We start from the raw sequence: 57,671 nt of genomic DNA on the forward strand, positions 1-57,671 counted from the left end.
GAGAAGATGTTCAGTTGCGGCGCCGCGCGGGTCATGACGCCAAAGGCGATGTTGACCACCAGCAGCGCCGTGATCGCCGGCAAGACCAGCAACAGCGCCGCCCCCAGGACCCAGCCGAGTTTGCCGGCCAGCTCCCAGTAATGTGCGCTCATCAGACCGCTGCCGACCGGCAGCGTGGTGAAACTCTCGGTGAGGACTTCGAACACCACCAGGTGGCCGTTCATCGACAGGAACAGCAAGGTCACCAGCATGGTGAAGAACTGCCCGATCACCGCCACCGACACGCCGTTGGTGGGGTCGACCATCGAGGCGAACCCCATGCCCATCTGGATCGCGACAATCTGCCCGGCCACCACAAAGGCCTGGAAAAACAGTTGCAGGGAAAAGCCGAGAATCGCGCCGATCAGAATCTGCTCGGCAATCAGCAGCAAGCCGCTCAGGTCCAGCGCATTGACCGCCGGCATGGGCGGCAGGTTGGGCGCGATCACCACAGTAATGGCCATGGCGAAGTACAGCCGAATGCGCTTCGGCACCAGGGTCGTGCCGAACACCGGCATGACCATCAGCACCGCGCCGACGCGAAACAGCGGCAACATGAATGTCGCCACCCAGGTACTGATCTGGGTGTCGGTCAGCTGAAGCAACGATTGCATGGCTTAGCCAATGACCATCGGGATGTTGTGGTACAGCTGGATGATGTATTCCATGAAAGTCTGCACCAGCCACGGGCCGGCGACGATCAGCGTTACCAGCATCACCAGCAGTCGCGGCAGGAAACTCAGGGTCTGTTCGTTGATCTGCGTGGCGGCCTGGAACATTGCCACCAGCAGGCCGACCAACAGGCTCGGAATCACCAGCACCGCGACCATCAGCGTGGTCAGCCACAATGCTTCGCGGAAAATGTCGACCGCAACTTCAGGGGTCATGGCGAGACACCGCCGAAGCTGCTCGCCAGGGTGCCGATAATCAGCGCCCAACCATCCACCAGGACAAACAGCATGATCTTGAACGGCAGGGAAATGATCAGCGGCGAGAGCATCATCATCCCCATCGCCATCAGCACACTGGCCACGACCAGGTCGATGATCAGGAACGGAATGAAGATCATGAAGCCGATCTGGAACGCGGTTTTAAGCTCCGAGGTGACGAAGGCCGGCACCAGAATAGTCAGCGGCGCCTGATCCGGCGTGGCGATATCAGTGCGCTTGGACAAGCGCATGAACAGCTCCAGATCGCTGCTGCGCGTCTGGGCGAGCATGAAGTCCTTGATCGGCACCTGGGCCTTTTCCACTGCCTGTTGCGCAGTGAGTTTTTCCGCCAGGTACGGCTGCAGCGCATCGTTGTTCACCCGATCGAACACCGGGGCCATGATGAACAGCGTCAGAAACAGCGCCATGCCGGTGAGGATCTGGTTCGACGGCGTCTGTTGCAGGCCGAGGGCCTGACGCAGGATCGAGAAGACAATGATGATCCGGGTGAAACTGGTCATCAGCATGACGAACGCCGGAATGAAGCTCAGCGCGGTCATGATCAGCAGGATCTGCAGACTGACCGAATACTCCTGCGCGCCGTCGGCGTTGGTGCCCAGCGTGATCGCCGGGATCGACAACGGATCGGCGGCGAACGCCAGCGGCGCGGCCAGCAACAGGGCCAGCGTCAAGACGATGCGTAGCGCACCCATTACTTCTTATCCTTTTGATCCTTGCCGAGCATCTTCAACAGATGCTGGGCAAACTCCGGAGTGGCTTTCTCGCTGGTCGCCGGCACCGGCACCGGCTCCTTGAGCACGTGCAGCGCGGTGATGGTGCCGGGGCTCAGGCCGAGCAGAATCTGTTCGTTGCCGACCTGCACCAGCATCAGCCGGTCACGCGGCCCGAGGGCGCGCGAACCGATCAGTTCGATCACCTGGCCCTTGCCGGCAGGACCGGCCTGCTGCACACGGCGCAACAGCCAGGCGAGGAAAAAGATCAGCCCCAGCACCAACAACAAGCCGAACACCAGTTGCGTCAGTTGCCCGGCCACACCGCTGTTGACCGCCGGTGCAGCGGCTGCGGCGACAGGTGCGGCGGCCGGTTCCGCCGCCAGCACGCTCAATGGCAACGCCAGCAACGCCCAGAGAAACCGTTTCACTCAGCGCAGCTTCTTGATGCGTTCGCTTGGGCTGATCACGTCGGTCAGGCGGATGCCGAACTTCTCGTTGACCACCACCACTTCGCCGTGCGCAATCAGCGTACCGTTGACCAGTACGTCCAATGGCTCACCGGCCAGACGATCGAGTTCGATCACCGACCCCTGGTTCAGTTGCAGCAGGTTGCGGATGTTGATGTCGGTGCTGCCGACTTCCATCGAGATCGACACCGGAATGTCGAGGATCACGTCCAGGTTCGGACCGTCCAGCGTCACTGGATCGTTGTTCTTCGGCACGCTGCCGAACTCTTCCATCGGCAGACGGTTGGAGCTGGCCGTACCGGCGTCAGCGGCCAGCAGTGCGTCGATGTCAGCCTGGCTGCCATCACCGGTCTCTTCCAGGGCCGCAGCCCATTCATCAGCCAGTGCCTGATCGTCCTGGGCGTTCATATCGTCGTTCATCATTTGTCCTCGGCGGGCAACAATTCAGTTAAATGCGTGGGAATAAGAGCGGCGCGTCAGCGACGCTCGATCGGCTCGATCACCTGCAACGCGAGGTTGCCTTTGTGCGAGCCCATCTTGACCTTGAAGGCCGGTACGCCGTTGGCGCGCATGATCATGTCTTCCGGCATTTCCACCGGGATCACATCCCCCGGCTGCATGTGCAGGATGTCGCGCAGCTTCAACTGACGGCGGGCCACGGTGGCGCCGATCGGTACGTCGACATCGAGCACGTCCTGACGCAGGGCGTTGACCCAGCGCTCGTCCTGATCGTCGAGGTCCGACTGGAAACCGGCGTCGAGCATTTCGCGCACCGGCTCGATCATCGAGTACGGCATGGTCACGTGCAGGTCACCGCCACCGCCATCGAGTTCGATGTGGAAGGTGGAGACCACAATCGCTTCGCTCGGGCCGACGATGTTGGCCATGGCCGGGTTCACTTCCGAGTTGATGTACTCGAAGTTGACTTCCATGATCGCCTGCCAGGCTTCTTTCAAGTCGACGAACGCCTGCTCCAGCACCATGCGCACTACGCGCAGTTCGGTCGGGGTGAATTCACGCCCTTCGATCTTGGCGTGACGGCCGTCGCCGCCGAAGAAGTTGTCCACCAGTTTGAACACCAGTTTGGCGTCGAGGATGAACAGTGCGGTGCCGCGCAGCGGTTTGATCTTGACCAGGTTGAGGCTGGTCGGCACGTACAGCGAGTGCACGTATTCGCCAAACTTCATCACCTGGACGCCACCGACGGCAACGTCTGCCGAGCGGCGCAGCATGTTGAACATGCTGATGCGGGTGTAACGGGCAAAACGCTCGTTGATCATTTCCAGAGTCGGCATGCGTCCACGGACGATGCGATCCTGGCTGGTCAGGTCGTAGCTTTTGACACTGCCGGGTTCGGCAGCGTTATCGGTCTGTACCAGACCATCGTCGACACCATGCAACAGCGCGTCGATTTCATCCTGGGACAGCAGATCCTGCACGGCCATGTCGTGTTCCTACTGCAGTACGAAATTAGTGAAAAGCAACTGTTCGATCACCACTTTGCCCAGCTCTTTCTGCGCCACTTCCTGGACGCTGGCTGTGGCCTTCTGGCGCAGCATCTCCTGGCCGACCGGGGTCGCCAGTGTGGCGAAATCCTGACCGGAGAAGAGCATTACCAGGTTGTTGCGGATCACCGGCATGTGCACTTTGAGCGCTTCGAGATCAGCCTGATTACGCGCCAGCATGGTGATGCTCACCTGCATGTAGCGCTGACGGCCGTTCTGGTTGAAGTTGGCGACAAACGCCGGCGCCATCGGCTCGAAGATCGCCGGCTGCTTGCCGACCGGCGCGGCTTCGGCCGCTGCGGCAGGTTTGCTCTGAGCACTGTGCATGAAGTACCAGGTTGCGCCCACGGACACACCGATCGCCAGCAGCAGAGCCACCACGATCAGGATGATCATCTTGAGTTTGCCTTTGGTCGCGGGGTCTTTTACAGCTGCTGCTTCGCTCTTCGCCATGCCAATAATCCGTCACTAATCGGGTTTTCACAGTCGCACCGCAAGGCAAGAGCAAGTGTTATGCCAGAAGTGTCGGAGCACAGGACGAGAGGGAATGGTGAATCGATGCAAGCGCCTGTGGGAGCTGGCTTGCCAGCCCCCACAGATTTCAGGGAGGGTGTATCAGGCGTAATAGTCGACGGCGCTGGAGCCAATCACGCTGGTGGTTTGAGCAGCCGCTTCCGCCACAGCCGCCGGCGTCAATTCTTCTTCAGCCGAGTCCAGACGACCACCCGCAGCGCTGGTGCGCCCAGTCTGGCCCTGCTGCGCCTGCTCCTGGCCTTGACCCTGCCAGCCACGCCCCTGATCGGACACGTTGACGTCGACCTGACCCATGCCCTGCTGGGTGAACATGTCGCGCAGGCGATGCATCTGCCCGTCCAGCGCTTCACGCACACTTGGGTGCGCGCTCATGAACGTCACTTGCGTCTGCTGATCCGGCACCATGTTTACGCGGATATCCAGACGCCCCAGTTCCGCGGGCTGCAATTGAATGTCCGCCGCCTTCAGGTTGGCGCTCGACAGGTACATGACGCGGTTGACCACTTCTTCGGTCCAACCGCTCTGATGCATGGCGATCGGCTGGTTCACCGGAACGGCGTTCGCGGTCTTCGGCGTCGCCGCCTGGGTCAGCGCCGCCAGACGGTTGGCGAAGTCATCGACACGAGTATCGCTGGTGGCGGCTTTCAGGTCTTTGAGGCCATCTTCGATCAGCCCGCTGAATGCTTTTTCGCCACCCTGGCTGGTGCTGTCCTTGTCGGCCTGCACGTCGAGCATGCTGGCCATGCCAGCGGCGAAGTTCTGCGCCGAAGTCAGCTCGCCATCAGCCTGCGCCTGCGCAGGCGTGGCTTTCGGCTGGGCCTGGCTGGCGGCGGAAATGTGCCCGCCCTGCTCCATCGCCATGCGGACGACGGGCAATGCATCGAGCGGATCGGCTTCTGGATCAAAAGCACTGTCGGGCGCCGGGTCTTTGACCGCATTCGGCAAGACCGCCACCGCCGGCGCTTCGCTGGCTGCCGGTGCCGGCGTTGCAACCACTGGCGCCTGCACGACGGGCGGCGTCACCGCCGGCTGCACGGCGACGGCCAGCGCCGGATCCAGTGTCGGATCCACTGGCGCGGTATCGGCCACCGGCGTTTGCGCAGTATCGCGGGTGTCGTCGCTGGCGCTCTGGTCGTCACTCGCCGCCGGCTTGTCGGCAGGCAACGCTTTGCCGCTATCGGCAACCGGCGGTTGCGGGGCGGCAGACTGGTCTTGGCCGACGTCCTTTTTGCCGCTGTTATCGGCCGTCTTGTCCCGCGCTGGTTTCGCCGGGTTGTCGGCGCTCACGGCGGGCTTGGCAGGGGCCTGATCGGCGAATACCTGAGCGAAGCTCGAAGCCTTGTCCCCGGCGTCTGCGGCCGTCGCCGGCGCTTTGGACGAGGCGGCTTGCGCCTTGGCCTGAGCGGCGGTCTGAAGAAGAATATTGGGGGTCGCAGGCATAACACGGTCTCCGCTGCACTGGGATCGTAGGTACAGTTGGACGAGATAACTGCAAGTGCCGGGCCAGTTTCACCCGACACTCGATAAAAGCGCCGGACGGCGGCTTTCAGTGGGTCAGTGCGTGTTGCCGCTCGTCTTCATAAACCGGGCGTACTTCGCAGAACTCGCTGCTGATATCAGCGACCAGCCTGGCAATTTCCGAGGGGCTCTTGTCTTTGGCCTCGGCCTCCAGCTCATGACAGAGTTCTGCCAGGCGCACAGCGCCCATGTTGCTGGCGCTGCCCTTGAAACTGTGGGCAACCTCGGACAACACCTTGGCATCAGCGGTCTTTTGCAGCTCATGCAAGCGACTTTCGGAATCGGCCAGAAAGGTATCCAGCAGTTCCGGATAGCCGTCCTCCATGACTTCGCGCAACAGGCTCAAGGCCTCGCGATCCACATGTTTGTCAGTCACTTGTTCACTCCTTGATCAAGAATTGCGCCGATTATGCCTGAACCTCCCAGAAAAACTCCACGCGGGCACTACGACCTTCGTCCGACCAACTGGCGTTATGCCCCAATTGCCGGACCAGGCTGACACCTCGCCCCGACAGACGGACGCCGTCGAGGGGGCGCTCCATGATCCGGGCCACATCGAAACCCTTGCCACTGTCTTCGACCCGAATGATCAGACGACCACCCTCGCCGTGCGGCAACACCTGCAAATGTACGCGCACGAAGCCTTCCTGCAACGCCTCCAGCCTCGCGTTGCGCTGCTGGTAATAACGAGCAAAACCCTCGGCGTCGCGCTTGAGGCTGGAATCGAGCCCGAGCACACCGTGTTCCAGCGCATTGGAATACAGTTCGGCAAGCACGCTGTACAGCGCACCGCTTTGCGCCCGCAAGCCATGCACCTCCAGAAGCAGTTGCAAAAGATAGGGCAAAGGATTGAAGCGCTGGAGCGTGGCGCCGCGAAACTCGAAGCTCACCGACCAGTCCAGCGGGCAGGATTGACCGCTGTCGGAATACACCGGAGCCGGCAGACGAACCTGTGCCGGCGCCAGCAGACTGACCTCGACCATGCTCACATCGTCACGTGCCTCACCACGAAAATCGCGCAGCGCCTGCTCGATATCGTCAAACAGCCGATCAGGCTCACGACTGGCGGCGAACACCCGCTGCAAGCGTTCGACGCCGAACAACTGATCGTTGGCATCACTGGTGTCGATGACTCCATCGGAGAGCAGAAACACCCGATCACCGACCGCCATCGAGTGCACTTCCGTACGATCGTCAAACGCCTGCGGACTCAGCACCCCCAACGGCAAATGACGCGCAGCCAGCGGCTCACGCTCGCCCGTGGCAATCCGGTGCAGATACCCGTCGGGCATGCCGCCGTTCCACACCTCCACCGAGCGACGCTGAAAACTCAGGCACAACAATGTCGCGCAGCAGAACATGTCCACCGGCAGGATGCGTTTGAGCTTGGCATTCATTTCGCGCAGGGTTTCGGCCAGGCCATAGCCTTTGGCGGTCATGCCGTAGAACACTTCGGCCAGAGGCATCGCGCCCACCGCCGCCGGCAGACCGTGGCCGGTAAAATCGCCGAGCAGGACGTGCATGTCCCCGGCCGGCGTGTACGCGGCCAGCAACAGATCGCCATTGAACAGCGCATAAGGCGATTGCAGGTAGCGGATGTTCGGTGCGCTCAGGCAGCCGGAATGCGCGACCTTGTCGAACACCGCTTTGGCCACGCGCTGTTCGTTAAGCAGGTAATCGTGGTGTCGGGCGATCAGGTCGCGCTGTTGCAGGACCGTAGCCTGCAAGCGGCGCAAGCGATCCATCGCCTTGATTTTGGCGGCAAGAATCACCTGATTGTAAGGCTTCGCCAGAAAATCGTCGCCACCGGCCTCCAGACAACGCGCCAGCGCCTCGCTTTCGGTGAGCGAGGTCAGAAAGATGATCGGCACCAGGGTTTCCCCGGCCAGCACCTTGATCTGCTGTGCCGCCTGAAACCCATCCATCACCGGCATCATCGCGTCCATCAGCACCAGGTGCGGTTGCTGCTGACGGAATACTTCAACCGCTTCGGCGCCGTTGGCTGCCGTCAGCACTTCATGACCCTGACGGCGAACGATGGTCGACAACAGCAAGCGATCGGCAGCACTGTCTTCGGCGATCAGGATGGTCAGCGGCTCTTGCGCCTGCATGACGGTCAACTGATGTCGAACAGTTTGTCGAAATTGGAGATGGCGAGGATCTTGCGCACGTCGGAGTTGCTGTTGACGACCCGTACATCAGAGTGATCGCCGCCGGCGTGATCGCGCAGCAAAAGCAGCATGCCCAGCGCCGAGCTGTCGAGATAGGTGGCCTCTTTGAGGTCAACCACAATGGACCCGGGTTTTTTTTCAACCCTCTCGTAGGCTTCGCGAAACTCCTGGTGCCGGCCGAAATCGAAACGCCCCCTGACCGAGATCGTCAGTTTTTTTCCATCCGCAGAGACTTCTGTAACGACTGACATTGACTGGCTTCCTTGTCATTGACGAACGTGTACAAGGTTTAGCACTTGGACAGGTTTGGGGCAAGGCTGGAGGCCGGATCAAATGGGGGCGCGATTTAAAACGAATCATGGCGTGGCAAGCGCTGGGCCAGTTCGTCCAGCAGCTTCTGCTCGCGCTTGTCCTCGGCCCGCTGCGCCTCTTCGCGATAACGCTGCACCAGCTTGCGCAAACCTTCGACGCGGGCGAAGGCCTGTTGCCAGGCCTCACGGGCCTTCTCGAGGTTGTTCTGGTGCCAGACCAGACTCTGGCGCTGCTGATCGACGGCGGTGTCGAGTTGCGCGAGAAAGCCTTGAAAGCCCAGCAGCCATTGCCCGGTTACCCCGGTGCTGCCGCGCACGATCCATTGCTCGGAATAATCCAGACGAAAGGCGTGGAGGTCGGCGAGCTTGCTTTGCGCCACTTTCACCTGCCCCTGGAAATACCCCAGGCGCTGCACGGCGGCTTTCTCGGCCTTCTCGGCCATGTCCACCACCGGCGCCAGTCGCGCGGCTCGACTCAGGGCCATGATCGGTTAACCGCCGGGAGCCGGGGCGAAGAGCGAAGCCAGATGGTTTTCACTGGAGCCCAGGTTAACGTTGTCGTTGAGCCCCTGGCGCAAGTACATCGTCATGGCCGGATGCAGATTGATCGCCGTGTCGGTTTCGCGGTCACCCCCGGCCACGTAAGCGCCGACGCTGATCAGGTCGCGACTCTGCTGATAGCGCGACCAGTATTGCTTGAACATCTGCGCATGGTTCATGTGCTTGATGCCGACCACCGCCGGCATTACCCGGCTGATCGACGCTTCAATGTCGATGGCCGGGTAATGACCTTCTTCGGCCAGACGCCGGGACAGCACGATGTGGCCGTCGAGCACACCCCGCGCCGAGTCGGCAATCGGGTCCTGCTGGTCATCGCCCTCGGACAATACGGTGTAGAACGCGGTGATCGAGCCGCCACCCTTCTCCGCATTACCCGCACGCTCCACCAGTTTCGGCAGTTTGGCGAACACCGAGGGCGGATAGCCCTTGGTCGCCGGCGGCTCGCCAATGGCCAGGGCGATTTCCCGCTGGGCCTGGGCGAAACGGGTCAGCGAGTCCATCAGCAACAGGACGTTCTTGCCCTTGTCGCGGAAATACTCGGCGATTCGCGTGCAGTACATCGCCGCACGCAGACGCATCAACGGCGCATCGTCCGCAGGAGATGCGACGACCACAGAGCGCTTGAGACCTTCTTCACCGAGAATGTGCTCGATGAACTCTTTAACTTCTCGACCCCGCTCACCGATCAGCCCGACGACGATGATGTCGGCCTCGGTGAAGCGGGTCATCATGCCCAGCAGCACGGATTTACCGACACCGGTACCGGCGAACAGGCCCAGACGCTGGCCCCGACCGACCGTCAACAAACCGTTGATGCAACGGATGCCGACGTCCAGCGGCACGCTGATCGGATCACGGTTGAGCGGGTTGATCGTCGGGCCATCCATCGGCACCCAGTCTTCGGCCTTCATGCTGCCCTTGCCGTCCAGCGCACGACCGGCGCCGTCGAGTACGCGGCCGAGCATGCTCATGCCCATCGGCAAACGCCCGGCGTCGGCCAGTGGCACCACGCGGGCGCCCGGGGCAATACCGGCAACACTGCCGACCGGCATCAGAAAGACTTTGTTGCCGGAGAAACCCATGACTTCCGCTTCCACCTGGGACGGGTGGTAAGTGTCGTCATTGATCACCATGCAGCGGGTGCCCATGGCAGCGCGCAGGCCTTCGGCCTCCAGCGTCAGGCCGACCATGCGCAGCAGGCGGCCTTCAAGGATCGGCGCACCGGCAATTTCGGTGGCTTCGGCGTAGGTACTCAGGCGCTTGGCGAAACTGGTGCGTTCAAGGCGCATCGGCGGTGTCCGCGAGCGGCGCGTCAGGGCTGACGGCCGGTTTAGCGTCCTCGGGAATATCCAGACTCAAATCGGCTGCGGCCGGGTGCAGGGCCTGTTCGTGCAACTGATCGAACAGTTTGGCCATGACCTGACTGACCCGCGACTCGATGCTTGCGTCGATGCGACTGTGCTCGGTTTCGACCCGGCAGCCGCCCGGCAGCAGCGTTTCGTCTTCGACGATGCGCCAGGTTTCTTCATGGCGTTCGCGCAGGGCTTTGACCTGGGCGAAGTCCTGCGGATTTACGTACAGGCGCACGTTTTCCACGCCCAGCGGCAACAGCTTGAGGGCATCGCGCATGACCTGTTCGATCTGGCTCGAGTCGATGGCCAGTTCGCGCCTGATCACTTGTCGGGTGATGTGCTGAACGAGGTCGACCAGAGATTTTTCGATCTGCGTGTCCTGCTCGGCAATCGGTTCGAACAGGTGGCTCATCAGTTGCTCGAGGCTGGCGATTTTCGCCGCCAGCGCGACTTCAGCTTCCTGACGCACCTTCAGCGTGGTGCTGTGAAAGCCTTCTTTTTCGCCGATGGCGAAGCCCTCGTTGTAAGCCTCCTGACGGATGCTCTCGAGTTCTTCCAAGGTCAGTGGCTGGACTTCTTCCAGCGGCACTTCTTCCATTTCCGGCGGTTCGGGCTCCGGCTCCGGCTCGGGTTCCGGTGCCGGCGGATCGAAGCTGGGCATGGTCCAGGATTCGAAACCGCGAACATCCCGGGCACGGATCAGATCCGTTACATCGTCATGCTTATCCATGGGCTTAGATCATTTCCTCGCCGCCCTTGCCACCGAGCACGATCTCGCCGGCTTCGGCCATACGACGGGCAATGGTGAGGATTTCTTTCTGCGCGGTTTCCACGTCGCTGACGCGCACCGGGCCTTTGGCCTCGAGATCGTCGCGCAACAGTTCGGCCGCACGCTTGGACATGTTCTTGAAGATCTTCTCTTTGACGCCTTCGTCGGAACCCTTGAGGGCCAGCACCAGGACATCGGAAGAGACTTCGCGCAACAGCGCCTGAATGCCGCGATCGTCGACGTCGGCGAGGTTGTTGAACACGAACATGAGGTCTTCGATCTGACCGGACAGGTCTTCGTCGACTTCGCGGATCGAATCCATGAGCTGGCCTTCGATCGAGCTGTCGAGGAAGTTCATGATGTCTGCCGCACGCTTGATGCCACCCAGGGTGGTGCGCGAAGCATTCGAGTTGCCGGAGAACTGCTTCTCGAGAATCTGGTTCAGCTCTTTCAACGCGGCTGGCTGCACGGTGTTCAACGACGAGACGCGCAGGATGATGTCCAGACGCACTTTGTGGTCGAAGTTGCCGAGCACTTCACCGGCCTGATCCGGGTCGAGGTACGCAACCACGATGGCCTGGATCTGCGGGTGCTCGTAGCGGATCACGTCGGCAACGGCGCGTGGCTCCATCCATTTCAGGCTGTCGAGGCCGCTGGTGTTGCCACCGAGCAGGATGCGGTCGATCAGGCCGTTGGCCTTGTCTTCACCCAGAGCCTGGGTGAGCATTTTGCGCACGTAATCGTCGGAGCCGACGCCGAGGCTGGTCTGGTCGCCGACGATGTCGACGAACTCGCTCATGACCTGCTCGACCTGCTCGCGATGGACGTTGCCCATCTGCGCCATGGCCACGCCGACGCGCTGAACCTCTTTCGGGCCCATGTGACGCAGCACTTGTGCGGCATCGGTCGAACCCAGGGACAGCAGCAGAATCGCGGCTTTGTCGACCTTGTTCAGTTTGACGGTAGCGGCTCGGTTATCACTCATCTGCGTTAATCCACTCTTTCACGACCTGAGCCACGCGACCCGGATCTTCGGCCACCAGACTCTTGATTGCATTCAGCTGCGCGTCATAACCCTCGCTCGGGCTCGGCAACAGAATGCTCTGCGGACCACCGAGGCTCACGCGGTCGTTGGCCAGTTCGCCGTCCAGGCCGCCCATGCCACCGAGTTCCACGTCGCTGCCCAGACCGGCCAGCTCCTTGCCTTTGCCACCGCCAGTGATGTTGTTCAACACCGGACGCAGCACACCAAACACCAGCACCAGGATGAACAACACGCCCAGCACTTGTTTGACGATGTCCCAGAACCATGGCTGGGAGTAGAACGGAATATCGGCGACCACTTCGCCGCGCTCGGCGGAGAACGGCATGTTGATCACGCTGACGCTGTCACCACGGCTGGCATCGAAACCGACGGCGTCCTGCACCAGACGGGTGAAGCGCGCCAATTCGTCGGCGCTCCACGGCGCACGGCTGGTTTCACCGTTGGCCGGGTTGATCTTGACCTGATCGTCGACCACCACCGACACCGACAGACGATTCAGGCGACCCTGCTGCTGTTTGGTGTGGCTGATGGAACGGTCAAGCTCGAAGTTCTTGGTGGATTGTTGACGCTTGTCCGCCGGGTACGGTGCAAGCATAGGCTGGCCGGTGGCCGGGTCCATGATTTGCTGACCGTTGGCATCGACCAGTGGCTGACCGGGTTGAATCATGCCGGCCGGCGCTGCGGTGCCACCGGTGGTTTGCGGCGCCGAGGCTGGCGACGGCGGCTGGTTGCTCAGGGCACCCGGCACACCTTGCGGGCCATTGCTGGCGGTGCGTTGTTCGTTGACCGACTGCTCGCTGCGCAACGCCGGCTGATCCGGGTTGAACTGCTCGGCGGTCGACTCGACGGCACTGAAATCGACATCGGCCGACACTTCAGCCTTGTAGCGATCATTGCCCAGTACCGGTTGCAGAATGTTGTGCACGCGCTGGGTGAGCATGCTTTCCATGCGGCGGCTGTAATCGAACTGCTTGCCGGCCATGGTCATTTCGGAGTTTTCCGCCTGATCGGAGAGCAGGTTGCCCTTCTGATCGACGACGGTGATCTGCGATTTGCTCAGTTCAGGGACGGACGTGGCCACCAGGTTGATGATCGCGACCACCTGCCCCGGCTCCAGCGAACGGCCACTGTACAGTTCAACCAGAACCGAAGCACTTGGCTTGCGCTCATCACGCACGAACACCGAGCTCTTCGGAATCGCCAGGTGCACGCGGGCACCCTTGACGTTGTTCAGACTGGAAATGGTGCGCGCCAATTCGCCTTCGAGGCCGCGACGGTAGCGGGTGGCTTCCATGAACTGGCTGGTACCCAGACCCTGTTCCTTGTCGAGGATTTCGAAACCGATGTTGCCGTCGCTGGGAGTGACACCAGCGGCCGCGAGTTTCATCCGCGCACGGGACAGGTCGTCGGCCTTGACCAGCAAGGCGCCGGAGTTCGGCTCGACGGTGTAGGGAATATCGGCGGAGGCCAGGGTGTCCATGACCTGCTTGGCGTCCATGCCGGCAAGGCTGCCGTACAACGGACGGTAATCCGGCTGCTGCGACCACAGCACCACGGCAAAGCCAATCGCCACGCTCGCAGCCAGGCCGACCAACAGGCCCACCTGACGCAGCATGGTCATCTCGGAGAGGTTTTCCAGGAAGGACAGGCCGAACAGCGGCGGTTTGCCGTCTATCGGGGTGGCCTTGGCCGGAACGTTATCGGCGACTGCTTCTGCCATGACTCAATCTCGTCCTTAAACCGGCATCTGCATGATGTCTTGATAGGCTTGAACCAGTTTGTTGCGCACCTGGGTCAGAGCCTGGAACGACACGCTGGCTTTCTGCGAAGAAATCATCACGTCCGTCAGATCGACGCCGCTTTTGCCGATTTCAAATGCGTTGGCCAACTGGGTCGACGCCTGCTGGGTATCGTTCACTTTGTTGATGGCCTGACCGAGCATGTCGGAAAAGCTGCTACCTGCCAGTTCAGGGACGGCGGCAGTCGATTTCGGCGCAGACATGGCATCCATTTGCATGGCCTTCATGTCCATCATCAACCGATTAAATTCAATACCTTGGCTCATGGTCTACTCTCTTGGGCGGCCCGCAATTTTTTGACACTCACTCGGCGGGTACACAGGTGTTAGCAACAAGGGTGCCAGCTCGGCTGACCTGTTTCATAAAAGCCGTTCCGGGCTCCCGGCCAGCGCTGAATCACCGTAACGACCGTGGGAGGCGACTTGCTCCCGAAGCTGGCAGGTCAATCACATCATCCGTGAATGACCCAGCGCTTTCGGGAACAAGCCCCCTCCCACATTTGCCAGCGTCAACTTTCAGGTGGCGAACAGATAACCTTCGACGTCCATCCCGGCATCGCGCATTTGCGCCAGTTTGTAGCGCAGGGTGCGCGGACTGATGCCGAGCTTTTCCGCCGCTTCCTTGCGCCGCCCGCGCTCACTGCGCAGGGTGTCGATGATCATCTGGAACTCGCGGCGACGCAGGTCATCACCCAGCGCGCCGGCCGAATCCGCTTCGATTTCAACTTCACGCACCACGCCCGGCGTCGGCGCCGATACCGGCAACGCGGCGAATGTCACCGGCCCTGCCAGACAGAAATCCTGCGGCTGAATCAGGCCGCCCTGTTGCAGGATCAGCGCACGCTGAATGGCGTTATCCAGTTCGCGCACGTTGCCCGGCCACGCGTAGCCCGTCAGGCACGCCTGCGCCGCGGGTGAAAGTTTCGCTGCAGCATGCTTCATTTTATTGACGTGTTTGGCCAGCAAGCGCTCCGCCAGCGGCAAGATATCGGCAGTGCGCTCACGAAGTGGACGCCAGGCCAACGGGAAAACCGACAGACGGTAATAAAGGTCTTCGCGGAACCGCCCCGCCGCCACTTCGCCCGCCAGATCGCGGTTGGTGGTGGCGACCACACGGATGTCGAGACTGATCGGTTTGCGCGCACCGACCCGCTCCACTTCGCGCTCCTGCAACACGCGCAGCAACTTGGCTTGCAGGCCGAGGGGCATTTCAGAGATTTCGTCGAGCAACAGCGTGCCGCCATCGGCCTGCTCGAACTTGCCCGCTTGCGCTGCGATGGCGCCGGTGAACGACCCCTTCTCATGACCGAATAATGTCGCTTCGAGCATGTTGTCCGGGATGGCCGCGCAATTGATCGCAATGAAGGGCTGACTGGCGCGATGGGATTGCTGGTGAATGTAGCGCGCCAGCACCTCCTTGCCAGTGCCGGACTCGCCAGAGATCAGCACCGTGGAATCGCTGCGCGCCACCCGCGCGGCCAGTTCCAGCAACTGCGCGCTGGCAGGTTCGACCGCGATCGGACCTTCGGCGTCGCTGGCACCGAGGCTGCCCAAAGCATGCCGGGCGACCAGGTCAAGCAAGGCCTTGGGCTCGAACGGTTTGACCAGATAATCCGCCGCCCCCTGGCGCATCGCATCCACCGCACGCTCGACAGCGCCGTGGGCGGTCATCAGCAATACCGGCAGTTGCGGCTGCCGGGCCCGCAACAGTGCGAGCAATTGATGGCCATCCATGCCGGGCATGTTGACGTCGCTGAGCACCAGGCTGAACGCTTCACGCGCCACCGCCGTCAACGCTTCTTCAGCGCTACCGACGGCCTGGTAATCGTGGCCGGCCAGCAACAGCGTATCGGCCAGCGCCTCGCGCAACGAGCGGTCATCCTCGACCAGCAAAACCTTGATGCCCATGACCTTCACTCAGCTCCCTGTCCAGCGGAAAACAGCGGCAGAATCACCTGCGCGCACGTGCCGCGCCCGACCCGCGAACGCATCTGCAATTCTCCCTGATGTGCCCGGGCGACTGCCTTGACCACGGTCAGGCCGAGGCCGGTGCCGGTGACTTTGGTCGTGAAAAACGGCTCGCCAAGCCGCTCGAGCACAACCGGATCAATACCGCTGCCACTGTCGCTGACGCACAAACGCAGGGTGTTGTCGCGGGTGTAGCAGTGCACTTTCAGGCGCACGTTGCCGTCACTGGCCTGAATCGCGTTTTCAATCAGGTTCAAAATGGAGCCGACCAGCGTGTCGCGGTTGCACAGCAACTCGCCGACATGGCTGTCGCATTGCCAGCGAACGGGCAAGTCCTGCACATGGGTCAACGCCGCGGCTTGCAGCGACTGCATCAAGGCATTGGGGGTGATGCGATCGGTCAGCGGCAGCTCGCCACGGGCGAACACCAGCATGTCGCGCACCTGATGCTCCAGCTCATGCAAGCGCTCCTTGAGACGCCCGGCAAAGCGCTGCTGGGTGGCGACCGGCAGTTCCTGTTCGGTCAAATGACTGGCGTAGAGCAACGCTGCGGAAAGCGGTGTGCGGATCTGATGGGCCAGCGAGGCGACCATGCGCCCCAGCGAAGACAGGCGCTCGTGACGCGCCAGTTGATCTTGCAGGTGACGGGTTTCTGTCAGGTCATTGAGCAGCACCAACTGCCCCGGCTCGGCATCCAGGGAGCGGGTGGCAATCGACAGGCGTCGACCGTTTTTCAGGGAGATTTCATGACCGTCGTCTTCACGCGGGGCGAAGCAACGGGTGATGACGTGACGCCACAACTCGCCTTCCAGCGGAAGCCCGAGCAGGTCGATGGCCGCCGGGTTGGCCTCACGGACGATGCCATGGCCGTCAATCACGATAACGCCACCCGGCAACAGATCAAGAAGGTGTTGCAGGCGGTTGGCCAGACGCTCTTTTTCCGCCAGTTCCTGCATGCGCTGGGCACTGACCACGGCCAGTTCACCCTTGAGCTCGGTGACCCGCGCTTCGAGCATGCTGTAGGAATCGGTCAGTTGGCTGGACATCTGATTGAACAAGGCGAACGCCTGCTCAAGACCCTGTCGGCTGGCCTGCTCTACGGAGGACGGCAGCCCCTCGGAGCTGGAGGCAGAAGACATCTGGGCGGCTTGGGGCATTGTGCTCTCTCGCTTGGCTGACCGTCAGTTAAACGGAACGTTGCGAGGGATGTAGCAATACCCGTGCCTAAAAAAAACTGCTTATAAATGAGGTGCTTGAAAAACAGGCGTCAATCATCTGCCTGTTCATCGCCTTCCCGCCGGCTCATGCCGTACTTGCGCATCTTTTCCACCAGCGTGGTACGACGAATGCGCAGGCGTTCGGCCGCACGCGCCACAATGCCGTTGGCATCGTCCAGCGCCTGCTGGATCAGGCCCTGTTCCAGACCACCGAGGTAGTCCTTCAGGTCCAGGCCTTCCGGCGGCAACATGGCATTGGCGGTGAAGTCCGGGGTATGGCCGTTGATGGCCACGCGCTCTTCGAGATCGCTGCGCAGGCTGTCGACCATCTGCTCGTCTTCGTCATCGACGTAGCGGAATTTCTTCGGCAACTCGACCACGCCGATCACCCCGTAGGGATGCATGATCGCCATGCGCTCGACCAGGTTGGCCAGTTCGCGGACGTTGCCCGGCCAGCCGTGACGGCACAGCGACATGATCGCCGCGGAGTTGAAGCGGATCGAACCGCGCTTCTCGTGCTCCATGCGCGAGATCAGTTCGTTCATCAGCAACGGGATATCTTCGACGCGCTCACGCAGCGGCGCCATCTCGATCGGGAACACGTTGAGGCGATAGTAGAGGTCTTCGCGGAAGGTGCCGATCTCGATCATGCTTTCGAGATTCTTGTGGGTCGCCGCGATGATGCGCACGTCGACACTCTGGGTCTTGTTGCTGCCCACGCGCTCGAAGGTACGCTCCTGCAGCACGCGCAGCAGCTTGACCTGCATCGGCAACGGCATGTCGCCGATTTCGTCGAGGAACAGCGTACCGCCGTTGGCCAGCTCGAAACGCCCGGCACGGCTGGTGATCGCGCCGGTGAAGGCGCCCTTCTCATGACCGAACAGTTCGCTTTCCAGCAGCTCTGCCGGGATCGCCCCGCAGTTGACCGGGACGAACGGCGCGTCGCGGCGCTTGGAATGGTAATGCAGGTTGCGCGCGACCACTTCCTTGCCGGTACCGGACTCGCCCAGGATCAGCACGCTGGCGTCGGTGTCAGCCACTTGCTGCATCATCTGCCGGACGTGTTGAATCGCCCGGCTGGTGCCGACGAGGCTGCGGAACAGATTGGGTTCGCGATGCCGGCCGCGCTCGCGGGCCTGGTCGTACATTTCGCGATAGACCTGGGCGCGATGCAGGGAGTCGAGCAACTTGCTGTAGCTGGGCGGCATTTCGAGGGTCGACAGCACGCGGCGACGCTGGTCTTCAGGCAGGTCAACGGAAGAATTATCACCCATTAACAAAACCGGAAGGAACTCATCCCATGTCGAGAGTGTCTTTAACAAGCCCAAAAGCGCACCAGGAGCATTCACCGTCCCGATCAGTACGCAAATGACTTCACGACTTGATGACAAAGAGCCGACAGCCTGCTGCCAGTCATGGCTGCCGCAGGGCAAATTTTCTTCGCCAAGAAAATTCAAGATCACCGCCAGGTCGCGGCGGCGGACGCTATCGTCATCAATCAGCAGAATTTTGGTTTCACGCCACATGCAATAGCAACTTCCCTAGTCAACTCAATGCCCGAAAAATGGGGCAAGCGAGACGCTTGCAGGACACCATGTGCCTGTAGACGCCTGAAATCTGAAAACAGCCACTAGTTAAGTCAAAAAACCGTGCACAGTCAAATTTATGGCGCACATGTCTGGATTAACTGGGGGTTAATTAACCAAACAGATGGTAAACCTTTGCCGCGTTCTGCGCTTGGGTGATCTGCGACATCTCATCGACTATCGCCTGCCGCTCACCGGTCGCTGCATCCAGCAACCGCTTGTAAACCCCGAGCAACTCCTCAAGGTTGTCGCGCAACGCGGCCTCGTCCACCGAAGCTTCACTCAAGACGTCTTCCATGCAGGAACGGCAAGCCATGTCCAGCTCGCTGATGGCTTCCCAGTTGCGCTCGGCCAGAGCACCGACCAGAGCCTCGCGGGTTTCTTCGATTCGCTGCAATACAAGACTCATGGTGATCTCCTTAAAACTGTGGAGCCGGCGTGCCGATGGCATCCCAGCCGTCCTTGACCGTACGCAGCAGGTCAGCGACTTCGTCGAGGATCTTTGGATCGGTCTTGGCGTTGGCTTCGGTCAGACGCTTCATCATGTATTCGTAGAGATTAGCCAATTCGCCAACCTGTTCCGACCGATTCTCCAGATCAAGCCCTTCAAGCAGACCACCGATGATGCCGATGGCTTTGCCGATCAGGATGCCCTTGTTCGGGATGTCCTTGCGCTCCATGGCGCCTTTGGCCTGAGCGATACGATCAAGACCGCCCTCCATCAGCATCTGCACCAGGCGGTGCGGGCTGGCTTCGGAAGTCTGGGCCTGAGCGCCAATCTTCTGGTATTGGCGAAGGGCTAACATCGGATTCATGTTCTACCTCATCAAAATTTCTATGGTACGCATATCAAGGGTATCGACGACGCGTCAAAAAACTTTAGATTCAAATGCAAAAAGCCCGGAGCGTAGAAAAACGCTGCCGGGCTTTTGGCGTTTCAGGCCTTAGCCTTTCTGTTGAGCGGTCAACGCCTCGAACATCGACGTGATGTTGCTGGCGGTGGCCTTCAGCTTGCCGACAAGGGTGTCCATGTCGTTGTACTTTTTGGTCAGTACAGCGGTCAGGGTTTCGATACGACGATCGAGCGCAGCCTGATCATTGGTCAGTTTGGTCTTGGTCTTGTTCAGACTGGTGGTGCGCTGATCCAGAATCCCACCAGTAGTGGAGAACGGCGTAATCGCTTTTTGCATGCGCTTGAGCAGACCGTTGTCAGAACCCAACTCGCCAACGAACATCTTCTGGACTTCGCCACCCAGTTTCTTGTCATTCATGGCAGCGGTGAACTTGGTGCTGTCAAAAGTGAGCGCACCGGTTTTCTGATCGGTGGTAATGCCCAGTTGCGCCAGAACGGTCAGCTTGTCGCCCGAACCGGTTTGCGACAGCGGTTCGCGGATGGCCGACAGGATCGAACGCGGCAAGGCGTCGCCAGTCAGAGCCGCCGCAACGGTCGGCTTGCCATCATCGTCCAGGGAAGGCTTGGTCAGCGCAGTAATGCCGTTGGCCAGAGCATTGTAGGCATCGACGAACTTCTGAATGGAAGCCTTCAAACCATCGTTGTTGCTGGCGACGGTGACAGTGGAGGTACCGGTCGCTACCAGATTCAAGGTCAGGCCGGAAACAGCCTTGTCGACGGTATTGCTCTTGCTGGTCAGGGCCATGCCGTCGATGGTGAATTCGGCATCGATCGCCAGAGCACCAATGGAACCGGCGGACGTCGCCGTCATCGGCGAACCGCTGGTACCGATCACCGTGCCACCATTGATGGCCAGCTCGGAAATTCCGCTGACGGAAATGTCGGAACCCGCACCCGTGGTAGTAGAACCCAGTACCAGACGCGAACCAAAGGAGTCAGTGACGATGTTGGCACTGATGCCTGCGCTCTTGAGCTTGTCGTCACCGTTGATCGAGTCGCGCACCGATTGCAGTGTCGCCCCAGCCTTGATGTCGAGGTTGTATGTGCCAGTACCCTGCTTGATGGTCAGCGTGCCAGCCGTAATCGGACTGGTGTTACCACCTGCAAAAGCGGCACTGGCGACCTTCGAGGAGGTGGCCAGCTTGCCGACGGTCACAACGTAGTTACCATTGACCGCCGTGTTGCCGGCAGTGGCGCCGAGGATCTTTGGATCAGAAGAGGTTGCAGCAAAACCCGGAAACTGCGGATTGGAGAGACTGCCCAGATCCGTCAAGGTCTGGGTGAAAGCCGTCATCAGCGACTTCAAGGTACCAATACCGGAAATGCTTGCGGTGTTGGTCGCAGTCCCACGGTCGATCTGACCTTGCTTGGCCGCTTTGTCAGCGTTTACCAGAGCTTTGACGATAGCACCGGTATCAAGGCCGGAGCCTAAACCCGTGCCCGGTAGAATTGGACTTGCCATGTGGAACTCCCTTCAGTGTGTCGCCGGCCTTTTGACCACTACAACGCCCAAAAGAACATAGCAACAAAATTCGTGCCAGTTGTCAGACTTTTGCGCTGAACAACAGGCTGCTTGCATCATTCAAACTGTTCGCCAGCTTCAGAACCTCTTCGTTAGGGATCTGACGGATCACCTCACCGGATTCACTGGCAATCACTTTGACTACAACTTTGCCTGAAGGCTCATCTATCGAGAACTCCAGGTTACGCTTGACCGACTGCACAAACTTTTCGATTTCCTGGACGGCCATCTTCAGCTTGTCTTGATCGGTCTGCTCGTTTTTACTTTCTTCCTTGACGGCAGCTACTGGAGCAACCACCGGGCGAGGTTTCTCCGCAGGCTTGTCGGCAACAGTCGTCGCCTGCTTGGCCGCAGGATAAGACAAGTTCAGCTTGGCGCTCATATCCATGTCCATCACCTCTTAAAAAAGTAAAAAGCGAGAGAGCGCGACAAGCGCACTCCCCCGCCAAAACTCATCAGCTATTACTGAAGCAGTTTCAGTACAGCGGATGGCAGTTGGTTGGCCTGAGCCAGAACTGCGGTCGAAGCTTGTTGCAGAGTTTGTTGCTTGGTCAGCTGTGCAGTTTCAGCAGCGAAGTCGGTATCTTGTACGCGACCCAGTGCAGCACTGGCGTTTTCGTTGATGTTTTGCAGGTTGGAGATAGTGCTGGTCAGACGGTTCTGAGCAGCACCGAGGTCCGCACGGCTGGTGTTGATGGTTTTCAGAGCTTTGTCGATCGCGTCGATTGCAGCTTTGGTGCTTGCTTCAGCAGTGGTGCTGTCGGTACCGGTAACAGCGATAGTAGCCGAACCAACGCTCAGAGTTGCAGCGTCGAAGCCGCTGTTCAGAGTGATGGTGATCTGGTTGGTAGCGCCAGTGTTGGAACCAACCTGGAAGGTCATGGTGCCAGCAGTACCGTCGATCAGGTTTTTGCCGTTCAGGTTGGTCGACTTGGCGATACGAGTCAGCTCGTCCGACATGGTCGCGAATTCTTTGTTCAGAGCAGCACGGTCGTCGGTGCCGTTGGAGTCGTTTCGTGCTTGAACAGCCAGTTCACGCATACGCTGCAGAATGTTGGTCGATTCTTGCATCGCGCCTTCAGCGGTCTGAGCGATCGAGATACCGTCGTTGGCGTTTTTGATCGCCATGGTCTGACCACGGATCTGCGAAGTCATACGGGTAGCGATTTGCAGGCCGGCGGCGTCGTCTTTAGCGCTGTTGATTTTCAGGCCGGAAGACAGGCGAGTCATCGAAGTGGACAGAGCGTCGGAAGCACGGTTCAGGTTTTTCTGAACGTTCAACGATGTGACGTTAGTGTTTACTGTTAAAGCCATGACGAATTCCTCGTTGGTTGGGTACTGCGGCTTCCGGCCCTGGCAACCGCCGGGTATGGCCTAGAGAACCTTCGTAATAGTTATCGTCGGGATTGGAACTTGCTTTAGGGGATTTTCGAAAAAAATTGCCATCAGACGGCCACCCCTCGTAAATCAAGGACTTGGCGGCCGTCGACAAACGAAAAAATGGCGTCAGGAATACGCCGGAAGCTCAAGATCGGGAGCCAGAACCGACGAGTGGGGAGAAATTGTCTAAACGGACAGACTGTCCGTGATCAGTTGAGTCAATTCGTATTCGAGGTAGTCCGCCAGTGCCAGCCAGTTTTGCGCCTCCTGACATTCCAGCATCAGACTGAGAACCTGCAGCCATTGGTGTTGATTATCCGCATCCGCTTGATCGAAGGATGGTTGCAGCGCAGCGGCCAGATCAATCATCGCCAACCCTGCCTCAACGTCACGCCCCAGCCGGAACAACGTCGCACACTGCTGTGCCTGCTCGACAAACATTGCACTCATAGCGCCAACTCCGGATGAAAGGCGGTCCCGGCAATGATCGCCCCGGCCCGACTGCTGTTGTAAAAGCGCACCTGGGGATGCCCGGCGATAAAGCGCTCCAGTTCGCACAGATAGCTACGGAAGTTGAGTTGAGTCTTGATGCGTTGGCCGTGGCCATCGAGCACCCAGTGTTTCGCCGCACCGAGTTGTGGCCCCAGTTCACCGTCATTCCAGCCGGCATGGGTCTTGTCGCCCGGGAAGGCAAAGTCGGCACCGAACAGGGTGATTTCCCCGGCACCCATTTTCACCGCCAGATCCACTGCCGGATGGATCACACTGCCGCCCCCATGCAATTCACCTCTGGGGAATTGCTGGCGCAATGCCTGATAGATCGGGCTAGGTGAATAGGCTACATAGCGCGGGCCTTGCCAGGCACTCAACACTGACGGATCGACCATGGGCATATACACCAGACGAATGGCGCTCGTGCCGGCCGGCGGCAAGTGGCGCTCGGCAATGCGCTGATCGATCGTAACCACGATGTCGGGGCGAATCCCCTGTTCAAGCAACGGTCTATACGCGGTGTCGACACAGATAAACAGCGGCCGTGCCTGCTGCTCGCGGATCGTCCGCAATCGCTGGAAGTGCATTTCCAGGCTCGGCCCTGTCGCAATCACAAACACCGGCATGCCCGCGCACGTGCCGAACAGCTCGGCGACATCCGCATCGACGTGCATCAGCGTCTGACTGGCATGCAAGCGTTCGACAATGTGCGCAGCGTGCGGATCAAACTCGCGATTATTGAACGTAAGGTGCGTCTCGCTGATCAGTCGGTCGCGGATTTTCGCGTTGTAGTCGTCTGCCAGCACCAGTTCGGACGGCAAGGCAAAGAAAGGCAGGCAGATTTCCTCGCGATCACCGGCGTAGTGCAACTGGACGCGTGAATCGCCGAGCCACGGTGTTTGATCAAGCAGTTGCAGCACCAGCGAAAACACGGCGCCATTGAGGATGTGCACGTGCAATTGCGCGAGTGCCGGACGTAGCAGCAACTCGTGTTGCAGATCGCCCAAACCGGCACCGTAGACGTGTAACACCGGGCTGTCGGCTGCCAGGCTTGCGGCCTGCACCTGCGCTTCACGCATACGATCATGCCGACTGGTCAACTGAATGCCGTTGACGCTCAAGGTCGAGCCCAGTCCTTCCACCAGATCGGCCTGCAACGAGCTCGGGTCTTCGCTCAGCAGACGCGCAGCCACCGCAGGCCAGCGCTTTTCGATGATCTGGGTATTGGATTGAAAAAACTCGCTCATGGCGCCTCGCCTGACATCCGGGCAAAAAAATAGCGCTCAAGGTTACACCTTGAGCGCTTTTTTGTGCCGCGTTTTATAGAAAAACAGGTGACTCAGGGACGATAGATGATCGCCGAACCCCAAGACAAACCGACACCGAAACCGCTGATCGCAACGCGACTCCAGTCAGAATCGAGCACGTGTTTTTCCAGCAGCAACGGAACACTCGACGACACGGTATTACCGGTCTCGACCATGTCCTTGATGAACTTCTCTGGCTCGCCTTCGAAACGCCGCGCCACGGCATCGACAATCGCCGCACTGCCCTGGTGAATGCAGAACGCATCAATGTCGTCGGCCTTGAGGCCGGAATCGTCGAGCAACTCGTGCAAGTGCGCCGGGACTTTCAGCAGCGCGAAGTTGAACACCTGACGACCGTTCATGAAGAACACACCATTGCTGACCTTAAGGTGCGGAGCGCCGGAGCCGTCAGTACCGAACTTGGCTTTACCCAACGCCCAGGTCGGATCTTCGCCCATCCAGGTGGCGGTGGCGGCATCGCCGAACAGCATGGTGGTGTTGCGATCTTCCGGGTCGACGATCTTCGAATAAGGGTCAGCGGTGATCAGCAAGCCGTTCTTCAGGCCTGCGGCTTCCATGAAGCCCTTGATCGCATAGATGCCGTAGACGTAACCGGAGCAACCCAAGGAAATATCGAACGCCGCGACATTGGTCGGCAGACCGAGTTTGTCCTGCACGATCGCAGCGGTGTGCGGCAAGCCTTCTTCGTCACCGTTCTGAGTGACGACGATCAGCGCGTCGATCGACTCACGCTTCAGCTCAGGGTTGCTGGCAAACAGCGCATTGGCCGCTTCCACGCACAGATCGGAGGTTTCTTGTTCAGCGTCTTTGCGCGGCAGGAATGCCGAGCCGATCTTGCCAAGGATGAATTCTTCATCCTTCTCGAATTTTGCACCTTGTGCGTAATTGTCCACGCCGGCTACAGGAACGTAGCTCGCAATGCTTTTTATGCCAATCATTACGGCTTCCCAATAAAAAACAGCCCAAAACCACCGCTCGCAAGGATTCGAGGGGCGCCGACAAACAGAAAATGGCTGCCACAGCGGGCAACCAGAGGGGGAGCGCAAAGGGCTATCACTGGAACCGATAAAGGGCCAGGCGCCATCTCCCCGATCAATACAATACAGTGAAGATGCGCGTTATGACTCGCAGGTCACGCTATTTTGCCGAATCGGTTGCAGATCGGGTTATTCGACCAACGACCAATCCAGCGGCGTACCGCGCTTGATGGCCGTGCGAGCGCAACGACCAAGAACCGCCTCGGTGTGCTTGGGCGGCAGACCGAGACCGGGGCGAATGGCGCGCACATTGGCAGTGGTGAAGGCCTCGCCCGCCGCCATGTCGGCGGTGACGTACAGCGAACGGCGGTAGACCAGTGACTTGCGCTCGGCTTCGGTGGGACCGTATTGCACCTGGCCCATGGCTTGCCAGGCGCGCTCGGTCTCGAGCACCAGACTGGCCATTTCCGCAGGTTCCAGCGAGAAACTGGCATCCACCCCACCCGCCGAACGGTCGAGGGTGAAGTGTTTTTCCACCACCGTTGCACCGAGCGCCACGGCCGCCACCGACACGCCGACGCCCATCGAGTGGTCAGACAGCCCGACCTCGCATCCAAACAGCTCACGCAGATGCGGGATCGTGCGCACGTTGCTGTTAAGCGGTGTCGCCGGATAAGTGCTGGTGCACTTGAGCAACACCAGATCCTTGCAGCCGGCCTCGCGGGCGGCGCGCACGGTTTCATCGAGCTCTGCGATGCTGGCCATGCCGGTAGAAATAATCAGCGGCTTGCCAGTGGCGGCGACACGACGAATCAACGGCAGATCGGTATTTTCGAAACTGGCAATCTTGTAGGCCGGCACATCGAGGCTTTCGAGAAAATCCACGGCGGTGTCATCGAACGGCGTCGAGAACGCGAGCATCCCCAGTTCTTTCGCGCGGGCAAAGATCGGCGCATGCCACTCCCACGGCGTATGGGCCTTTTCATACAAATCGTAGAGCGAAGTGCCCGCCCACAGGCTGCCCGGGTCCTTGATGAAGAACTCGCCCTCGGCCAGATCCAGGGTCATGGTCTCGGCGGTGTAGGTTTGCAGTTTCAAGGCATGCGCCCCGGCCTTGGCGGCGGCCTCGACGATTTGCAGAGCAACGTCCAGCGACTGGTTATGGTTGCCGCTCATCTCGGCAATGATGAACGGCGGCGCGTCGGCACCGATCAGGCGATTGCCAATCTTGAAACTGCTCATGTGCGGTGATCCTTCAAAACACGGGTGAACGCGCAGGCACTTTGAGTGAACCCGGCGTCGCGAAAAACATTCAGTGAGGCCTGGTTGGCCGGCAACACTTGAGCGGTGATCGCGCTCATCTGCGGCCAATGAGCAGAAGCGAACGCTTCGCCCCGCGCCAACAGTGCACCGCCCCAGCCGAGACCAAAACGCCCTTGCAGCAAATACAGCGAGACCTCCGCGTCAAAACCACGCAAATCATAGCGCAGCACGCCGACTGGGCCGTCATCGCCTTCAGCGACCAACAGCAGCCGCTGAGGGTTACGCAAGCTCGCAGTCAGCCAGTCCAGATGTTGCTTCCAGTCGATAACGCCAGCGTCCAGTGACCAGCGGCGCACCGCCTCGGCATTGCGTCCGTCAAACAACAACTGCGCGTCGTCCAGCGTGGCCGGGCGCACCTTGAGCACCGCGCCCGCCAACGCCACCGCAACCCGCAGCGCGCCGCGCCCGTCGACCAATTGCCGCGAACGTTCGGCCAGGCTTTGGCGCAGATAAACATTGTCGACGACCAAGCCGATGGCTTGGCGCAATTGCTCGACGCTGACCTGCTCGCGGGCGCCCAAGAACACATGCGCGCCAGCCGCCGCCATGACTTCGCCGTTGGCATACTGATTATTCGACACAGCTATGCAGATCGTTGGCAGCCCCAGTGCCGCGCGCTCCCAACTGGTGCCACCGCCGGCGCCGACAAACAAATCGGCCTCGGTCATGCGTTGATGGAAATCGCTGACAAAACTGTGCAATCGCCAATTCGGCCGTGTCTCGGCCAGGGCCTGCATCTGTGCCCATGCCGGGTTGTCGGCGCCGGCAACGAAATCCACTTCAAGCTCGGGAAAATCCGCCAGCGCCAGCATCGCGTGATGAGTCTGCATCGCCGCGTCGAAGCCGCCGAAATTCACCAATACCCGGCGAGCCTTGGACTTGATCTCGATGGCCGGGCAAATGAACTCCTCGCGCAGCATGGCAAAACGCGGACCAAGCAATGTGTGACAACCGTCAGGCAACAGCGGCGCGTAATGCTCGCTCAGGCCGGAGAGGTTCTGATTAAGCAGCAGGTCAACGCTATAGCGCCGAGTGGCCAGATCATCCACTGCTGCAATCCGTGACGCCCAACGCCGGGCCGCCGTTTGCCAGTGATGATCGAGGCCATAGTGGTCGGCAATGATCCAGTCGAACCCTTCATGGCCGTCGAGCAATACATCCAGTGCATCAATGTCCGCTTGCCACGGCAGCATCGATTCGATGGCCTGCTGTGGATCTTCTTCGGCATAGCGTTCGGGTAATGCGAACGTCTCGAAACCTTCTTCCTGCAACGCATCAAGCCGATGCCCCGGCAAGCGCCGACAGGCAAATGCGACGTGACTGCCCTGCTTGCGCAACACCCGGGCCAGCGTCAGGCAACGGGCAATGTGACCGCTGCCGATGGTCGGCGACGCGTCCGCACGGATCAGCACTCTCATTGCACTTCCCCGCCAGCCTTGAGCGCGGCGTACAGGTATTCGGCGCGTTTCCAGTCTTCGACAGTGTCGATGTCCTGCACCAGATGCCGAGGCAGGATTACCGGCAGACTGGCAGGCGAATACAAGACCTCACCGCGCATCCATGCCTCGCGTCGGCCCCAGTAGAACTGACCGGCATCCTGGAATGCTTCAGGCAGATCCTGCGAGCGGGTATTACGAAACTCCGGATACAACGCCGTCAGCGCCCCCTGCCCGTCCAGCGTCAACGCGCGCTGCACGGGAAAACCAAAGCTGCAAACAGAAAACGCGAAGGACTTGTCGCACTGCTGCTCCAGCAATTCGAAGCCCTCACGCAGAAACCGCGCCTGTAACAACGGGGCCGTGGCATAGACGCAACAGGCGTAATCAAACGCTGGCAGTTGCTGCAAGGCATGCACGATCACCGCTGCCGTGCCGGTGAAATCATCGGCCAGATGCGCAGGACGCAAAAATGGCACCGTGGCGCCATGAACCCGCGCGAGCTCGGCGATTTCTTCGTCGTCAGTACTGACCACAACCTCGTCGAACAACCCCGAGTCCAGCACCGTTCGAATCGAACGGACAATCATCGGCACGCCATCGAACGGCGCAAGATTCTTGCGCGGGATGCGTTTGCTGCCCCCGCGGGCCGGGATGATTGCAACGTTGCTCAAGGGCGTTTTTCCAGAAGGAACCAGGTGACGTCGTCAGCAGGAAATTGTGGGTCACGGTGATACACAAAGCCGTAATCCAGCAGGTGCAGATCAGCGTAGCGATCGAGCATTTCACCGGCGAAATCGCGTTTGAACAGTTTGCCGCTGTTGCCGCGATAGGACACTTCCACCGGCGCCGGATTGTAGTACTCCGCGATCAGGATATAGCGCTGGCTGAGCTCGTACAGCTGCGCGTAGGCCTTCGGCAACAGTTCCGGGGCAAGATGAATCAACACGCCTTTGCTCAGCGTCAGATCGTAGGAGCGCTCGCAGGGAAAGTCGAACAGCGAACCGTGCCAGATCTTTGCGATGTCCAGTGCTTTGGCCTGTGCACAGGCATTGGCGTTGATCTCGACGCCGGACAACTCGCATTGCGGCAACAGTTGATGCAGCGCCTGCAAGTTGTTCCCGACATTGGTACCGAGTTCCAACAGGCTGTCGATCCGCCCCGTTCTCGCCAGCGCCTTGGCAAACAACGCCAGATTGGCCGCCACCAGCGATTGCCCGACGTTGCGCGCAACGTACTCGTTGCCGAAGTCACCCTGCCAGAATTGTTCCTGTTCACTCAGATTGCGCATTGCCATTTCCCATCCACCGCCACAGCGGTGTTCACTCAGTCAACCGTCGCAATTGCTCGACCACATAGTCCTGCTGCTGATCGCTCAGCAAAGGAAACAGCGGCAGGCTGATCGCTTCGGCGTAATAGCGCTCCGCTTCGGGGAAGTTTCCCTCGGCGAAACCCAGGTCGCGATAGTACGGCTGCAAATGCAGTGGAATATAGTGCAGATTCACCCCGACTCCGGCCGCGCGCAAGCCTTCGAAGACCTGGCGGTGGCTGAGATTGATCCGATCGGTCTGCAAGCGGATCACATACAGATGCCAGGCGGATTCAGCGAGCGGTTGGGCGCTCGGCAAGGTCACAGGCAAATATGTCAGCAAATTCGCGTAACGTGCCGCCAGCTCGCGTCGACGTGCGATGAAACCGTCCAGTTTGTGCAGTTGCGACAAACCGAGCGCGGCTTGCAAGTCGGTGATCCGATAATTGAAGCCCAGTTCCACTTGCTGGTAATACCACGGGCCGTGGCTGGCTTCAGTCATCTGCTGCGGATCGCGGGTCATGCCGTGGCTGCGCAGGCGTTGCAGGCGCTCGGCCAGTTCCGGGCGATTGGTCAAGACCATGCCGCCCTCGGCACTGGTAATGATCTTCACCGGGTGGAAGCTGAACACGGTCATCGCGGCGAATTCGCCGCACCCGACCGGCCGCCCCGCGTAGGACGCACCGACCGCATGAGAGGCGTCTTCGATCACCGTGAAGTTGTAGCGCTCGGCCAGTTGGGCAATTCTGCGCATATCGCAGCTCTGCCCGGAAAACGCCACCGCCACAAGCACTTTGGGCAGCACGCCATCGCGCTCGGCAGCGTCGAGCTTACCGGCCAGGACTTCAGCATCGAGGTTCCAGGTCAGCGGGTCGATATCGACAAAATCCACGTCGGCGCCGCAATAACGCCCGCAGTTGGCCGACGCCAGAAAAGTATTCGGCGTCGTCCACAAGCGATCGCCCGGCCCGAGTCCGGCGGCCAGGCAGGCAATGTGCAGCGCCGCCGTGGCATTGCACACCGCCACCGCATAATCGGCCTGACAGCGCTCGGCCATGGCCTGCTCGAAGCGCTCGATGGTCGGCCCTTGTGTGAGCCAGTCAGACTTCAACACCTCGACCACGGCGTCGATATCTGCCTTATCGAGGCTTTGCCGACCGTACGGAATCATACCGAGAGCTTCGCGTGCAGGTCGGCGATCTGCCCCACCGAGAGGAAATGCGGATTAGTGTCGGAACGGTATTCGAAGTCTTCGCTGACCGGCCGGCCGCGCTCACCGAGCTTGTCTTCGGCGAAATCGACGTCAACGCTGGTAAAGCGGATCGACGGCTGGATGGTGTAGTGATCGGCAAACTCCAGGGTCATCCGCGCATCGTCCAGCGGCACCATCAACTCGTGCAGCTTCTCGCCCGGACGAATGCCGACGTGCTTGTGCGGCAGGTGCTCGGCCATGCCCCGGGCCAGATCGACGATGCGAATCGACGGGATCTTCGGCACGAACACTTCGCCACCGTGCATGCGTGCAAAGCTGTCGAGGACGAACTGCACACCGTGATCGAGGGTGATCCAGAAACGTGTCATGCGTTCGTCGGTGATCGGCAGCTCTTCAGCGCCCTCGGCGATCAGTTTGCTGAAGAACGGCACCACCGAGCCACGGGAGCCGGCGACGTTGCCGTAGCGCACCACGGCAAACCGGGTCTGCTGTTCGCCGGCAATGTTATTGGCGGCGACGAACAGTTTGTCCGACAGTAACTTGGTTGCGCCGTAGAGGTTGATCGGGCTGGCGGCCTTGTCGGTGGACAGCGCAACGACTTTCTTCACGCCATTGTCGATGGCTGCGGCGATGATGTTTTCCGCGCCGTTGACGTTGGTGCGAATGCACTCGGTCGGGTTGTATTCCGCTGCCGGCACTTGCTTGAGCGCGGCGGCATGCACGACGTAGTCGATGCCGCGCATGGCCTGACGCAAACGATCGGCGTCGCGCACATCGCCAAGGAAATAGCGCATGCACGGCGCGTTGAACGTCTGCTGCATTTCGTATTGCTTGAGTTCATCCCGGGAGAACACCACCACGCGCTTGGGCTGGTATTGCTCCAGCAGGCGGCGGATGAAATTGCGCCCGAACGAGCCGGTGCCGCCGGAGATGAAAATCGATTTACCGTTGAACATGTCTTGAGTCCTGTTTCCTGATCGTCAGGCTTAGGCGAGCAACTGCGCCCAGTCGATGCTGGAGGCCTGGCCGAGGGTAAAGCCCTTGTCGGTCAGGGAAAGGTTCGGGTTGCGCGCCGCATCCTGAGCGAAACGTGCCGACCATTTGTCATGCAGCGCGGCGGCGGTTTGCGTGACTGGCGGCAACAGGCCCGGATGTTGAATCTGTGCCTGCGGGCACCACACGGTAAGGTAACCGGCATCCGCGACTTTCAGGCACAAGTCGATGTCGGCGAAGGCGCTGTCGAAATGCTCCTCGTCCAGGCCACCCACGGCGTCGAACAGCGCCTTGCGAATCATCAGGCAGGCGCCGGACACCGCCGAATAGCTCTGCTCGACCTGATTGCCGAACAGGTAACCGGCAGCGTCTTTGCTTTCACCGATAAACACCGCATTGACCTGACCATCACTGCCCAGCACCAGACCGCCCTGGGTCGTGGCGCCACGGCCGTCCACCAGTTTGACGCCCACGATACCGACTTCCGGACGCTGAGCCTGATTGAGCAATGCATCGAGCCAGTTGGCGTTGACCACCTCGGCCTCGGCCGAAAACAGCACCAGGTACTCACCTTTGGCTTCGCCACTGGCGAGGTTGTACAACGCCGACTCGCTGAGCCGCTCGCCGCTGCGCAACACGCGAATGCGATCGCCCTTGCCCTGCAGACTGTCCAGCCACTCAAGCAATTGCGGCGATTGGCTATGGTTGTCGACCAGCAGGATTTCGTGGCGCTGGTAGCGGGTTCGCTGCAACAGGCTGACCAGCGCTGTTTGCAGGTGTTCGAGATTGTCCTGGCTGTGCAGGATGATCGACACCATCGGTCGCTCGCTGTGCTGGTAGTCGATCTGCCAGGTTGACGGCAACTTCGAACTGACCTGACCACGGTAACCGCGCTGACTCAGATGCCGCGTCAGGGTCTGGCGTTCATGGGCATTTTCTTCAGCCTTCGGTGCGTTGCAGATCAGCAAAGGCTCGGCCAGATGCGCCAGACCGGCGAGGCCGCCGTCTTCGATCAGCCGCAGCAACAGGTCCAGCTCCAGCGCTTCGGTGTACTCGCTGGCAAAACCTTTGGCTTGCACCAGCGCATCACGCTGGATCAACCAGTGACGCGCCATCAGCGACGGCACGGTTTGCAGCAGGTCGAGATTCACGCCCGGGCGGAACGCGTGCGTCAGTTCGCCGCCCGGCTGGCGATGGATTTCATCCATGGCCACGGCCCGCACGCCTTCGGCACCGATGAGTTCCAGGCTGGCCCGCAACAGGCCGCTGACGGTGAACTGGTCGCCCGCCTCGGCCAGCAACAGCCAGTCGCTGCTCATTTGCGCGATGACCTGATTGATCCGCTCCACATAGTTGGAGGCGCTGACTTTGACGAAGTGCACGGTGTCGCGCACGGTGGTCGTGGCCGGCAGTTCGCCAGTGGTGAACACCACCACTTTGAAAGCCTTGTATTGACCGCCGACCAGGCTGTCGAACGTTGCCTGAAGCTTGACCATGTCGGCGTCCAGGTCCAGCAACAGAATGCCTACCTGCGGTCCGCCATTGTGCTTGGCCAGATGGCGGGCGATGGTCGGCAATTGCGCCGCGTGCGGATTACGTGCCTCCAGCCATTGCAGCAGCCGCCCGCTCGGCATGTTCTCGAACAACTTGCGGTCGGCCTGCCCCGGCACCGAGTTCAGACGCTGCAGCCACGCTTGCAGCTTCAGCCCTTCTTCATGCTCATCGCTGCCCAGCAACGACTCGGCAAGACGCTTGACCACTTCACGGTTGAACAGGTTGAGGGTCAGCGCTTCCCAGAGCCGTGCGCGAATCGTGCGCTCGTCGTCGTTAGGGTGCAGGCGCATCAGCTCATGCTGACGCAGCAGCACGCCTTCGAGCTCCTGCAACTGCACGCGACCGGCCGGCATGGCGTGTAGCAGGAATTCGAATTCGGTCAGTAAATCGAACATCGGCTTGTTGTAGAACGGCATTTCCACGAACTGCTCGGGAGCGAAAGAACGTACCGGTTCCTTATCGCATTCAATCCACGCCGAACGGAAAATCGGTGCGCCCGCCAGCGAAACACCCTTGAGCAAACAATTGGCCATCTGGGCAAAGGTGTTCAGCGCAATCTGCTTGATCGCGGCCGGATCCTGGTCGCTGAGCGGGGTCTTGATCGTTGCCAGAAACTCAGCGAACTGCTCACGCTCTGCCACGGTTTTCGCGTCCTGATAAGCAAGGACGGTCAGCACGTTGGTGTTGTGATCCGAATTGCCATAGTTCACTTCACGCACGGCAAACGGAATCGGAAGAATGCGCGCCTTGGCACAGGCCAGCAGATAGAACGAGTGACCGATTTCCTGCCACTCGAAGCTGGTACCTGGCGGTAACTGGCTGTACCACTGTTGCAGCAGATCAGTGCGGGTCACGGCATAGAACGGCGGCAGAAACTGCCCCATGAAGTCCATGACCCGGGTTTCAGCGTCTGGCGAGTCGTAGTCTTCCTGCACGCGCTTGTCGCGGCGGTAATAGGTGACTTCGTTGGCACGGGTCAGGTACATCATCCCGTAGCCATGGCACACACCGTAATCGGTGTTGGCGTGCAGGAATTCGACCGACGCAGTCAGCGCGTCGTGAATCAGGAAGTCATCGTCGGCAGCGAACACCATATAAGGCGTCTTGACCTGCGCGACACCCCAGGTCAATTTGTCCTGCAAGCCCTTGTAGGTGTACTGCGGCAAATGCCGGTAGTCGACCGACGGAAAATCCACCGCGATGCGGTCGTCGCACTGCACGGACGAATCCAGCACCAGCACCCTGGCCGGGTAACTGCTGTAGTACTGCAAGGTACGACGCAGGAAGGCACTGCGGTTGTGGGTGATGACCACCACCGTGAACAGCTCGTCCAGCGGTGTCACATTGGCTTGAGTACTGCTTTGAACCTGCATTTTCCTATCCCCACAACCGGCCAGTCGCCTGAAGTCTGAAACTGTTTTTGATTAACGAACGCGACGCAGATAGCCGTCCGGCGCCACGGTGATCAGCAGTTTGTTTTGCAGCTGCTGGTCGATCTCGAAATCCTGGTTCTCTTCCAGGTATTTCCACACCGCGGTTTTCGGGTTGTCGCCCGGGCCCCATGGACGGTCCGGGAAGAAATCGGCCGGCATGTCTTCAACCACGGTGTCCATGACCACGCAGTAGCTGTCGACCGACACCAGCGGTGCGTACAAACGCAGCTCTTCCAGCACATGATCGTGGGTGTGGTTGGAGTCGAGGACCAGAATGACTTTCTTGCCCTTGGCGGCGGCTTGAACCTGTGCAGCGATGGCCGGATCGATGCTCGAACCTTCGATCATCTTGATGCGCTTGGCCATCGGGTGGCTTTCGATCGCTTCACGGTTGTGCGGGCGAATGTCGAGGTCGATGCCCAGCACTTCGCCGTGGCCTTGCAGCTCCAGCAACGAGGCGTAGTAGATGATCGAACCGCCGTGGGCGATGCCGCACTCGATGACCAGATCCGGCTTGACCTGCCAGATGATCTCCTGCATCGCCATCATGTCTTGCGGCAACTGGATGATCGGGCGGCCCATCCACGAGAAGTGGTAGCTGTACTTGTGTTTGGCCGATTCGTTGAAGAAATCACGGGCCAGGCCCGTCAGCTTCTGGTCGTCACCCTGTTGGGCGATCTGCTCGCGGCACTCGGCTTCGAAGGCTTTGTTGATGCTGTTGTCGGTCATTTTAATAATCTCAAGGGTCACTGAAACGAAGCGCTGTCGACGGCGTGATAGACGTAGCGTCCACCGGTCATCCGCTTGATCTCTTCGAGGTAATTGGAATTCATCACAAACAGGTGGGCGCCTTCGGGCAGCGCGTCCATCGCTTCTTGGGGCGAGGACACCCGCGCGCCGCTCAGTGGCAGATAACGCCCCTGTTTGGCCGGGTTGATATCCACCACACGGTCTACGGCCACACCGGCGCGCTGCAGGAACAGCGAATAGATCACGCCCTTGGACGAGGCGCCCCAGATCGCCGAACCCTGCTCGGGGGCAGACTGAATGATCTGCACGGCACGATCGAGGCTGGCGGTGAACCCGTCCGGCAGCGTCAGGCGTGGCACCGGTTGTTCCGGGGTCAGGCGTAACGTCGACAGGTCGGCGACGATGTACAGGTACTGGCCACCGAACAGGTGGCCGGCCTCGTGCACGGTGCCGAACATCCGGCGCAGGTCATCGAGGCGGAAATAATTGACGTGTTCGTAGAACAGGTCGAACCAGGCCTTGTGCTCGAGGATCCAGTCAAAGCACGGTACTTCGATGTAGATCTGCCCGCCCTGATTGGCTTCGGCGATCACCGACAGAAAGCTCACCGGGTCTTCGATGTGTTCCAGCACATGGCGCAGCACGATGGCGTCCGCCGCCAGGCCAAGGCCACGGGTGAACGGCGCCTTGATCACGTCGGCGTTGTCGCCTTCGTAAGCCGGGTCGATGCCGGTGATCGAATAGCCGAGGCCCTTGAGCAACTCCAGAAAGTAGCCTTTGCCACAGCCCACTTCGATCAGTTCCTGACCCTTGAAGTGTTTAGCGATGATGCCTTCGACATCGCGCAGGTGCTGCTGGAACTGGCCGGAATGCGCCTGCTCGTTCTGGTAGTCGGCGTCATAGCTGAGCTTGTCGGCATCGAACGCAGCGTTGAAGATCAGACCGCTGCGCTCATCCTGCACCAGCAGCATGTCGGCGCTGGCCGAGGCTTTCGCCGACGCCGGGTCGGCGAAGGTGCGGTTCTGCAACACCGGCAGGTCGGTGACCCGATACAACTCGTGCCTCATTGCGGCTCTCCCAGTAGCTGTTGCAAACGCTCGGTCACCGCCCAGAACGCCATCGGTTCGTGGGTCGGGTAAGGGTAGTGACCGAGGTTCAGATTCAACGCCGCGCCGCGTTCGCGCAGGCGTTCTTCGACCAATGAACGCACCGACACCGGTTGGCCACTGGCGCAATTGATCACACCGTCGAAGTCGCGCTGCTGCAGGATCGCGGCGAGGTAAGCGGTTGCGGTGGCAATCGGCAAAAAGTCACGCAGTTGCTCACCGCCAGACATGTTGAACGACGCGTCTGCGGCATCAATCGCCCGGTCCAGCGCTGCGAGCAAACTGTTGGGGTTCTGCCCTTCGCCATGCAGATAAAACAGGCGCGCCCACTGTAGGGTGAACGGCATTTCCTGCTGCAGGTTTTGCAAAAACAGGTGCAGCGTGTGTTTGGCCAGACCGTAAGGATTGCTCGGCTGGGGCTCGACGCTTTCGCTGAGCGGGCCGCTTTGCAGGCCGTACTCGAAGCAGGTGCCGGTGACCAACACTTGCCGCACACCCGCCTCGACCGCGCCTTTGATAAAGCGGTAGTCGGCCATCAGGTTGTGCTCGAAGTGGAACAGCGCCCGATAGTTCGGCAGGCCCGGCCAGGCCAGATGCGCGAGTACGTCGATGCCCTCGGTCAGCGCGGCGACATCGAGTTCGGCGGCGTGAATATCCGCCGCAACGAACTCGACGTCATTGATCCACGGCATGCCTTGTGCGGTTTCTACATTGCGCGCCACGGCACGAACGGCGTCGCCACGAGCAAGCAACGCCGCCACCAGATGCCGGCCGACGAAGCCCGTAGCCCCGGTTACCAGGACTTTCACAGGACTTTCAACTCAGGCACGGCGATCACGAAGCGCCCGTCCCATTGCCGCACCTGAGCCAGTTGCTGACTGACTTCGTGCAACAGGTTCCATGGCAGCACCAGCACGTAATCCGGTTTCTCGATGTCGATCTGTGCCGGCGCGACAATCGGGATGCGGCTACCCGGCAGGAACTTGCCCTGCTTGTGCGGGTTGGCATCGGCGACCCAGGCCAGCAGGTCGGGTTTGACCCCGGCGTAGTTGAGCAAGGTGTTACCCTTGGCGGCGGCGCCATAGCCGACCACACGCTTGCCGTCGGCCCTGGCCTGCAACAGAAAGCGCAGCAAGTCATGCTTGATGCGCTCAGCGGCGGGGGCGAGGGTCGCGTAGTAGCCGGCGGTTTTCACCCCGGCCTCCAGCTCGGCTTGCAGCTGTTGTTGCACCGCCGGCTGCACCGCACGACGCTGGCCGTCCTTGCGCTGCACGAACACCCGCAGCGATCCGCCGTGCGTGCTCAACTGACTGACGTCGAACACTTCCAGGCCATTGCGTTCACACAGGGTCTGCACGGCGGTCAGCGACAGGTACGAATAGTGTTCGTGATACAGCGTGTCGAACTGCGCGCCAGCCATCAGCGTCAGCAGTTGCGGGAATTCGAACGTCGCTACGCCGGTTGGCTTGAGCAGCGTCGCGAAACCGCCGAGGAAATCGTTGATATCCGGCACATGGGCGAGCACGTTATTGGCGGCCATCAGGTCGGTGCCCCAACCTTCGCTGCGCAGCTGTGCAGCCGTCTCACGACCGAAGAACAGTTCACGAATCTCCAGGCCCTTTTCCCGTGCTGCTTGCGCGGTGCTGCGGGTCGGCTCGACGCCGAGGCACGGGATGCCACGACCCGCGACGTACTGCAGCAGGTAACCGTCGTTGGCCGCGACTTCAACCACGCGACTGTCGCCCGTCAGGCCAAAGCGCTCGACCATCTCGGCGACATAACGCTCGGCGTGGGCCAGCCAAGTGCTGGAGAACGAACTGAAGTAGGCGTACTCGGCGTCGAACAGACTGTCGGCGCGGGTGTAATCCTCGGTCTGCACCAGCCAGCATTGCTGGCACACGGCAACCTTCAACGGCACCCATTGCTCGGCCTGTTCCAGGCGATCGGCGTGCACGTAGGCGTTGGACGGTGGCGAGGTGCCGAGGTCGATCAGCGGCAGGCTCAGCGGTGCGGCGCACCCACGGCAGTTCATAGACGCACTCCAGCAAAGTGTTGATCGAGCGCGGGATGGCTGGAATCACGCGCTGACAAATTATTGACAGGCAACGGCCAGGCGATCGCCAGCCGTGGATCGTTCACCGACAAGCCGCCCTCGTGCTCCGGCGCGTAATCAGCGCTGTGCAGGTAAAGCAGTTCGGCGTCGGCTGTCAGCGCCTGGAAACCGTGGGCGAACCCGGCCGGAATCAGCAGGCTGCGACCGTCGCCAGCCTTGAGGTGCTCGGCGTGCCAGTGCAGAAAAGTCTCGGAGTCCGGGCGCAGATCCACCGCCACGTCCCACACTTCACCGCGCAGACAGGTGATCAGTTTGGCTTCCGGCGCATTGGCATTCTGATAATGCAGACCGCGCACACTGCCCTGCTCGCGGGTGCAGGAATGGTTGATCTGGCGGATATGAAATTCGCGGCCGAACGCGCTCAGGCTGCCCTCGCAGAACAGCCGGGCGAAGTGCCCGCGCTGATCTGCGAAACGCTTGTGCTGGACGCTGAACAGTCCGGCCAGCGGCAATGCCTTCAGGGAAAACTCGCTCACAGCGCGCCTCGGTACAGGTTCAGTTGGCCAAGGGTCACGGCGCGCATGTCATCACCGTTCTGCCATGCCAGATGCCAGTCGAGGGTCTGGGTCAGGCACTGCTGCAACGTCCAGCGCGGCTGCCAGCCCAGTACTTGGCGGGCGCGGCTGCTGTCCAGGCGCAGCAGGCCGGCTTCGTGCAATTCGCTTTTTTCGATGCGCAGACCGCGCGCCTGCGGCCAGCGGTTGGCGAGCAGTTCGACTACTTCACCGACGCTGCACATGTCCGCCTCGCCCGGGCCGAAGTTCCATGCCCCGGCGTATTCCGGGCCTTGTTCGTAGAGGCCGGCAGCCAGTTGCAGGTAACCGGCCAGCGGCTCCAGCGCGTGCTGCCACGGGCGCACGGCTTGCGGATAACGCAGGGTCACCGGCTCGTCTGCCGTCCAGGCTCTGAGCACATCGGGAATCAGGCGTTCAGGGGCGAAATCACCGCCACCGAGGACGTTGCCGGCGCGCGCGGTGGCCAGGGCCAGACCGTGCTCGGCGTACTTGTCGGCCGGGAAAAACGAGGCCGCGTAAGACTGCGCCAACAGTTCGCAGCAAGCCTTGCTGCTGCTGTAAGGATCATGCCCGCCGAGGGCTTCGTCTTCGCGGTATGGCCACAACCATTCCTTGTTGGCGTAGACCTTGTCGGTGGTCACCAGCACGCAGGCGCGCACGCAACCGACCTGACGAATCGCTTCGAGCAGGTTCAACGTGCCCATGACGTTGCTGGAATAGGTGCCGAGCGGGTCGCGATAACCTTCGCGCACCAGTGGCTGCGCGGCCAGGTGCAGAACGATCTCCGGCTCGGTGTCGGCGATGATTTCCAGCAAGGCGCCAAGATCACGCAGATCGCCGCGCTGATCGTTGATGCCTTCGTGGACGCGTGCCAGCTCGAACAGGCTCGGTTCGGTCGACGGATCAAGGGCAAAACCGCTGACTTGTGCGCCGAGGCTTTGCAGCCACAGGGTCAGCCAACTGCCCTTGAAACCGGTGTGACCGGTAACCAGTACGCGCTTGCCGCGCCAGAAATCCGCACTCAGGCCCATTGCTTCCATGGGGCCTCCCCGTTCTGCCACAGCGCTTCGAGATGGTTCTTGTCGCGCAGGGTGTCCATCGGATGCCAGAACCCTTCGTGCTCGAAGGCTTTCAACTGTTCGTCCGCAGCCAGCCGCGCCAACGGCTCGGCTTCCCAAGTGGTGGAATCATCGGCTATGTACGGCAGCACTTTAGGCGACAGCACGAAGAACCCGCCATTGATCCAGCCACCGTCACCGCGCGGCTTTTCGGTGAAACCAAGCACCTGATCGCCTTGCCGCTCGAGGGCACCGTAACGGCCGGGCGGCTGCACGGCGGTGACGGTCGCCAGACGACCGTGGGCTTTGTGGTAATCGACGAGCTGAGCGATATTGATGTCGGAAACGCCGTCGCCGTAGGTGAAGCAGAACGCTTCTTCATCTTGCAGATAACGCGCAGCACGCAGCAGACGGCCACCAGTCATGGTTTCCTCGCCGGTGTCGATCAGAGTGACGCTCCACGGCTCGCTGTAGTTCTGGTGCACGTCCATGCGGTTTTCGCGCATGTTGAAGGTGACGTCGGAGGTGTGCAGGAAGTAGTTGGCGAAGAAGTCCTTGATCGCGTAGCCCTTGTAGCCCAGGCAGATCACGAAGTCGTGGATTCCGTGGGCGGAATACTGCTTCATGATGTGCCAGAGAATTGGCTTGCCGCCGATCTCGATCATCGGCTTGGGCTTGAGGTGCGACTCTTCACTGATGCGCGTGCCGAGGCCACCCGCCAAAATAACTGCCTTCATCGTCTCCCCTCTTGTTCTTCACCGGGTTCGACCCGCGTTTGCAGGCCTTCTGGCTAAACCTTTGCCTGACTGGGCGCGGCAAAATAGCTGCGAGCGCTCGTTTTATGGCGATTTGCGAGGGTCTTGCAGGAAACGCGCCAGCTCGATGGACGCTGCGTCGGCAGTGCGACGGGCATAAAAAAGGGACGAATCCAACAGTGGACTCATCCCTTCATCGCGCGACCTTCAAGCTGAAGGCGTCAAAGGATCAACCAAATAGGGCGAACGCATCACCGGTGGCCGGCAGATCGTAGATCATGCCGTCGGCCGTCTGGATATGCTCGATGGTGTTGCCCTGCGCGTACCAGTTTTCCAGCTTCACGCCACTGGCTGGAACGCCGCTACTGCCATCATTGGCACTGTGCAAATAGGCGTCCTTGCCCACCCGAGTGACACTCAACTGGCTGGCATTGGCAATGGTGTTCAACACCAGCGTGTCGTTAAGACTGCTGCCATATTCCTGAATGGTCACCAAACCCGTGGAGTTCACGACATAGGTGTCATCACCCGCACCGCCACGCGCCTGACCACCCGTGCCCTGGCTGCCCACGAGATTCAGGATCAGAAGGTCATCACCGTTGCCTGCGGACAACGTGTAATAGCTGCCGGTACCGGTCAGAACATCATTGCCATCGCCGCCGTCAGCATTGCCCCGATTGACCGTGATAGTGTCATTTCCCTCATCGCCGCTGGCAAAAGTAGCCAGGTCGTTGGCAGTGCTGACGATAACGTCATCACCCTCGCCCCCCAAAAGCATATCTCTCTGCGCGGCCGCGCCGTCGAGACCGGATGCCAACCCGCCATAAATGTGATCGGCCCCTTCGCCACCGCGAACGAAATCGTCGCCGGCACCCCCTTCCAGATAATTGCCATTCGAATCCCCATCCAGCCAATCATCAAACTGACTGCCGCGCAGGCCTTCGATATCGTAGAACGTGTCACCCAAGGCAATACCGGTGTGTGAACCCCACGCCAGATTGATGTTTACCCCGGCATCACTGTCGTCATAACTGACAATGTCGACCCCTGCACTACCGTAAAAGGCATCACTGCCCGCACCACCCGACAACACGTCATTGCCGGCGCCGCCGGTCAGCATGTTGTCACCGGCATTGCCATGGCCGGTGAAGTCACCTGTACCGGTATAAGTCATGCGTTCGATGAACGGATCCATGGTCATCACTGACAGACTGGTATACAGCTCGTCCACACCACCACTCTCTATTTCGGAAATGGTCACACCGGCACTGTTTATGGTGTAGACATCATTGCCCTGACCACCGTCAACTGTTACGCCACCAAGGTCGATCGTGAAATGATCGTCCAGCGCAGAGCCGACGATTTTTTCCACATTGCTGACCAGACCACCGATGCGCAGCTCAACACTGACAGCCTCCAATGAATCCCAATAGTTCAGAACGTCGTAGCCATCGCCGCCATCGAACGCTTGTCCGGCTTCCTTGCAGAACAGCACATCGTCAAAGCCTGAACCCTGAATGGCTTCGATTCCGGTGAACGTATCACCGTTGGCGAAACCGGTAGACATCCAGCCTTGCGCCAGATCAATGAACACGCCTTCACTACTGTCGGCGTAGCTGACCGTGTCAACACCCTCACCACCGATAAAGTGATCCGCGCCGCCCCCCCCGAACAGCAGGTCATTGCCGGCACCACCAATAATCAGATTGTCACTGGCATTTCCATAACCGGTGAAATCGCCGGTGCCGGTAAAGGTCATTTTTTCAACGGACGCGTCCATCTGCATGTTGTTGAGCGTCGTGCGGAGTTCGTCATATCCACCACTAACTCCTTCAACGATTTTCACGTCATCGCTGCCAATGATGTAGATGTCATTGCCGTCCTGACCATCCAGAGTCATTCCAGCAATATTGCCAACGAAGGTATCGTCGAATTGAGTGCCCATGACGCCTTCAATTTCGATCAACGTATCGCCTTCAGCTTCACCACCATGAGCGATCACCGACCCCTCCTGAAACTCGATACTGATCGCTGCGGCAGAACCACGGTAATCGACCCAGTCAAAGCCCTCACCGCCATTCAGCAGATCAGCCCCTTCCCCCCCATAGAGGAAATCCCCGGACTCCAGCCCGTAGAGTTCGTCATTGTCAGGAGTACCGATGAGGTAGTCTGCTTCACTCGTTCCATTTATCACTGCCATGTGCTCCTTCCTTGTGTTGTTGTTAAATACTGTCCCAGGAGCGAGGCGCTCCTCAGTTGAGTGGGCACGTATTTGAAATCTATCGACCGATAGCACCAAAGACTGAGATCAAGACCTCCAAAAAAAAAAACGCCGGCAACCGTGAGGTCACCTGCGTTTTTTTTGTGCCCGCCGAATTCAGATCAATCCGGCAACCAGCCCCACAACCAGTGATTAAGGTTGTCACCGCGTAACATGAAATCACGGTGCACCGCTTCCTTCAGTTCGTCGCCCATGCGGTAGCTGGCGTCCGGGTCGGCGAGATGCATGCGGATCGCCTGCAGCCATTCTGCGGTGCTGTTGCTATAGACCTTGGTGCACGGCAGATGGCCACGATAGGCCTCGGTGTCGGTGCAGATCACCGGGTAGCCGCAGGCGCCGTATTCGAGCAGACGCAGGTTACTCTTGCAGTCGTTGAAGATGTGAAACTCCAGCGGTGCAAGGGCCAGGTCGAGGTTCAGGCTGGCCAGTTTGAACGGGTAGCTTTGCAAGCTGATGGCCGAGTGGAATTCGTGGATATAGGGACGCAATTCCTCCGGGCACATGCCGAAGAATACCCACTCCACTTCGTTCGCCAGTTCACGCACCACATCGGCAATGATCTCCAGATCACCGGTGTGGCTGGTGCCGCCACCCCAGCCGACTCGAGGTTTGCTGGAGGTGCGTCGACGACTGGTCAGCGTTGCCCACGGTTCCGGTGACAGCATGTTCGGCACAATGCGGATGTCGCTGTGCATGCTCGATAATGCATCCGCCAGCGGCTGCGTCGTCACCACCACGCGATCGCACAGGGCAATGCCCTCGCGCAGCATCTGCTCGGTGTTGACCGGCTTGTTGCGGGCATGGGTATTTTTCTTCGGTGCACTGACCACGTAGTCGTCGAGCTCGAAAATCCGCAGCGCACTGGAGTACTTTTTAATGCGCAGAATGTCGCTGACCGCACCTTCGCTGTAACGGCATTGCAGGATGATCGAGTCAGGCGCCAGACGCTCGATCTCGACCGTCGACGGCGACTCGTAGGCCCAGCGTCCGAGTGCCCGACCACTGCTTTCCAGCTCGGCCAAGGGTCCGGTCACGCGATAGTGGCCGACGGCCGAACTGTTTACCGGCAAGCCGAGGATCAGCGGCAACGCCCGACTGCAAAACGGGTTCCAGTTATTGCGCAGGGACGGTTCCAGACTGAAGCTCGACACGCCGAGACTGAGCGACGGGCTGTACGCCGGATCCTTGATGATTTTACTCATCCACTGCCGATGGAACGCCTCTTCCTCCTGTTCAGGCAGGATCACCGGCGCAGCCTCTGTCAGCGGCGCGATCACTACACTGGCGTAAGGCGTCCAGACCACCAGATAGCCTTCCTTGCCTGCACGCAGACACAGGTCGACATCACTCAAGCCACGGGTGTAAGTCACCTCATCGAACTGGCCAAGCTCCTCGAAAACCTGCTTGCGCAGCATCAGGCACTGACTGCTGACCGCGCTCCAGTTCTGCGTCACATGTAAACGCTGCATGTAACCGCGGCTGCTGGCCGCCTCGCCGGCAAAGGGCGCACCGACCGGCCCGGCCAGGCCCAGAATCAGGCCCGCGCTGACGATAGCCCCCTCGGGGCTGAGCAACCGCGCACCGACCACGGCGACTTCCGGACGCTGGGCATGATTGAGTAACTCATCGAGCCAGTCGCGTTCACAGATGACCGCTTGCGCGTCAAGCAACAGCAGATATTCGCCACGGGACTGCTCGGCGGCGAAGTTGCGGATCGCGGCAGGATTGTTGTCACCGGCGTAACGCAACACCCGCAACATCGACGCCCCGAGCTGGGCCATGGCGCTCAGCCATTCGAGCATCTGCGAATCAGTGACACCGGCATCGACGATGAGAATTTCGTAAAGGGTATAAGCCGTGCGCTCGATCAGGCTCTCGGTGCAGCGCTGCAAGGCGTGCAGCGAATCACCGGCCTGAATGATGATCGACACCTGGGGGCGCGCCGCATGCCGATAGTCGATGCGGTTGATCAGGGGCAATTCGTCATGACGCATGCGGTGATCGACCCCGATCCGCTGCAGATGCGCCGTCACGACGGCCGCGTTGTAGTCGATGACTGGCGGCAGCGACAGCCATTGCGCGTAGGTCAGGCTCGATTCCACCTGGACCTCGGCAATGTGCTCGATGGTTTGCGGACCGGCCTCTTCCACCAGGCGCCAGAGCAAATCATGCGGTGCCAGTTCGCCATGGACCGGATCAAATCCACCCAGCGCCATGAAACGCTGACGCTCGAACGCCAGCGCTCGCCCCACATACGGATAGGCGCGCATCAGATCGAGGTTGAAGTCAGGCTTGAACACTGGTTCGGTCGATTCGCCGTCGACTTGCGCGCCTTCGTCGCTGTAGGCGCACAACAAGCCCGGCGTGCCGGCGATACGCTCGGCCAGAATCAGCAGCGCCGAATCACGCAGGGTGTCGCCGGCCTGCAACAGGTAAAACCAGTGGGTGCCTTCCAGTTGCGGGATCACCACGTTGAGCTGTTGTGCCCAATCGGCCTGAAACGGCAACTGCAGCGTGCGCTCATCAGCCTCGCACTGCGCATCCGACAGCACCACCACCGCCTGCGCCGGATAGAGTTGCGCCTTGATGCTCTGCAACGTCGTGGCCAGCGCAGCACTGTCGCCAGCGTTGTCGATCACAATCGGCACGATCTGCGGACGCATCGGCCAACTGGCAATGCGTTGCGGCATCAGCCGTTGCTCGACCTCGCTGAAGCGGCGAATCGACAACCACTCACGATAGAAGTCGGCGTAACTTTCGCTTTCGGCACCGACACGACCACTGACCACCGTGTTGCGGTTGCCGAGGATGCGCGTTACGCACAACTCCTGCCAGGCGTGCGGCAAGTCACCGGTATTGGCCAGATCAATGTAACGCACCCAGCCGGCGGCGGGCGCCGCTTCACCACTGCGGGCGGCGAGCATTTGCTTGAGCCAGTCCCATTCCACCTTGGCGGCCTTGAGCATTTCCGGGGTCTTGCTCAGACGCTCCGGATACAGGCGCTCGGTGCTCAGCACAGTGCTGAGCGAGACAAAATTGCCACGACGCATCAAGCACACGAACAAGGCAAAATCGAGCGTGGCGACGAAACCGGCGCCCTCCTGAATCAAGGCCGGCAGCAGTTCCAGCACATCGGCGCGACGCATCAGTGCCGCACTGAAATTACCGACGAAGTTCAGCGGCGTCGATTCGAAGATCGCCAGCATGTCATCGCCTTTGAACAAGGCATCATTCGGGCTGAAACGGCAGTTCTCGACCCGCGGCGGCAAAAGGAAGTTGCCGGCGTCGCTGAGCATGCGCAGGGCGAACACCAGATTGGCATCGGCATGCTCGATCAGTGCCTGCGCCTGTAACGCGATGCTTGGTGCAAACAGCCGATCGTCATCGCATAACACCTTGATGAACTCGCCCCGTGCCGCTTCGACGCAGCGCAGCAGGTTCTTCTGCAAGCCAAGTCGCTGCGGATTGCGCAGGTAACGGATCGGATGAGCCGGCTCGGCAAACGACTCGACGATCTCACGAATCCGTTCATCGGCCGAGTCATCGCATATGACGATCTCGACGTTTTCGTACGTCTGCGCGAGCGCACTCATCAGCGCCTGATCGAAGAAGCGCGGGTTGAAGGCGGGGATGACGATACTGACGAGGGGGTGTTGATTCACGGCGGGAAACTCTCGAGCGGCGGGTCCCTGCCCTCTTCAGGCAGGAACCCCGTAACCGCTTAGGAAAAGACGGTTGGCAGCTCGACAGGCACAGACTCAGATCTTGTTGAACAAGCCCAGTTGCGCAATCTTGCTGAAGGCCAGTTGCGAAGCCTGCAACATGGTTTGCTGCAGGGTCAGACGGGTCATGACTTCGGCCGGATCGGAATCGCGGATCGACGATTGTGTCTGTGCGTTGGCCAGTACCAGCGACTGATTGGTATCGCTCTGGGTCATCAGCGACGAGCCACGACCACCGACCGAACTGATCGCGCTGGACAGCTGATCGGTACCGCTGGCGAGGTTGCCCAGACCGGAAGCCAGACCGGCCTGCAACTGCTGGATCGCCAGGGCATTGCCGTTGGTTGGCGTGTTGAGCACGTTTTTCAACTGGTTCACGCTGTCCAGAATGTTCTGGGTTTCGTGCGTGTTGACGGCAATGCTGAACTGATCGTTGGCCGCCGGCGTACCGCTGATGTTGAAGCTCACACCCGATGCAGTGGCGACGCCGGCGACCACGGTGCCGCTCGACACCGGTTTGCTGTCGGCAGTCAACGGCGCTGCGTACAGATCGAAGGCAGTAGCACTGGTAAATTTCATCACCGCCGAACCGGTCGGGAAACTGGCCTTGTAGTCCGTGGAGTTGGTCACGCTGCTGCCGGTGATCTGCGCCGACGACGGGTTACCCGGGCTGCGGGTACCGGTGAAGGTGTCAGGCTTGGCCGCGAGGGTGAACGTATGACCTGGCAGAACGGTGCCCGGTACGTCGCCCGCTTGCAGGTTGATGTTCAGCGTCAGGTCTACGCCGCGAAAGCTCACCGTTTGACCAGCCGTGCTTGCTGGATCAAACGCGCCACCCTGGCTGGCTTCGGCAGTGACATCGTTACCGGCCGAGTCCGTGATTTTCAGTTGAGTGCCGCTGACAAACGACACGCTATACGGTTCGCCACTGCGGAACTTGCTGTTGTAACTGACATTCGACGACACCTGACCGTTGGACAGCACCACACGGTTGTCATTGACCGCCGGTGCCGTCATGGTGACTTGGCTGCGGCTGGTGTTGACGGCTTGCTGGAAGGCTTCCCAGCCAGTGGTGTTGGTGGCCATTTTCATGTTGTCGCCAATGGCCAGGTCGAGGGTCACCTGATCGCCGTTGTAGGCGTAGGTGCCATCGTCATTGCGCGTGAACGGCACGGTGTCGCCCTTGGAGCCGGCGAAAATGTATTTGCCGTTCTCGTCCTTGCTGTTCATCAGGCTGAGCAGTTGCTCTTCGATCTGACCGAGCTCGGAGGCAGTCGCCTGGCGGTCGGAGTCCGTGTAACCGGCGTTGCCGGCACTCACGGCCAGCTCTTTGGCACGCTGCAGCACGTTGTTGATGCTGGTCATCACCGCTTCAGCGGTACCCAGAGTGCCTTTGATCGTGGTGGCGTTGGCTTCGTACTGATCGAGCATCGAAGCCTGCTGACCCAATTGCAGCAGGCGCGAGGCACCCACCGGATCGTCTGCCGCGGTGTTGACGCGAACCAGGCTGCTCGCCTCTTCGCTGCTCTTGACCACGTTGGCGAAGTTTTTCTGGTAGTTGGCTGCCGAGGACTCGTAAAACTGGCCAGTAGAAATGCGCATGGTTTACGACTCCTTAAAGACTGTTGATCAGTGTGCTGAAGGTTTCCTGCGCAGCCTTGATGATCTGCGAGGAGGCGGTGTAGTACTGCTGGAACTTGACCAGGTTGCCGGTCTCTTCGTCGAGGTCGACACCGGACAGCGAGTCACGGGCGCCCTTCGCGTTGGCCAGAATCGCATCGGTGGCGGCACTGTCGAGCTTGCCCTGAGCGGCTTTGGCACCGACGCCTTCGACCAGTTTGCCGTAAGCATCGGTCAGCGAAATGCCTTTGCTGGCAGAGCCGGTGTCGACGGTTTGTTTGGTCTGCAGGTCAGCGAGGACACCGCCGTTGCGGTTGTCCAGCGTGCCCGGCTGGCTGAGGCTGACGTTGACCGCCGTGCCCTTGCCTGGCGAACCGGCAACGGTCATGTCGAAATTGACGGTGTACTGAGTGGCGGGCGCAGGTGGAATCGCCGCACCGGTCGAGTCCTTGAGCGGAATGCTCAGGCTCAGGGTGTTGGTCTGGCCCGGCTTGATGGTGCCGCTGCTGAGCACGCCACCCTTGGCGTCCAGCAGTTGATAGCCCTGGCTGGTGCCATCTGCCGACGGATCACCAAACACCACTTTGACCGGCGTCGAGTACTTCATGCCGTTCTGCATCGCAGTGGTGGTGGTCGGGTCGTAGATGTCGAACTTGGTGGTCAGGGTCGGCTGACCGCTGGCCGGAATGGTCAGCGTGCCGCTGCCACCCGGAGCAATGGCGGCGCCCAACGGAGCGGCGATGGCCAGACGCTTGGAGTCGGTCATCTCGGTCTTGATGTTGGCTGCGGCATTGCGGGTCGGGGTGATCTTGAACGTGTCGCCCGCCGCTGCCGTGCCGCCAGTGAGATTCAGAGAGAAGCCGTCGATCACCGGAGCCGGGGTGGTGGTGGTGCTGAACGCGCCCATCGCAGTGCCTTCCGGCAGCCGCTGCACGGTGTAGTCCGTGGCGCTGGTGAAGGTCACCTTGTAATCGTTGATGGTCAGTTTGCCGGAGTCTTTGATGCTCACATCGAAGTTGCCGGAACCGGCACTGTTGCCAATGGTAGCGGTGCTGCGCGAAGCCATGCTGGCCGCGGTGTTGATGCTGTTGAACAGGTTGCCGCCGAAGTCACCGTTCTTGTCGATGCCCTGGCCCTGAATCGAGTTCATCTGATCGGCAACGACCAGCGCAACGCGGCCCAGTTCGTTCATCGCCGGGTCCAGCACGGTGCTGCGATAACGCAGCAGACCGCCGATTTCACCACCGGTAATGCCCGAGGTGATGTCGATGGAAGTCGAACCGTTGTTGATCTGGATGCCCATGCGCGACGGGTCGGCCTTGGTTGGCGTGACTTCCAGTTTGCTGGCGGTGCCACCCATGACCAACGGCTGACCGTTGCCCAGGTAGATGTCCATGTTGCCGCCACGCTCGACCACCTGCGCACCGGTGAAGGTGGACAGCTGGCGAATGGTCTCGTTGCGCGCGTCGAGCAGCTCGTTGGGCTGGCCGCCGGCGTTGGAAATTTCGGAAATCTTCTGGTTCAACTGGGCCACGGTGGACGCCAGTTTGTTGACCTGATCGGCCATGCTCGACAGGTTGCCGTTGATGTCCTGGTTCTGCGCGTTCAACTGACTGGAAACCGAGTTGAAGCGAGCGCTCAGGGCCTGCGCATCACTGAGCAGTAACTGACGCGAAGCATCGTCACCCGGCTTGGCGTTGACGTTCTGCACCGAGGCGAAGAACTTGGTCAGTGCACCATTGAGGCCGGTGCCACTGTCGGACAGCAACTTGTCCAGCGGGGTGACCTGACCCAGGTACGCCGCGGCATCGCTGTTGAGCGAAGTGGTGGTCTGCAACTGGGCATCAATGTAGCTGTTGTACACCCGGCGCACGTCAGCCAGGGTGGTACCGGTGCCGATCCAGAGATTGCCACTCTGAATCGAGCCTTTTGAATTCTGCACGGTTTGCTGGCGCGAGTACCCGGCCGTATCGACGTTGGCAATGTTGTTGCCCGTCACCATCAAAGAAGATTGGCTAGCGGATAAACCCGACATCCCGATGTTGAGCAAACTCATGGTTCAAACCTTACTGTATGTTTTATAGAGGCGTTGTCGAAACGCCCGCCGCAGCGTAGTTCTGGTTAACGTTCATCTGCTTGGCAATCTGCGAAATCTTGCTCGCGTAGTTCGGGTCGGTGGCGTAACCGGCCTTTTGCAACTCGCGTACAAACTGTTCTGGGTTATCGGCCGACTTCAGCACTTCTTGATAGCGATTATTGCTCTGCAGCAAAGTCACCAGATCGTGGAAGCTGTCCTTGTACGAGGCATAGGAACGGAACTCGGCCGTCTCCTTGACCATCTCCCCGTTGCGGAATTCGCTGGTGATCGCCCGGGCCGAATCGCCCTTCCAGTTACTGCTGGCCTTGATACCGAACAGGTTGTGACTGCTGCTGCCATCCTGGGCGCGCATGACCGATTTGCCCCAACCGGTTTCCAGTGCCGCCTGCGCCACCAGATAGCGCGGATCGACGCCGATACGGTCGGCGGCTTCCTTGGCCATCGGCAGCATGGTGTTGACGAATTCGTCGGCAGAACTGAAGGCTTTTTTCGCCGGCGCCAAGGGAATCTGCGCCATTGCGCGGCCATAGACCTGCATCGACCCGCCGGAGGCTTTTTCGTTTTCGGCACGCGCCAGCCAGTCGCCGTTGTACAGCGGTCCGGCGCCGGTCGTGGCGGCGGTCGCGGCGCGCTGCGGCAATTGACTGGCGGCGGTCGGCGTGGCCGACGGCACCAGACCGGCCAGCAACCGATCGGCCAGTTTCGGCGGCAAGGCCAGACGACGCTGGTTGATCAGCGCCATGTCATTACGGTGAGAAATATCGGTGCTCGGCGCATTCACCGAACGCGATGCCCACAACGGACGTTCGCCATTGAGGCGCGACAACGGCCCGTGGGTGGCGACAGTGCCGGCGGCCACCGGGGTGACCACGGCGGCGGCCTTGGCTTTGGCTTCTTCCTGCTTGGCGGCGGACGCCGCCGCAGCCTCACCCGGCGCCATCGGTTTGTTCTTCGACATCTGGCGCATCAACACGTCGGCCAGGCCGATACCACCGCCCTCGCGCGACAACGACACTGCCAGTTGCTGGTCGTACATTTCCTGATACTGCTTGGCTGCCGGCGTGTTGAGCGGGTTGTCCTGGCCCAGCGCTTCAGTGGCCGAACGCATCGACTTGAGCATTTCACCGAGGAACAGCGATTCGAATTCCTGCGCCACTTTGCGCATGTTCGCATCGCTGTTCTTGTCACCGACCTTGAGCTGGTTCAGGCGATTGAGGTCCGAGTACGAACCCGAATCGTTGCTGCTGACCAGACCGCTCTTGCGCATATCCATGAGTGTCGGCCTCAGATCACGATCAGGTCGGCTTGCAACGCGCCGGCCTGTTTCAGTGCTTCAAGAATGGCCATCAAGTCACCCGGTGCCGCGCCGACCTGGTTCACCGCCCGCACGATCTCGTCGAGGGTGGTGCCCGGACCGAACTTGAACATCGGCTTGGCTTCTTGCTGGGCATTGACCCGCGAACGCGGCACGACGGCGGTCTGGCCGTTGGACAATGGACCTGGCTGGCTGACGATCGGGTCTTCGGTGATGGTCACGGTCAGGCTGCCGTGGGTCACGGCGGCCGGCGAGACCTTCACGTTCTGGCCGATGACGATGGTGCCGGTACGCGAGTTGATGATGACTTTCGCCACGGCCTGGCCCGGATCGACCTCAAGGTTTTCCAGGATCGACAGGTAGTCGACGCGCTGGCTCGGATCAAGCGGTGCAGTGACGCGGATCGAACCGCCGTCGATGGCTTGCGCCACGCCAGGGCCGAGCATGTCGTTGATCTTGTCGACGATGCGCTTGGCGGTGGTGAAGTCGGAACGGTTGAGGTTCAGCGTCAGGCTGTTGCCCTGGTTGAAACCGCTCGGCACCGAACGCTCGACCGAAGCACCGCCGGGAATACGACCGGCCGACGGAACGTTGACGGTGATCTTCGAACCGTCGCGCCCTTCGGCGTCGAAACCACCGACCACCAGGTTGCCCTGAGCGATGGCGTAGACGTTACCGTCGATACCCTTGAGCGGGGTCAGCAACAGGGTGCCGCCGCGCAGGCTCTTGGAGTTACCGATGGACGACACGGTGATGTCGACCTGCTGACCCGGTTTGGCGAACGCCGGCAGATCGGCACTTACCGACACCGCCGCAACGTTTTTCAACTGCACGTTGCCCGATCCCGGCGGCACCTTGATGCCGAACTGCGAGAGCATGTTGTTGAAGGTCTGCAGGGTGAACGGGGTCTGTGTCGTCTGGTCGCCGGTGCCGTTAAGCCCGACCACCAGGCCGTAACCGATCAACTGGTTGGAACGCACGCCGGAAATGCTGGCGATATCTTTCAGCCGCTCGGCGTGGGCAGCAAAGGCTGCGGACAACAGGGCCGCAGCCAGCATGAGGCTCTTGAAATTCAAAGTCGCCACCTAGAAAGGGAACAGCGGGCTGAGGAAGAAACGGTCGAACCAGCCTGGCTGACTCGCATCGGCAAACGAACCGGTGCCCGAGTAGGTGATGCGCGCATCGGCGACACGGGTCGACGACACGGTGTTGTCGGTGGCAATGTCATCAGCGCGCACCAGACCTGCGATCCGCACCAACTCGTCGCCGGTGTTGAGGGTCATCCACTTCTCGCCGCGCACGGCGATGATGCCGTTGGGCAGCACGTCAGCCACGGTCACGGTGATCGAACCGGTCAGGGTGTTGCCCTGCGCCGCCTTGCTGTCGCCTTTGGTCGCACGGTCGCCGCTGTAGCCGACGTCCAGGCTCAGGTCGTTACCGCCCAACGGGTTGTTGGTGGTACCGCTGCCGCCGAACAGCGACGTCAGGCCGATGCCGGTCTTGCTGTTCTTGGCCACTTGCGAGTTGGCGTTCTTGCTCGCCTGAGTCTTCTCGTTCAGCGTGATGGTGATGATGTCACCGACGCGGAACGCCTTGCGGTCGCTGTACAGGTTCTGCTCGAAGCCGGCCTGATAGATCGAGCCGTTGTTGGCCGCAGCCGGCAATGGCGTGCGCGGCAACACCGGGGCGTAGTAAGGGTCATTGGGCTTGGGCGTCGGCGCGACGCAGCCCGCGAGCGAGACGACCCCACCCAATGCCAGAACAGATACGAAGCGTTTCATGACCCTACCTCACGGTGTTGCTGGCGGCCTCATGGCCGCCTCATAGACTGGATTACAGATTCTGCGTTACGAACGAGAGCATCTGGTCGGCGGTGGAGATCACCTTGGAGTTCATCTCGTAGGCGCGCTGAGTGGTGATCATGTTGACCATCTCCTCAACAGTGCTGACGTTCGAGGTTTCCAGAGTGTTCTGCAGCATGGTGCCGAAACCGTTCAGGCCCGGGGTACCGACTTGCGGCGCACCGGAAGCGGCGGTTTCCAGGAACAGGTTGTTGCCCACGGCCTGCAGACCGGCCGGGTTGATGAAGTCGGCGGTTTGCAGGTTGCCGATCACCTGGGACGCCGGGTTGCCGGCAATGGTGATCGACACGGTGCCGTCGCGGCCTACGGTGAAGGTCTGGGCATCGTTCGGAATGACGATGGCCGGTTCCAGGGCGAAACCGCTGGCGTTGACGATCTGGCCATTGGAATCGAGGTGGAACGTACCGTCACGGGTGTAGGACGTGGTGCCGTCCGGCTGCAGGATCTGGAAGAAACCACGACCGTCGATGGCCATGTCCAGCGGCTGCTCGGTGGTTTGCAGGCTGCCAGCGGTGAAGTTTTTCTGCGTGCCGACGATGCGCACACCGGTACCCACCTGCAGACCGGACGGCAGTTCGCTGTCCTGGGTCGACTGGGCGCCTGGCTGACGCTTGATCTGATACAGCAGGTCCTGGAACTCGGCGCGGTCACGTTTGAAACCCGTGGTCGAGACGTTCGCCAGGTTGTTGGAAATGGTGGTCAGGTTGGTGTCCTGGGCGGACAGACCGGTTTTGGCAACCCATAGAGCCGGAAGCATTCGATTCTCCTCGTGCGCCTGTTTTACGGCGCGACGTTCTGATAATTAGCTGATCTGCAAGACCCGAGCCATGGCCTGGTCGTCGTCTTTGGCGGTGTTCATCATCTTGACGTGCAATTCGAACTGCTTGGCCAGGGCCAGCACCGAAGTCATTTCTTCCACGGCGTTGACGTTGCTCGACTCGAGGAAACCCGACACCAGTTTGACGTTGGCGTCGGCCGGCGCAGGCTGGCCGTCCTTGGTGTAAATCGAGCCGTCGAGGCCCTTGTTCATGTTCTTGATGTCCGGGTTGACCAGCTTGATCCGGTCGACTTCCGCCATGACGCGCGGGCCTTCGCCCATCGCACGAATACTGATGGTGCCGTCTTCGCCGACTTCGATCTGCTGCTCGGGCGGCACGGCGATCGGACCGCCATTGCCCATCACCGGCATGCCGTTGCCGGCGCGCAGCACGCCGAGGGCGTCGACGTTGAGGCTACCGGTGCGCACGTAGCTTTCGCCGCCGTTCGGGTTCTGCACGGCGATCCAGCCGTTGCCGGTGACGGCGACATCGAGGTCACGGCCGGTCTGTACCAGCGAGCCTGGGGTGAAATCCGTGGCCGGGCGTTCGCTCATGGCAAAGGCACGCGCCGGAAAGCTGTCACCGAACACCGGCATCGAACGCGCCTGCTCCAGGTCGCGCTGAAAACCGTTGGTGGAGATGTTCGCCAGGTTGTTGGCATGGGCCTTTTGCGCCAGTGCGTTCTGGCTGGCGCCGGTCATTGCCACATAAAGGTACTTGTCCACACTCTTTCCTCTGCATGCCGGACGTTTGCCGCCCACCGCTGTACTGCTGAGCCATAAGCAATTTGCAGACCAACTTTTTTCTGGCGGCTGGCGACCCGATAAACAAAGGACTTGAGGGAATCAGAGGGGAAACTTGAAATGTATCGAAGTCGAAAAACCGGCGGTGTTATGCCGCTTGGCGGCAATCCCGATCTCTGCGGCTGAAGGAGAACTTGTGGTGAGGGGATTTATCCCCCGATGGGTGGCGAAGCCGCCCCGCTTTTCCTTCAGGACGACCTCATTTGTAGGTTTTGCGACTGCTACGCAGCCGATCGGGGATAAATCCCCTCGCCACAAAAGCGCTTGATACCACAGCATTGCTGTTAGTTTTCGGGGTCTTTGCCCACTTCATATTCGCGCAGTTTGTTGGCAATCGTGGTGTGCGAAACCCCCAGCCGCTTGCCCAACTGCCGGCTGCTTGGATGTTCGGAATACAGCCGCTCCAGCACCGCTTTTTCGAAACGCCCGACAATCTCGTCCAGACCACCTTCAAGCGAGAAATCGCCAAGCGGCTGACGCACGCCGTAATCCGGCAGGCGAATATGCTCAGCCTTCACCGTGCCGCCGTCGCACAGCGAAACCGCCTGGAACAGCACGTTCTCCAACTGCCGCACGTTACCCGGCCAATGGTAATGACTGAGACGATCCATCGCCGCCGGCGCCAGTTTCGGCAGCGAGCAACCGATCTGCCGACTGGCCTGATCGAGGAAGTGCTCCACCAGTGGCGTCAACCCGTCGAGGCATTCGCGCAAGGGCGGGATGTGCAGCGACAGCACATTCAAACGGTGATACAGATCCTGGCGAAACTCACCGCGTGCGCACAGTTCGGACAAGTCCACCTGAGTCGCGCAGATCACCCGCACATCCAGATACACCTCTTCATCGCTGCCGACCCGCCGGAAGCAACCGTCCTGCAGAAAGCGCAGCAGTTTTACTTGAAGGCGCGGGCTCATCTCGCCAACGCCATCGAGAAACAGCGTACCGCCCGCCGTCAGCTCCAGCAGACCGAGCTTGCCTTCGGCGCGCGCCCCTTCGAACGCGCCCGGTCCGTAACCGAACAGCTCGGTCTCGGCCATGGACTCCGGCAAGCCGGCGCAATTGAGCGCCATCAACGGCGATTGCCCACGCGGGCTGGCGAGATGGCAGGCACGCGCCAGCAACTCTTTGCCGGTGCCGGTCTCGCCTTCGATCAACAGCGGCGCATCCAGCGGCGCCATGCGCCGGGCTTCACGCACCACCGCCGCCATCACTTTCGAGCTCTGGAAGATGCTGTCGAAACCGCGCAACTCCTGTTTGCGTACGTTGTAGATACGCTCGCCAACCCGGTCGGCACGGTGCAGTGTCAGCACCGCGCCGGCCATCGCTTCGCTGTCGTCATGCTCCGATTGCAGCGGCGCGATATCGGCCAGAAAGATGTCGCCCTTGACCTTGACCCGCATGCCATTGATGCGCGACTTGTTGGCGCGCACCAGTTCCGGCAGGTCGAAATCTTCGGCATAACGCGACAGCGGTATCCCCGGCACCTCATCGACGCGCACCCCGAGCAACTGCGCCGCCGCGCGGTTGGCGGCGACAATCGAGCCGCCCATGTCGATCGACAACACCGGAAACTCCAGCGCACCGAGCAAGGCATTCAATTCCATGTGCCGACGCTCGCTCGGCATCAACCCGACACGCTTGACACCAAACACCCCGGCAATCGCCTCGAACTTCGGCCGCAGCGCCTGAAACTGGATGTTGATCAGGTTCGGGCAATGCAGATAGATCGCGTTGCCATGCTCGCCACCCACTTCACCGCGCGCCACGTTGATCCCGTAGGCGACCAGCAAGTTGAGAATGTCGCGCAGGATGCCGATGCGGTTCTGGCAATGGACTTTGATGCGCATAAAAATCGTCCGAATAAACGATAAAGAACCTGTAGGAGTGAGCCTGCTCGCGATAGCGGTTTATCAGGCTGTACTGAAGGTGAATGACACACCGCTTTCGCGAGCAGGCTCACTCCTACAGGGGGACTGCGCCAGACTTTTCTGTCGAGGCGCGCAGATAGTTGTCAAGATTATGTGACAGCCATCGACCTTTTCAAACCCACTAATGACCGTAAACGCGAGTTATCCTGCAAAGCGTAACGATTATTTTACGATTTAAAGAGAAATTTCCTACGCAGAGGCGTTTCAACCTGCTGCACATCAATGCGCTCTCGGGTAATCCTGAATCCATCGCTGGACATAACAAGAACGAATTCCCCTAGCAGGAGAGCAGTATGAAGCAGACGCAATACGTGGCCCGCGAGCCCGATGCGCAAGGTTTTATCGACTACCCCGCCGAAGAACACGCGGTGTGGAATACGCTGATCACTCGCCAGCTGAAAGTGATCGAAGGGCGTGCTTGCCAGGAGTACCTGGACGGTATCGAGAAACTCGGTCTGCCACACGATCGCATTCCGCAACTGGGCGAGATCAACAAAGTGCTCGGCGAGACCACCGGCTGGCAGGTCGCCCGCGTCCCGGCGCTGATCCC

53 protein-coding genes (2 of these 53 running past the window's edge) are annotated in these 57,671 nt (G+C 60.4%); 1 reads left to right on the forward strand and 52 read right to left on the reverse strand.

Features of this window, described 5'->3' with window-relative positions; translation table 11 throughout:
- From fliR to K5Y35_RS27650, 52 genes are all read right to left on the reverse strand, one after another.
- A protein-coding gene (gene fliR / locus K5Y35_RS27395) for a flagellar biosynthetic protein FliR (RefSeq protein ID WP_222833414.1) crosses the window boundary here: on the reverse strand, positions 1–653 show its 5' portion. The gene continues 133 nt to the left of window position 1, outside the view; only the first 653 of its 786 coding nucleotides appear in the window; it begins with the start codon at positions 651–653; its stop codon lies off the left edge, out of view.
- A gap of 3 nt (positions 654–656) precedes the next feature.
- Positions 657–926, reverse strand: coding sequence for a flagellar biosynthesis protein FliQ (fliQ, locus tag K5Y35_RS27400; RefSeq protein WP_123465775.1), 270 nt, complete (start codon positions 924–926; stop codon positions 657–659).
- Complete coding sequence (gene fliP, locus K5Y35_RS27405; RefSeq protein WP_123465773.1) at positions 923–1,681, reverse strand: flagellar type III secretion system pore protein FliP; 759 nt, start codon at positions 1,679–1,681, stop codon at positions 923–925. Before fliP ends, fliQ begins: the two co-directional genes overlap by 4 nt.
- Positions 1,681–2,130: a flagellar biosynthetic protein FliO gene (fliO, locus tag K5Y35_RS27410; RefSeq protein ID WP_222833415.1), complete on the reverse strand. Its 450-nt coding sequence runs from the start codon at positions 2,128–2,130 to the stop codon at positions 1,681–1,683. The genes fliP and fliO overlap by 1 nt, the downstream gene beginning before the upstream one ends.
- Positions 2,131–2,589 carry a flagellar motor switch protein FliN gene (gene fliN, locus K5Y35_RS27415; protein ID WP_123465769.1) on the reverse strand — a complete coding sequence of 153 codons (459 nt, stop codon included), beginning with the start codon at positions 2,587–2,589 and terminating at the stop codon, positions 2,131–2,133. It lies immediately after the preceding gene.
- Positions 2,590–2,645: 56 nt separating this feature from the next.
- The gene (gene fliM / locus K5Y35_RS27420) at positions 2,646–3,614 is read right to left on the reverse strand and encodes a flagellar motor switch protein FliM (protein ID WP_003222890.1); all 969 of its coding nucleotides are present in this window, start codon (positions 3,612–3,614) and stop codon (positions 2,646–2,648) included.
- A gap of 9 nt (positions 3,615–3,623) precedes the next feature.
- Entirely contained in the window at positions 3,624–4,127 is a 504-nt protein-coding gene (gene fliL / locus K5Y35_RS27425; protein WP_123465767.1) for a flagellar basal body-associated protein FliL, read from the reverse strand.
- A 162-nt stretch (positions 4,128–4,289) separates the two neighbouring features.
- Complete coding sequence (locus K5Y35_RS27430) at positions 4,290–5,648, reverse strand: flagellar hook-length control protein FliK (RefSeq protein WP_128615726.1); 1,359 nt, start codon at positions 5,646–5,648, stop codon at positions 4,290–4,292.
- A 106-nt stretch (positions 5,649–5,754) separates the two neighbouring features.
- The gene (locus tag K5Y35_RS27435; RefSeq protein ID WP_123465763.1) at positions 5,755–6,102 is read right to left on the reverse strand and encodes an Hpt domain-containing protein; all 348 of its coding nucleotides are present in this window, start codon (positions 6,100–6,102) and stop codon (positions 5,755–5,757) included.
- A gap of 31 nt (positions 6,103–6,133) precedes the next feature.
- The gene (locus tag K5Y35_RS27440; RefSeq protein WP_222833416.1) at positions 6,134–7,837 is read right to left on the reverse strand and encodes a fused response regulator/phosphatase; all 1,704 of its coding nucleotides are present in this window, start codon (positions 7,835–7,837) and stop codon (positions 6,134–6,136) included.
- Positions 7,838–7,842: 5 nt separating this feature from the next.
- Entirely contained in the window at positions 7,843–8,148 is a 306-nt protein-coding gene (locus K5Y35_RS27445) for an STAS domain-containing protein (RefSeq protein ID WP_128615729.1), read from the reverse strand.
- Between the two features lie 95 nt (positions 8,149–8,243).
- Complete coding sequence (gene fliJ, locus K5Y35_RS27450) at positions 8,244–8,693, reverse strand: flagellar export protein FliJ (RefSeq protein WP_123465757.1); 450 nt, start codon at positions 8,691–8,693, stop codon at positions 8,244–8,246.
- Positions 8,694–8,699: 6 nt separating this feature from the next.
- Positions 8,700–10,058, reverse strand: a complete 1,359-nt coding sequence (gene fliI / locus K5Y35_RS27455) for a flagellar protein export ATPase FliI (protein WP_123465755.1) — start codon at positions 10,056–10,058, stop codon at positions 8,700–8,702.
- Positions 10,048–10,851 carry a flagellar assembly protein FliH gene (gene fliH, locus K5Y35_RS27460; RefSeq protein ID WP_222833417.1) on the reverse strand — a complete coding sequence of 268 codons (804 nt, stop codon included), beginning with the start codon at positions 10,849–10,851 and terminating at the stop codon, positions 10,048–10,050. The genes fliI and fliH overlap by 11 nt, the downstream gene beginning before the upstream one ends.
- A gap of 4 nt (positions 10,852–10,855) precedes the next feature.
- Positions 10,856–11,875, reverse strand: coding sequence for a flagellar motor switch protein FliG (gene fliG, locus K5Y35_RS27465; RefSeq protein WP_007920042.1), 1,020 nt, complete (start codon positions 11,873–11,875; stop codon positions 10,856–10,858).
- Entirely contained in the window at positions 11,868–13,655 is a 1,788-nt protein-coding gene (fliF, locus tag K5Y35_RS27470; protein ID WP_222833418.1) for a flagellar basal-body MS-ring/collar protein FliF, read from the reverse strand. Before fliF ends, fliG begins: the two co-directional genes overlap by 8 nt.
- A 15-nt stretch (positions 13,656–13,670) precedes the next feature.
- Complete coding sequence (fliE, locus tag K5Y35_RS27475) at positions 13,671–14,000, reverse strand: flagellar hook-basal body complex protein FliE (RefSeq protein ID WP_123465749.1); 330 nt, start codon at positions 13,998–14,000, stop codon at positions 13,671–13,673.
- 249 nt (positions 14,001–14,249) lie between these two features.
- Positions 14,250–15,641 carry a sigma-54-dependent transcriptional regulator gene (locus K5Y35_RS27480; RefSeq protein WP_222833419.1) on the reverse strand — a complete coding sequence of 464 codons (1,392 nt, stop codon included), beginning with the start codon at positions 15,639–15,641 and terminating at the stop codon, positions 14,250–14,252.
- A 5-nt stretch (positions 15,642–15,646) separates the two neighbouring features.
- Positions 15,647–16,840, reverse strand: coding sequence for a sensor histidine kinase (locus K5Y35_RS27485; RefSeq protein ID WP_222834504.1), 1,194 nt, complete (start codon positions 16,838–16,840; stop codon positions 15,647–15,649).
- A 128-nt stretch (positions 16,841–16,968) separates the two neighbouring features.
- Positions 16,969–18,444, reverse strand: coding sequence for a sigma-54 dependent transcriptional regulator (locus K5Y35_RS27490; RefSeq protein WP_003222863.1), 1,476 nt, complete (start codon positions 18,442–18,444; stop codon positions 16,969–16,971).
- A 172-nt stretch (positions 18,445–18,616) separates the two neighbouring features.
- Positions 18,617–18,913, reverse strand: a complete 297-nt coding sequence (locus tag K5Y35_RS27495; protein ID WP_123465743.1) for a flagellar protein FliT — start codon at positions 18,911–18,913, stop codon at positions 18,617–18,619.
- Positions 18,914–18,923: 10 nt separating this feature from the next.
- Positions 18,924–19,319 (reverse strand): flagellar export chaperone FliS, encoded by a 396-nt coding sequence (gene fliS, locus K5Y35_RS27500; protein ID WP_123465741.1) that lies wholly within the window; start codon positions 19,317–19,319, stop codon positions 18,924–18,926.
- A 129-nt stretch (positions 19,320–19,448) separates the two neighbouring features.
- The gene (gene fliD / locus K5Y35_RS27505; protein WP_123465739.1) at positions 19,449–20,879 is read right to left on the reverse strand and encodes a flagellar filament capping protein FliD; all 1,431 of its coding nucleotides are present in this window, start codon (positions 20,877–20,879) and stop codon (positions 19,449–19,451) included.
- A gap of 82 nt (positions 20,880–20,961) precedes the next feature.
- Positions 20,962–21,327, reverse strand: a complete 366-nt coding sequence (locus tag K5Y35_RS27510; protein ID WP_123465737.1) for a flagellar protein FlaG — start codon at positions 21,325–21,327, stop codon at positions 20,962–20,964.
- 74 nt (positions 21,328–21,401) lie between these two features.
- Positions 21,402–22,253, reverse strand: a complete 852-nt coding sequence (locus tag K5Y35_RS27515) for a flagellin domain-containing protein (protein ID WP_123465735.1) — start codon at positions 22,251–22,253, stop codon at positions 21,402–21,404.
- A gap of 252 nt (positions 22,254–22,505) precedes the next feature.
- A complete protein-coding gene (locus tag K5Y35_RS27520; RefSeq protein ID WP_123465733.1) occupies positions 22,506–22,769 on the reverse strand; it encodes a hypothetical protein in 264 nt (87 codons plus the stop codon).
- The gene (locus K5Y35_RS27525) at positions 22,766–24,058 is read right to left on the reverse strand and encodes a motility associated factor glycosyltransferase family protein (RefSeq protein WP_222833420.1); all 1,293 of its coding nucleotides are present in this window, start codon (positions 24,056–24,058) and stop codon (positions 22,766–22,768) included. Before K5Y35_RS27525 ends, K5Y35_RS27520 begins: the two co-directional genes overlap by 4 nt.
- A gap of 92 nt (positions 24,059–24,150) precedes the next feature.
- Positions 24,151–25,077: a ketoacyl-ACP synthase III gene (locus tag K5Y35_RS27530; protein ID WP_123465729.1), complete on the reverse strand. Its 927-nt coding sequence runs from the start codon at positions 25,075–25,077 to the stop codon at positions 24,151–24,153.
- A 228-nt stretch (positions 25,078–25,305) separates the two neighbouring features.
- Positions 25,306–26,358, reverse strand: a complete 1,053-nt coding sequence (gene pseI / locus K5Y35_RS27535; protein WP_222833421.1) for a pseudaminic acid synthase — start codon at positions 26,356–26,358, stop codon at positions 25,306–25,308.
- A complete protein-coding gene (gene pseG, locus K5Y35_RS27540; protein WP_222833422.1) occupies positions 26,355–27,857 on the reverse strand; it encodes a UDP-2,4-diacetamido-2,4,6-trideoxy-beta-L-altropyranose hydrolase in 1,503 nt (500 codons plus the stop codon). The genes pseI and pseG overlap by 4 nt, the downstream gene beginning before the upstream one ends.
- A complete protein-coding gene (pseF, locus tag K5Y35_RS27545; protein ID WP_123465723.1) occupies positions 27,854–28,549 on the reverse strand; it encodes a pseudaminic acid cytidylyltransferase in 696 nt (231 codons plus the stop codon). Before pseF ends, pseG begins: the two co-directional genes overlap by 4 nt.
- Positions 28,546–29,166, reverse strand: a complete 621-nt coding sequence (locus K5Y35_RS27550) for a pseudaminic acid biosynthesis-associated methylase (protein ID WP_123465721.1) — start codon at positions 29,164–29,166, stop codon at positions 28,546–28,548. The genes pseF and K5Y35_RS27550 overlap by 4 nt, the downstream gene beginning before the upstream one ends.
- Before the next feature lie 31 nt (positions 29,167–29,197).
- Complete coding sequence (gene pseC / locus K5Y35_RS27555) at positions 29,198–30,355, reverse strand: UDP-4-amino-4,6-dideoxy-N-acetyl-beta-L-altrosamine transaminase (protein ID WP_222833423.1); 1,158 nt, start codon at positions 30,353–30,355, stop codon at positions 29,198–29,200.
- Entirely contained in the window at positions 30,352–31,353 is a 1,002-nt protein-coding gene (gene pseB / locus K5Y35_RS27560) for a UDP-N-acetylglucosamine 4,6-dehydratase (inverting) (protein WP_123465717.1), read from the reverse strand. The genes pseC and pseB overlap by 4 nt, the downstream gene beginning before the upstream one ends.
- 30 nt (positions 31,354–31,383) lie before the next feature.
- Positions 31,384–34,317, reverse strand: coding sequence for a TIGR00180 family glycosyltransferase (locus K5Y35_RS27565; RefSeq protein ID WP_222833424.1), 2,934 nt, complete (start codon positions 34,315–34,317; stop codon positions 31,384–31,386).
- Between the two features lie 51 nt (positions 34,318–34,368).
- On the reverse strand, positions 34,369–35,106 hold the full coding sequence (locus tag K5Y35_RS27570; protein ID WP_047292500.1) for a cephalosporin hydroxylase family protein: 738 nt from the start codon (positions 35,104–35,106) through the stop codon (positions 34,369–34,371).
- Positions 35,107–35,123: 17 nt separating this feature from the next.
- Complete coding sequence (locus tag K5Y35_RS27575) at positions 35,124–36,194, reverse strand: class I SAM-dependent methyltransferase (protein WP_222833425.1); 1,071 nt, start codon at positions 36,192–36,194, stop codon at positions 35,124–35,126.
- Positions 36,191–37,042, reverse strand: coding sequence for an NAD-dependent epimerase/dehydratase family protein (locus tag K5Y35_RS27580; protein ID WP_186748315.1), 852 nt, complete (start codon positions 37,040–37,042; stop codon positions 36,191–36,193). The genes K5Y35_RS27575 and K5Y35_RS27580 overlap by 4 nt, the downstream gene beginning before the upstream one ends.
- Positions 37,039–38,265, reverse strand: a complete 1,227-nt coding sequence (locus K5Y35_RS27585) for a class I SAM-dependent methyltransferase (RefSeq protein ID WP_222833426.1) — start codon at positions 38,263–38,265, stop codon at positions 37,039–37,041. The genes K5Y35_RS27580 and K5Y35_RS27585 overlap by 4 nt, the downstream gene beginning before the upstream one ends.
- Positions 38,262–38,822 (reverse strand): dTDP-4-dehydrorhamnose 3,5-epimerase family protein, encoded by a 561-nt coding sequence (locus K5Y35_RS27590; RefSeq protein WP_222833427.1) that lies wholly within the window; start codon positions 38,820–38,822, stop codon positions 38,262–38,264. Before K5Y35_RS27590 ends, K5Y35_RS27585 begins: the two co-directional genes overlap by 4 nt.
- Positions 38,819–39,901 (reverse strand): CDP-glucose 4,6-dehydratase, encoded by a 1,083-nt coding sequence (gene rfbG, locus K5Y35_RS27595; protein ID WP_222833428.1) that lies wholly within the window; start codon positions 39,899–39,901, stop codon positions 38,819–38,821. The genes K5Y35_RS27590 and rfbG overlap by 4 nt, the downstream gene beginning before the upstream one ends.
- The gene (gene rfbF, locus K5Y35_RS27600) at positions 39,883–40,656 is read right to left on the reverse strand and encodes a glucose-1-phosphate cytidylyltransferase (protein ID WP_123465704.1); all 774 of its coding nucleotides are present in this window, start codon (positions 40,654–40,656) and stop codon (positions 39,883–39,885) included. The genes rfbG and rfbF overlap by 19 nt, the downstream gene beginning before the upstream one ends.
- 247 nt (positions 40,657–40,903) lie before the next feature.
- Positions 40,904–42,874: a calcium-binding protein gene (locus K5Y35_RS27605; protein WP_222833429.1), complete on the reverse strand. Its 1,971-nt coding sequence runs from the start codon at positions 42,872–42,874 to the stop codon at positions 40,904–40,906.
- Positions 42,875–43,056: 182 nt separating this feature from the next.
- Positions 43,057–46,617: a glycosyltransferase gene (locus K5Y35_RS27610; protein ID WP_222833430.1), complete on the reverse strand. Its 3,561-nt coding sequence runs from the start codon at positions 46,615–46,617 to the stop codon at positions 43,057–43,059.
- Positions 46,618–46,713: 96 nt separating this feature from the next.
- Positions 46,714–48,279, reverse strand: coding sequence for a flagellar hook-associated protein 3 (locus tag K5Y35_RS27615; RefSeq protein ID WP_123465700.1), 1,566 nt, complete (start codon positions 48,277–48,279; stop codon positions 46,714–46,716).
- Positions 48,280–48,292: 13 nt separating this feature from the next.
- Positions 48,293–50,353, reverse strand: a complete 2,061-nt coding sequence (gene flgK, locus K5Y35_RS27620; protein ID WP_123465698.1) for a flagellar hook-associated protein FlgK — start codon at positions 50,351–50,353, stop codon at positions 48,293–48,295.
- A gap of 22 nt (positions 50,354–50,375) precedes the next feature.
- Complete coding sequence (gene flgJ, locus K5Y35_RS27625; RefSeq protein WP_222833431.1) at positions 50,376–51,668, reverse strand: flagellar assembly peptidoglycan hydrolase FlgJ; 1,293 nt, start codon at positions 51,666–51,668, stop codon at positions 50,376–50,378.
- 11 nt (positions 51,669–51,679) lie between these two features.
- Positions 51,680–52,768 carry a flagellar basal body P-ring protein FlgI gene (locus K5Y35_RS27630; protein WP_222833432.1) on the reverse strand — a complete coding sequence of 363 codons (1,089 nt, stop codon included), beginning with the start codon at positions 52,766–52,768 and terminating at the stop codon, positions 51,680–51,682.
- Positions 52,769–52,795: 27 nt separating this feature from the next.
- Positions 52,796–53,491 (reverse strand): flagellar basal body L-ring protein FlgH, encoded by a 696-nt coding sequence (flgH, locus tag K5Y35_RS27635; protein ID WP_007965503.1) that lies wholly within the window; start codon positions 53,489–53,491, stop codon positions 52,796–52,798.
- A gap of 52 nt (positions 53,492–53,543) precedes the next feature.
- Complete coding sequence (gene flgG, locus K5Y35_RS27640; protein ID WP_123465693.1) at positions 53,544–54,329, reverse strand: flagellar basal-body rod protein FlgG; 786 nt, start codon at positions 54,327–54,329, stop codon at positions 53,544–53,546.
- Between the two features lie 45 nt (positions 54,330–54,374).
- Positions 54,375–55,115 carry a flagellar basal body rod protein FlgF gene (locus tag K5Y35_RS27645; protein WP_093439577.1) on the reverse strand — a complete coding sequence of 247 codons (741 nt, stop codon included), beginning with the start codon at positions 55,113–55,115 and terminating at the stop codon, positions 54,375–54,377.
- 362 nt (positions 55,116–55,477) lie between these two features.
- Positions 55,478–57,040: a sigma-54-dependent transcriptional regulator gene (locus K5Y35_RS27650; protein ID WP_128616486.1), complete on the reverse strand. Its 1,563-nt coding sequence runs from the start codon at positions 57,038–57,040 to the stop codon at positions 55,478–55,480.
- Between the two features lie 374 nt (positions 57,041–57,414).
- On the opposite strand from K5Y35_RS27650, the gene phhA reads away from it, so the two are divergent.
- Positions 57,415–57,671, forward strand: the start of a protein-coding gene (gene phhA, locus K5Y35_RS27655; RefSeq protein WP_123465689.1) for a phenylalanine 4-monooxygenase. Its footprint extends 535 nt past the window's final position; only the first 257 of its 792 coding nucleotides appear in the window; it begins with the start codon at positions 57,415–57,417; the stop codon falls past the right edge of the window.

This window comes from Pseudomonas sp. SC3(2021) (genome assembly GCF_019856535.1).
Taxonomy (GTDB): Bacteria; Pseudomonadota; Gammaproteobacteria; order Pseudomonadales; family Pseudomonadaceae; genus Aquipseudomonas; species Aquipseudomonas monsensis.

Excerpts from the sequence above, each read along its gene's own strand:
- pseC (WP_222833423.1), bottom strand. The coding sequence starts at position 30,355 with ATGATTCCGTACGGTCGGCAAAGCCTCGATAAGGCAGATATCGACGCC.
- pseB (WP_123465717.1), bottom strand. The coding sequence starts at position 31,353 with ATGTTCAACGGTAAATCGATTTTCATCTCCGGCGGCACCGGCTCGTTC.
- K5Y35_RS27585 (WP_222833426.1), bottom strand. The coding sequence starts at position 38,265 with ATGAACTGCCGTGGGTGCGCCGCACCGCTGAGCCTGCCGCTGATCGAC.
- K5Y35_RS27485 (WP_222834504.1), bottom strand. The coding sequence starts at position 16,840 with ATGTCTTCTGCCTCCAGCTCCGAGGGGCTGCCGTCCTCCGTAGAGCAG.
- flgG (WP_123465693.1), bottom strand. The coding sequence starts at position 54,329 with ATGCTTCCGGCTCTATGGGTTGCCAAAACCGGTCTGTCCGCCCAGGAC.
- K5Y35_RS27615 (WP_123465700.1), bottom strand. The coding sequence starts at position 48,279 with ATGCGCATTTCTACTGGCCAGTTTTACGAGTCCTCGGCAGCCAACTAC.
- K5Y35_RS27530 (WP_123465729.1), bottom strand. The coding sequence starts at position 25,077 with ATGATTGGCATAAAAAGCATTGCGAGCTACGTTCCTGTAGCCGGCGTG.
- flgH (WP_007965503.1), bottom strand. The coding sequence starts at position 53,491 with ATGAAACGCTTCGTATCTGTTCTGGCATTGGGTGGGGTCGTCTCGCTC.
- fliM (WP_003222890.1), bottom strand. The coding sequence starts at position 3,614 with ATGGCCGTGCAGGATCTGCTGTCCCAGGATGAAATCGACGCGCTGTTG.
- K5Y35_RS27480 (WP_222833419.1), bottom strand. The coding sequence starts at position 15,641 with ATGGGCATCAAGGTTTTGCTGGTCGAGGATGACCGCTCGTTGCGCGAG.
- K5Y35_RS27520 (WP_123465733.1), bottom strand. The coding sequence starts at position 22,769 with ATGAGTGCAATGTTTGTCGAGCAGGCACAGCAGTGTGCGACGTTGTTC.
- fliE (WP_123465749.1), bottom strand. The coding sequence starts at position 14,000 with ATGAGCCAAGGTATTGAATTTAATCGGTTGATGATGGACATGAAGGCC.
- fliJ (WP_123465757.1), bottom strand. The coding sequence starts at position 8,693 with ATGGCCCTGAGTCGAGCCGCGCGACTGGCGCCGGTGGTGGACATGGCC.
- K5Y35_RS27565 (WP_222833424.1), bottom strand. The coding sequence starts at position 34,317 with ATGCAGGTTCAAAGCAGTACTCAAGCCAATGTGACACCGCTGGACGAG.
- rfbF (WP_123465704.1), bottom strand. The coding sequence starts at position 40,656 with ATGAAGGCAGTTATTTTGGCGGGTGGCCTCGGCACGCGCATCAGTGAA.
- fliS (WP_123465741.1), bottom strand. The coding sequence starts at position 19,319 with ATGAATCCGATGTTAGCCCTTCGCCAATACCAGAAGATTGGCGCTCAG.
- fliH (WP_222833417.1), bottom strand. The coding sequence starts at position 10,851 with ATGGATAAGCATGACGATGTAACGGATCTGATCCGTGCCCGGGATGTT.
- fliD (WP_123465739.1), bottom strand. The coding sequence starts at position 20,879 with ATGGCAAGTCCAATTCTACCGGGCACGGGTTTAGGCTCCGGCCTTGAT.
- K5Y35_RS27440 (WP_222833416.1), bottom strand. The coding sequence starts at position 7,837 with ATGCAGGCGCAAGAGCCGCTGACCATCCTGATCGCCGAAGACAGTGCT.
- fliI (WP_123465755.1), bottom strand. The coding sequence starts at position 10,058 with ATGCGCCTTGAACGCACCAGTTTCGCCAAGCGCCTGAGTACCTACGCC.
- pseI (WP_222833421.1), bottom strand. The coding sequence starts at position 26,358 with ATGAGCAGTTTCAAGATTGGCAATCGCCTGATCGGTGCCGACGCGCCG.
- fliG (WP_007920042.1), bottom strand. The coding sequence starts at position 11,875 with ATGAGTGATAACCGAGCCGCTACCGTCAAACTGAACAAGGTCGACAAA.
- rfbG (WP_222833428.1), bottom strand. The coding sequence starts at position 39,901 with ATGGAAGCAATGGGCCTGAGTGCGGATTTCTGGCGCGGCAAGCGCGTA.
- K5Y35_RS27630 (WP_222833432.1), bottom strand. The coding sequence starts at position 52,768 with ATGCTGGCTGCGGCCCTGTTGTCCGCAGCCTTTGCTGCCCACGCCGAG.
- K5Y35_RS27430 (WP_128615726.1), bottom strand. The coding sequence starts at position 5,648 with ATGCCTGCGACCCCCAATATTCTTCTTCAGACCGCCGCTCAGGCCAAG.
- flgJ (WP_222833431.1), bottom strand. The coding sequence starts at position 51,668 with ATGGATATGCGCAAGAGCGGTCTGGTCAGCAGCAACGATTCGGGTTCG.
- fliN (WP_123465769.1), bottom strand. The coding sequence starts at position 2,589 with ATGAACGACGATATGAACGCCCAGGACGATCAGGCACTGGCTGATGAA.
- K5Y35_RS27510 (WP_123465737.1), bottom strand. The coding sequence starts at position 21,327 with ATGGATATGAGCGCCAAGCTGAACTTGTCTTATCCTGCGGCCAAGCAG.
- K5Y35_RS27605 (WP_222833429.1), bottom strand. The coding sequence starts at position 42,874 with ATGGCAGTGATAAATGGAACGAGTGAAGCAGACTACCTCATCGGTACT.
- fliQ (WP_123465775.1), bottom strand. The coding sequence starts at position 926 with ATGACCCCTGAAGTTGCGGTCGACATTTTCCGCGAAGCATTGTGGCTG.
- fliF (WP_222833418.1), bottom strand. The coding sequence starts at position 13,655 with ATGGCAGAAGCAGTCGCCGATAACGTTCCGGCCAAGGCCACCCCGATA.
- K5Y35_RS27445 (WP_128615729.1), bottom strand. The coding sequence starts at position 8,148 with ATGTCAGTCGTTACAGAAGTCTCTGCGGATGGAAAAAAACTGACGATC.
- K5Y35_RS27490 (WP_003222863.1), bottom strand. The coding sequence starts at position 18,444 with ATGTGGCGTGAAACCAAAATTCTGCTGATTGATGACGATAGCGTCCGC.
- K5Y35_RS27495 (WP_123465743.1), bottom strand. The coding sequence starts at position 18,913 with ATGAGTCTTGTATTGCAGCGAATCGAAGAAACCCGCGAGGCTCTGGTC.
- pseG (WP_222833422.1), bottom strand. The coding sequence starts at position 27,857 with ATGAGAGTGCTGATCCGTGCGGACGCGTCGCCGACCATCGGCAGCGGT.
- flgK (WP_123465698.1), bottom strand. The coding sequence starts at position 50,353 with ATGAGTTTGCTCAACATCGGGATGTCGGGTTTATCCGCTAGCCAATCT.
- fliL (WP_123465767.1), bottom strand. The coding sequence starts at position 4,127 with ATGGCGAAGAGCGAAGCAGCAGCTGTAAAAGACCCCGCGACCAAAGGC.
- K5Y35_RS27525 (WP_222833420.1), bottom strand. The coding sequence starts at position 24,058 with ATGAGCGAGTTTTTTCAATCCAATACCCAGATCATCGAAAAGCGCTGG.
- K5Y35_RS27575 (WP_222833425.1), bottom strand. The coding sequence starts at position 36,194 with ATGAGGCACGAGTTGTATCGGGTCACCGACCTGCCGGTGTTGCAGAAC.
- K5Y35_RS27515 (WP_123465735.1), bottom strand. The coding sequence starts at position 22,253 with ATGGCTTTAACAGTAAACACTAACGTCACATCGTTGAACGTTCAGAAA.
- K5Y35_RS27550 (WP_123465721.1), bottom strand. The coding sequence starts at position 29,166 with ATGCGCAATCTGAGTGAACAGGAACAATTCTGGCAGGGTGACTTCGGC.
- fliP (WP_123465773.1), bottom strand. The coding sequence starts at position 1,681 with ATGGGTGCGCTACGCATCGTCTTGACGCTGGCCCTGTTGCTGGCCGCG.
- K5Y35_RS27570 (WP_047292500.1), bottom strand. The coding sequence starts at position 35,106 with ATGACCGACAACAGCATCAACAAAGCCTTCGAAGCCGAGTGCCGCGAG.
- K5Y35_RS27650 (WP_128616486.1), bottom strand. The coding sequence starts at position 57,040 with ATGCGCATCAAAGTCCATTGCCAGAACCGCATCGGCATCCTGCGCGAC.